At 36.8% G+C, this 57,671-nt stretch carries 38 protein-coding genes (2 of these 38 running past the window's edge); 17 read left to right on the forward strand and 21 right to left on the reverse strand.

Annotated elements, in window-relative coordinates:
- The 4 genes from A3EM_RS44790 to A3EM_RS0136760 all read right to left on the reverse strand — a co-directional run.
- Positions 1–1,050, reverse strand: partial view of an FG-GAP repeat domain-containing protein gene (locus tag A3EM_RS44790; protein WP_044240874.1) — the 5' portion only. 501 nt of this gene lie to the left of the window's left edge; 1,050 of the gene's 1,551 nt are visible here — the first part of the coding sequence; the start codon lies at positions 1,048–1,050; its stop codon lies beyond the left edge, outside the window.
- A 79-nt stretch (positions 1,051–1,129) separates the two neighbouring features.
- Entirely contained in the window at positions 1,130–5,293 is a 4,164-nt protein-coding gene (locus A3EM_RS44795) for a choice-of-anchor I family protein (RefSeq protein WP_211212040.1), read from the reverse strand.
- Between the two features lie 325 nt (positions 5,294–5,618).
- Positions 5,619–7,580 carry a cytochrome-c peroxidase gene (locus tag A3EM_RS44800; protein ID WP_020533248.1) on the reverse strand — a complete coding sequence of 654 codons (1,962 nt, stop codon included), beginning with the start codon at positions 7,578–7,580 and terminating at the stop codon, positions 5,619–5,621.
- A 91-nt stretch (positions 7,581–7,671) separates the two neighbouring features.
- Complete coding sequence (locus A3EM_RS0136760; protein ID WP_020533249.1) at positions 7,672–9,528, reverse strand: alkaline phosphatase PhoX; 1,857 nt, start codon at positions 9,526–9,528, stop codon at positions 7,672–7,674.
- 721 nt (positions 9,529–10,249) lie between these two features.
- On the opposite strand from A3EM_RS0136760, the gene A3EM_RS46680 reads away from it, so the two are divergent.
- Together A3EM_RS46680 and A3EM_RS0136770 are read left to right on the forward strand one after the other, a co-directional pair.
- Positions 10,250–12,361 (forward strand): GAF domain-containing protein, encoded by a 2,112-nt coding sequence (locus tag A3EM_RS46680; RefSeq protein WP_020533250.1) that lies wholly within the window; start codon positions 10,250–10,252, stop codon positions 12,359–12,361.
- A 232-nt stretch (positions 12,362–12,593) separates the two neighbouring features.
- Complete coding sequence (locus A3EM_RS0136770) at positions 12,594–13,118, forward strand: DinB family protein (RefSeq protein WP_020533251.1); 525 nt, start codon at positions 12,594–12,596, stop codon at positions 13,116–13,118.
- A 498-nt stretch (positions 13,119–13,616) separates the two neighbouring features.
- Here A3EM_RS0136770 and A3EM_RS44810 read toward each other — a convergent pair whose 3' ends face one another.
- The 10 genes from A3EM_RS44810 to A3EM_RS0136835 all read right to left on the reverse strand — a co-directional run bounded on the left by A3EM_RS44810 (position 13,617) and on the right by A3EM_RS0136835 (position 27,023).
- Positions 13,617–15,107: a sulfatase gene (locus A3EM_RS44810; protein ID WP_020533253.1), complete on the reverse strand. Its 1,491-nt coding sequence runs from the start codon at positions 15,105–15,107 to the stop codon at positions 13,617–13,619.
- A gap of 248 nt (positions 15,108–15,355) precedes the next feature.
- The gene (locus tag A3EM_RS0136790) at positions 15,356–16,990 is read right to left on the reverse strand and encodes an alkaline phosphatase D family protein (protein ID WP_020533255.1); all 1,635 of its coding nucleotides are present in this window, start codon (positions 16,988–16,990) and stop codon (positions 15,356–15,358) included.
- A 67-nt stretch (positions 16,991–17,057) separates the two neighbouring features.
- Entirely contained in the window at positions 17,058–18,470 is a 1,413-nt protein-coding gene (locus tag A3EM_RS0136795) for a polysaccharide lyase 6 family protein (RefSeq protein ID WP_020533256.1), read from the reverse strand.
- Positions 18,471–18,843: 373 nt separating this feature from the next.
- The gene (locus A3EM_RS44815; protein WP_020533257.1) at positions 18,844–20,247 is read right to left on the reverse strand and encodes a sensor histidine kinase; all 1,404 of its coding nucleotides are present in this window, start codon (positions 20,245–20,247) and stop codon (positions 18,844–18,846) included.
- 130 nt (positions 20,248–20,377) lie between these two features.
- A complete protein-coding gene (locus tag A3EM_RS44820; RefSeq protein ID WP_020533258.1) occupies positions 20,378–21,013 on the reverse strand; it encodes a TlpA family protein disulfide reductase in 636 nt (211 codons plus the stop codon).
- A 276-nt stretch (positions 21,014–21,289) separates the two neighbouring features.
- On the reverse strand, positions 21,290–22,786 hold the full coding sequence (locus tag A3EM_RS0136815) for a Gfo/Idh/MocA family protein (RefSeq protein WP_026210816.1): 1,497 nt from the start codon (positions 22,784–22,786) through the stop codon (positions 21,290–21,292).
- Positions 22,787–23,272: 486 nt separating this feature from the next.
- Positions 23,273–23,848, reverse strand: coding sequence for a redoxin domain-containing protein (locus A3EM_RS0136820; RefSeq protein ID WP_020533261.1), 576 nt, complete (start codon positions 23,846–23,848; stop codon positions 23,273–23,275).
- Positions 23,849–23,902: 54 nt separating this feature from the next.
- Positions 23,903–24,352 carry a YybH family protein gene (locus tag A3EM_RS0136825; RefSeq protein ID WP_020533262.1) on the reverse strand — a complete coding sequence of 150 codons (450 nt, stop codon included), beginning with the start codon at positions 24,350–24,352 and terminating at the stop codon, positions 23,903–23,905.
- A 32-nt stretch (positions 24,353–24,384) separates the two neighbouring features.
- Positions 24,385–26,523: a glycoside hydrolase family 31 protein gene (locus tag A3EM_RS0136830; protein WP_020533263.1), complete on the reverse strand. Its 2,139-nt coding sequence runs from the start codon at positions 26,521–26,523 to the stop codon at positions 24,385–24,387.
- Positions 26,524–26,552: 29 nt separating this feature from the next.
- Positions 26,553–27,023, reverse strand: coding sequence for a GNAT family N-acetyltransferase (locus A3EM_RS0136835; protein ID WP_020533264.1), 471 nt, complete (start codon positions 27,021–27,023; stop codon positions 26,553–26,555).
- A gap of 133 nt (positions 27,024–27,156) precedes the next feature.
- Between A3EM_RS0136835 and A3EM_RS0136840 the strand changes: the two genes are divergently transcribed.
- Positions 27,157–27,495, forward strand: coding sequence for a PadR family transcriptional regulator (locus A3EM_RS0136840; RefSeq protein ID WP_020533265.1), 339 nt, complete (start codon positions 27,157–27,159; stop codon positions 27,493–27,495).
- Positions 27,492–30,161, forward strand: coding sequence for an FtsX-like permease family protein (locus A3EM_RS0136845; RefSeq protein ID WP_020533266.1), 2,670 nt, complete (start codon positions 27,492–27,494; stop codon positions 30,159–30,161). The genes A3EM_RS0136840 and A3EM_RS0136845 overlap by 4 nt, the downstream gene beginning before the upstream one ends.
- Before the next feature lie 3 nt (positions 30,162–30,164).
- On the opposite strand, the gene A3EM_RS0136850 is transcribed toward A3EM_RS0136845, so the two are convergent.
- From A3EM_RS0136850 to A3EM_RS0136870, 4 genes are all read right to left on the reverse strand, one after another.
- A complete protein-coding gene (locus A3EM_RS0136850) occupies positions 30,165–30,881 on the reverse strand; it encodes a LytR/AlgR family response regulator transcription factor (RefSeq protein WP_020533267.1) in 717 nt (238 codons plus the stop codon).
- Complete coding sequence (locus A3EM_RS0136855; protein ID WP_026210817.1) at positions 30,871–31,929, reverse strand: sensor histidine kinase; 1,059 nt, start codon at positions 31,927–31,929, stop codon at positions 30,871–30,873. The genes A3EM_RS0136850 and A3EM_RS0136855 overlap by 11 nt, the downstream gene beginning before the upstream one ends.
- Positions 31,930–32,307: 378 nt before the next feature.
- Complete coding sequence (locus tag A3EM_RS0136865; protein WP_020533270.1) at positions 32,308–34,434, reverse strand: TonB-dependent receptor; 2,127 nt, start codon at positions 34,432–34,434, stop codon at positions 32,308–32,310.
- Between the two features lie 84 nt (positions 34,435–34,518).
- The gene (locus A3EM_RS0136870; protein WP_020533271.1) at positions 34,519–35,247 is read right to left on the reverse strand and encodes a tetratricopeptide repeat protein; all 729 of its coding nucleotides are present in this window, start codon (positions 35,245–35,247) and stop codon (positions 34,519–34,521) included.
- Between the two features lie 165 nt (positions 35,248–35,412).
- Here A3EM_RS0136870 and A3EM_RS0136875 point away from each other — a divergent pair, with 165 nt between their 5' ends.
- Positions 35,413–35,970: a hypothetical protein gene (locus A3EM_RS0136875; protein WP_020533272.1), complete on the forward strand. Its 558-nt coding sequence runs from the start codon at positions 35,413–35,415 to the stop codon at positions 35,968–35,970.
- A 3-nt stretch (positions 35,971–35,973) separates the two neighbouring features.
- Here A3EM_RS0136875 and A3EM_RS0136880 read toward each other — a convergent pair whose 3' ends face one another.
- Positions 35,974–37,347 carry a DUF4270 family protein gene (locus tag A3EM_RS0136880; RefSeq protein WP_157638264.1) on the reverse strand — a complete coding sequence of 458 codons (1,374 nt, stop codon included), beginning with the start codon at positions 37,345–37,347 and terminating at the stop codon, positions 35,974–35,976.
- Positions 37,348–37,686: 339 nt separating this feature from the next.
- Here A3EM_RS0136880 and A3EM_RS0136890 point away from each other — a divergent pair, with 339 nt between their 5' ends.
- Complete coding sequence (locus A3EM_RS0136890) at positions 37,687–38,727, forward strand: Kelch repeat-containing protein (protein ID WP_020533275.1); 1,041 nt, start codon at positions 37,687–37,689, stop codon at positions 38,725–38,727.
- Positions 38,728–38,820: 93 nt separating this feature from the next.
- Here the strand turns inward: A3EM_RS0136890 and A3EM_RS0136895 are convergent, their stop codons facing one another.
- A complete protein-coding gene (locus tag A3EM_RS0136895; RefSeq protein WP_020533276.1) occupies positions 38,821–39,534 on the reverse strand; it encodes a LytR/AlgR family response regulator transcription factor in 714 nt (237 codons plus the stop codon).
- Between the two features lie 342 nt (positions 39,535–39,876).
- On the opposite strand from A3EM_RS0136895, the gene A3EM_RS0136910 reads away from it, so the two are divergent.
- The 8 genes from A3EM_RS0136910 (at position 39,877) to A3EM_RS0136945 (ending at position 53,115) form a co-directional block, all read left to right on the forward strand.
- Positions 39,877–40,218 carry a PadR family transcriptional regulator gene (locus tag A3EM_RS0136910; RefSeq protein WP_020533279.1) on the forward strand — a complete coding sequence of 114 codons (342 nt, stop codon included), beginning with the start codon at positions 39,877–39,879 and terminating at the stop codon, positions 40,216–40,218.
- Positions 40,219–40,231: 13 nt separating this feature from the next.
- Entirely contained in the window at positions 40,232–42,814 is a 2,583-nt protein-coding gene (locus A3EM_RS0136915) for an ABC transporter permease (RefSeq protein ID WP_020533280.1), read from the forward strand.
- A 144-nt stretch (positions 42,815–42,958) separates the two neighbouring features.
- Positions 42,959–43,282, forward strand: coding sequence for a hypothetical protein (locus A3EM_RS44825; protein WP_020533281.1), 324 nt, complete (start codon positions 42,959–42,961; stop codon positions 43,280–43,282).
- A 393-nt stretch (positions 43,283–43,675) separates the two neighbouring features.
- Positions 43,676–44,272 (forward strand): RNA polymerase sigma factor, encoded by a 597-nt coding sequence (locus tag A3EM_RS0136925; RefSeq protein WP_157638265.1) that lies wholly within the window; start codon positions 43,676–43,678, stop codon positions 44,270–44,272.
- Between the two features lie 127 nt (positions 44,273–44,399).
- On the forward strand, positions 44,400–45,473 hold the full coding sequence (locus A3EM_RS46685; RefSeq protein WP_157638266.1) for a FecR family protein: 1,074 nt from the start codon (positions 44,400–44,402) through the stop codon (positions 45,471–45,473).
- Between the two features lie 203 nt (positions 45,474–45,676).
- On the forward strand, positions 45,677–49,090 hold the full coding sequence (locus A3EM_RS0136935) for a SusC/RagA family TonB-linked outer membrane protein (RefSeq protein WP_157638267.1): 3,414 nt from the start codon (positions 45,677–45,679) through the stop codon (positions 49,088–49,090).
- A 22-nt stretch (positions 49,091–49,112) separates the two neighbouring features.
- The gene (locus tag A3EM_RS0136940; RefSeq protein WP_020533286.1) at positions 49,113–50,684 is read left to right on the forward strand and encodes a SusD/RagB family nutrient-binding outer membrane lipoprotein; all 1,572 of its coding nucleotides are present in this window, start codon (positions 49,113–49,115) and stop codon (positions 50,682–50,684) included.
- A 109-nt stretch (positions 50,685–50,793) separates the two neighbouring features.
- Positions 50,794–53,115: a GH92 family glycosyl hydrolase gene (locus A3EM_RS0136945; protein WP_020533287.1), complete on the forward strand. Its 2,322-nt coding sequence runs from the start codon at positions 50,794–50,796 to the stop codon at positions 53,113–53,115.
- A 29-nt stretch (positions 53,116–53,144) separates the two neighbouring features.
- Here the strand turns inward: A3EM_RS0136945 and A3EM_RS0136950 are convergent, their stop codons facing one another.
- Positions 53,145–53,435 carry a hypothetical protein gene (locus tag A3EM_RS0136950; protein WP_020533288.1) on the reverse strand — a complete coding sequence of 97 codons (291 nt, stop codon included), beginning with the start codon at positions 53,433–53,435 and terminating at the stop codon, positions 53,145–53,147.
- 219 nt (positions 53,436–53,654) lie between these two features.
- Between A3EM_RS0136950 and A3EM_RS44835 the strand changes: the two genes are divergently transcribed.
- The 3 genes from A3EM_RS44835 to A3EM_RS0136975 all read left to right on the forward strand — a co-directional run.
- Entirely contained in the window at positions 53,655–54,317 is a 663-nt protein-coding gene (locus A3EM_RS44835) for an RNA polymerase sigma factor (RefSeq protein WP_020533290.1), read from the forward strand.
- A gap of 197 nt (positions 54,318–54,514) precedes the next feature.
- Entirely contained in the window at positions 54,515–55,549 is a 1,035-nt protein-coding gene (locus A3EM_RS46690) for a FecR family protein (RefSeq protein WP_020533291.1), read from the forward strand.
- 297 nt (positions 55,550–55,846) lie between these two features.
- Positions 55,847–57,671, forward strand: the 5' portion of a protein-coding gene (locus A3EM_RS0136975) for a SusC/RagA family TonB-linked outer membrane protein (protein ID WP_020533293.1). The gene runs 1,709 nt beyond the window's last position; the window shows 1,825 of its 3,534 coding nt (coding positions 1–1,825); the start codon lies at positions 55,847–55,849; its stop codon lies beyond the right edge, outside the window.

The raw sequence follows: 57,671 nt of genomic DNA on the forward strand, positions 1-57,671 counted from the left end.
GTAACTGGAGCCATAGGTTGGGGGGAAACCTATAAGTTTATTCTCTTTAAAAGTATCATTTCCCTGATTTATAAATACTGAAATTCCTTCATTGCCCTGGCCAAAAAGCACTATCACATCCAGCAGTCCATCCCTGTTAAAATCGATTATTTCACTTTTTATACTTCCGGCCTGTTCCAACAAAGGATGGCGTTCAAAAGAACCATTTGGCATTCCTTTCCACCAATACAATCCGCCTGTCCATTTGGCATATTCACAAATTACCAAATCCATGATGCCATCATTATTGAGATCAGTATCAATAGCATGAACAGGTCTTTGCAAATGATCAATGATTTTTTTGGGCCTTTCCGTAGGACTTAATGGGAGTTTCATTAGGAATCCCGAAGGATTATCAGTGGGAGAAAATGAACCCATCACCGTAATTAAAAGATCATTATCTCTTTCAATTAAATTGACTGCCCCTTCCTTTACATTTGCCATTTTTTCTAATTTACCATCGGCAGAAAACTGGTAAATTTTTTTGGTATGGGCATCACCTATCACATACCCTCCTTCTTTTAAAATTTTCACCAGGGTAGTTCCCGGAGGGGAAAGTTTAAAATCCGGAATTTTAGTCTCAAAAATCGGAAGGCCTGTTTCTATTTCCCTTTCTCTCTGATTTTCAATCTGTAAAGGAGCATTTTCCAGATAATACTGTTTTATTCTCTCCCAATCGGATTTTTCAATTTTTGGTGTTTCAGGAAAAATATTTCGATTTTCTACCAATGCTCCACCTTTCCCGCTTTCTATCAATGCTTTTCTTTCATTAGAAGTTTCGTAAATACCAAGCATGTAGCCCATTCGGGGCAACACATAATCTTTCCAGGAGCTTTTAATCAATAATTCTGGCTGGGGAAATACATGGCAACTATTGCAATACTGGCGGGCAATTTTTTCTCCTTCCCCATTTTTTACCTCATCTTCATGGGATGGATGCTGGATACAACTCGTCACTAATAGCGTCATGCAAAACAATAGAAAATTTTCGGTAATTAGGCTTCTCCTCATAATGCTTTGAATAACAAAAAAGACAAAGGAGGTAAAAACCACCTTTGTCTTCAAGAAATTAATAAAACTCAATTAAATATTATTTCAATAAGAATCTAAAGGTTTTCAGGTCATTGTATCCAGAATTCACCTTCAAAATATAGAGGCCTTTATCCAGATTCATTTTTCCAAAAGGAATAGAAATTACTGTATTACCCACTATTTCACTTTTGGCATCCTGAAATAACACCCTTCCTTCAAGACTGAAAATGCTATATTTTACTGAAGTCTTTTCCTTATTGGCAATGGCAATATTCAATTGATCTGTCACAGGGTTTGGATAAATAGAGATATCTCCCAAACTTCCGACAGTCGGATTGACTGCTATTTTTGAAGAGGCACCACTCTCGAATGTAACCATAATACTTCTGGTTTCACCCATAGCACCATCCTTCATTACAGGAGTTGCAGAAATTTTATAATCCCCTGCAGAAGGAGTCCAAACATAATAATCACCATTTTTATCACCAAATAATGCATAAGGCTTTACAATTTCAACCCTGTGTTTTGGATTGGTATTTAACCCAAACATTACCTCTTTAACATTTTCAAAATCTGCCCTGATATTTACATTTGAAGTACCAATTTCATCCAGACTAATTACCTCACCATCCATTAGCTTTTTAATATCCTCATTAGAATCGGAATTTACTAAAGTAAAAATAGAAGGCGCTTTTGATTGTATAATCTCAAATGTAATGCTTAATGGCGTGCCCATATCTCCCTTTCCGGCCGCTTCAGTATATGGTGTTGCGGTCATGGTATACGTACCAATTTTTGGCATCCAGTCTTCATAATCTCCATTAGTATCTCCGAAAGCTGCATATGGAAAGACATTCTCCAATCTTGTATAACTACCTGTTTCAATTTTTACACTGCCGGTAGTTTCTGGAATGGCATTGGCTCTAAAATTAATTTTCATTGTTCCAATCTCGTATAGATCGATTGTATCGCCATCCTTTACTTCCCCAATATCTTCATTAGTCATGCTGTTAACAAGCGTGAAACTTGTGATGCCAAACTCAGGTTCGCTTTCGGGGATTAATACCATATCAATTACATGAGCCACACCATTCAATGCCATTACATCAGCAGGGTCAATTTTAGCTTCATTCACTTTAACAATCCCATCCATAATGCTGATTTTTACATTCGAAGTTTCAAGGGTTTGAATTTCCTGGCCATCTTCAAGATCGCCAGACATGGTAATACCGGGAACAACATGGTAAAGTAAGATCGGAGTTAAATCATCCAAGGAAATATCTTCAATGCCCTCTACATCCAGAGCTTCAAACAAAGCTTCAAAAGCTGAATTCACTGGAGTAAAAACAGTTAATATGTCTTCATTAAGGGCATCTTCTAAGCCCACTTTTATGACAGCTTCTTCCAAAATACTGAAATTTGAATCAGCCTTTACCAATTCCCAAAGTGTAGGTTTAGCCGGAGCTTCACCAATGCCATAAATAGAAGTTGTACCACTCACCTCATTGGCTACTACTAATAATGGGGCTCCGGTAGGGCTGTTTTCAGCACTAATAAATTCTAATCCTTCAGGAGCTAAATCACCAGCTTCAGGAGTTTCGGCATCCGCAGAAAAATCCCTGTTGTTGGTATAAGATACAAATGCCACATTTTCAGGGTCAGAGATATCGTACACCATAATGCCCCCTACTCTTTCCAAACCAATAAAAGCGTAGGTTTTACCATTGATTTCACCAATGGCGATTCCTTCTGGTTCAGGGCCTTTATTGTCACTTCTGTTATCAAATTCATTATCATCATTACTGGCATTGAAAAAATCAGGATTTTCCATTTTAATGATTTGTTCAAAATCATCCCCGGAATCATAAACCTGATTTCCATAAGCATCCCAGATAGAAAATGACCTGCTACCAAAGGCAAAAATTTGATCATAGTCACCATCTCCATCGATATCTCCATTTTCGGTAGTCGATACCAGTCTGCCTAATTTCTCATCTGCTTTTAGTTCTGCAGCATTTGGAAAAGCCACAGGATCAAGCACATAATCTTCATCTCCTACTTTTATTTCTTCCGAAAAGAAATCATAATCTCTTCCATCGCCTTCATTGGCAGTTACATAATAAGTATTACCACCAGCAGAAAAAGAAGAAATACCATCTGGCATATACATGCCAAATATTGGCCAGTTCTGGATATTGATTGCATCATCTTTATCGCTGGCGTCCAGTGCATTGTTTTTTCCTTCAAATTTGATTATACCTAATCCAATGGTAGATAGTTCAGGACCGGCAAGCCCAAAATCATTGTCATTCAGCACTGCTAAGTTGCCACCAGGCAATAGCGCCAGTCCTTCCGGCTTATCACTGGGAAGATATCCCAAGGTTGGCAGGTTCAACACTTTCATTTTATTCACAGGCATAATCCCGGCTGCTACCATTTCATCCGGTGTATGTGCTTCAAGCGTTTTGCCTGTAATTCCTTCTATATCCATTTCAAGGATATTTGTAGCCATTCTGAAATCTACCTCAAAAATATATTTTTTATTCAGTGGATCATTTCCTGAATCTCTTTCCAGCGTGAAGAATTTACCTGTAGAAGGATCGTAAACTGCATCACCCATTTTATCTACATTACCTAATCTAAAAGAAGGCTTTTCCAAAATATAAACATATTCGGCTACCGCCTCACCAGTTTCAGGATTGATACCGATCACTCTTATCATTCCGGATTGATCTCCTGTAGATCGGTCCGGATTGGAAAGTGGTGTTTGGATAAAGGCGTATAAAATTCCCTTATCAGTATCCAAAGCCATGGCTTCAAATCCTCTGTTTGGTCTTCTGTTAATCAATTCAGCAGGAAGTGTTTCTTTACCATAAGTTCCGGCTGCAGAATCAGCCAGGGCAGCTGTACCTTCAGGCACAAATCTGTCAATTAATATTCCATCAGGGGCAAAATGATAAATGGCAGGCCTGTACTCATCTACCATCCAGTAAGAACCGTCAGTTGGGCTAATCACTATTCCCTCCAAATCAGCTCCGTATTTGTCGTAAGGCAGTTTTTTGAAGTAATTTCCTTCCGCATCCATGTAGTCACCATCATCACCATCAATGGGCTGGGCAGGTATCTCATCCGCACCAGGGATATTGGGAAGCCCGCTTATCGGGGTCACGCCATCAGGTCTGGTCAGGTCAATTTTTTCAGTAATTTCAATGTTTCCTGATTTGTCAAGTGTAAATTTAATTACCTGTGCCTGATATTCGGGAATGAGAAATGGTCTTACTGTAACCGGTTTTTTAAGGTTGGCTAAATCTCCTACTTCAACCGGGTCACCATTAGGCCCTCTGTCCGGAACAGTTACAAATGCATACTTTCCATCTTCTGTCATTCCTTCGAAGAATAATCCTGACAATCCACCAAACAAAATATTCCTTTCAGCATCTAAAGGGGGTTCGTTAAACTCGTACACATCCAATTTAGGTTGGGCTTTGCTATGATCTTTATAACCCATTGGCAGGATATCCTTAATAGTAGCTGAGGCAATTTCCAGGACACCAAATGCATTATTTTCCTGTAAGGTAATAAAGGCAGTTGAACCTTCAGGAGAAATGGAGATACCTTCGGGTTCTACATCGTTGGCCGTCATATTTCCCTTAAAAATTCTTACACCTCTTGCTCTTAATGCTTCTTCCTGACCATTAAATTCCTTGAAATCGGCTGTAACCACCTCAAATGTAGCTGTGCTGATGATACTTACAGAACCTTCAGGGTCAACTGAACCATCGTCTGCAGGCTCACCCTCATTTGCGACTAAAACTTTAGTACCATCTTCCATGAAAATTAGCATGTCTGGCAAAGCGCCAACTTCCACTATTGCCACTACTGAATCAGTATTTGAAGCACTAAAAAATACAACCTTTCCATTTTCAGTTCCTAATTCAACGGTCACCCCTACCAATCCATTTTTTGTAGCGATACTTGTGATTCCTCCATCGGGAACGGCATCTTCTACATCGAATGAAGAAATTAAGGTGGGGTTTGCAGGATCAGACAAATCAAGCATATCTATCATTCCCGTACCTCCATTGGTTACGAAAAGCCTTTTGGTAGCTGGATCGTAAGCGGGAATTTCTGCTCCACCATCATCAAATATACCTGTCTGGTAAGTTCCAAGAAGGTTTAGTTCCTGGGCATTGGCTGCAACTGTGGAAAATAATAAAAGCAAAAAAAGGTTTTTTAACCTTTTGAAAAAAGTAATGTTTTTTGGCATGGACATAATTATTGGAGTTGAAAAAAAACTGAAAATTCCCTTTCTGAAAAGGGAGGGAATTTCAATCGGATTCAAAAAATTGACTGCTTAAAATTCACAATCAGATGCTTAAACAATGTTAATCGTCTATTATCATTTGATTAATGTTAGCACGTTATTATGAACAAAATATTTTTAGTTGAAATATACTTAAGTACCTGTACTTTTTAATATTGAGAAACTACATCTCACTTTCAACAATTTATGGCAAATTATAAGCTAGTTATTTCAGTCCAACGACTTAATACTCCCCCCCGATTACCCTGTCATTCAATTTTAGGTTTTCGGGAAATTTGGGTAGGACCTGAGGAATAGTTGTCATATTTGTGGTATCACTTAAGGCATTCATAAATGCTACCAACTCCGCTTTTTCCTTATCACTGAGCCCTAATTCGTCTTCAGGAAGCGTCTGGTTTGGGACATCTAATCCTAAACCAATTCCCCCTCCATTATTATAAAAATCAACCACTTCTTCCAGTGTTTCATAAACTCCATTGTGCATGTATGGTGCAGTAAGGGCAATGTTTCTAACCGTTGGGGTTTTGAATGAGTGCTCAAAAATACTGGCTCTTTCTTTTAAAACGCCATTATACCGACCCATATCAGGATCAATTTGGGTGTGGGTGGTGGAAGTGTCTGCTGGAACTCCAAGCACTTCGGTTTCTGATTCATGGTATTTTGGAGGAACTGTTCCATTGAAAACCGGTGCAAAATGACAGGTACCACAGGCAGCCTTCCCCATAAAAAGGTTGAAGCCATTTTTCACAGCAGGGTCAAGTTCACTAATTTCCCCTCTCACATACTGATCGAAAGGAGAATTAAACCCTGACAAAGAAATGACATAGGCAGCAAGGGCCTGAGAAATGGTGTGTTTCTGAATGCCCTCAAGTTCCTGTTGAGGAAATGCCTCGTTGAACTTCGCTTTGTATTCTTCACTTTGCGATAATTTTTCTATGAGTCGTATAAAATCAGTTTGGAATTCCTGATGAGATGTAATCACGTGCTCTATCTGGTTTTCCAACACATCTGTGCGAAAATCATAGAAGTACCGGTCGGCATAAACCGCATTGATAAGGGTTGGACTATTTCGTTTTACAGTTCCTTCAAAGCCTGTGGCCGTACTTTTTTTCATACCATCGGTGAAGGCTAATTCAGGCTGATGGCAGGAAGCACAGGCTCTTTCATTGGTATTGGAAAGAATTGGGTCGAAAAATAAAGTTTTTCCCAAATCGATTATCTCGGGAGTATAATCCTTTTTCCTGAGAAGAGAATAGTAAAACGGATTTAAGAAGTCATTGGCAAAAATTGAATTTGCATTATAATTCACGCTATGCTCCAGGTTAAGGTTAGAAGTTTCGTAGTAAGTTTCTATTCCAAGTTTCCGATGAGCTTCAAGCACAAGTGCAAATAAAGGATTGAGGTATATTTTGAGAAAATGTAAACGATCGAAGGACTCAAACGTATTGTTTTGATTTAAATATGCTCTAGCTCCGCTGAATTTTTGGGAAAGTTTTTCCGGCAATTCAGGAGCTTTGCTGGCAATTAAAGGATGATAAGTTTTAAGCGCTTTTTCGCAAGAATTAAGGGCAGTTTCCACCTCATTGATTGCCAGACTGGTTTCAGGTGAATCAAACCCGGAAAGTCCCAGGGTAAAAATTCGTATAATTTCAAACCGAACCGCTTCAAATATAAGCCTGTCCGTAATTAAATATTTTCGATTATATTTTTCCAAAATTCCGGCATTTTTTTCAAGGCTGGAAGTAAGGTTTTTTAATCGAACTTTTTCCTCAAAAGCCTCATCACTAAAAATAATTTCTTCGAGTACCTGCAAACCTTCTGGTTCTAGAATACTCAGGCTTGGAGAATTTCGCTCCAGGCTTTTTAAAGGCGGGCCATTAATATAATCTTTCACAAATTCAGGATCGAGCTTTTCAGCCAGAAACTCGATTTGCTTAAATCTTTGCCTGGTTAAAATTAATTGATCCCGGAGATCAGAAAGATGAGAAGAATCTGTGGAAAATAATCCGGCTATTTGGTTGAGTTGTTCAGTTTCAGATTTAAATTTTTCCAAATCTGCATAATATCGATTGGAAATTATAGCGACCGGTGTTTGGTCGGAATCATCAGTTTGGGTAAAAGAAGACAGGTAAAATGTCCCCGTAAAAATTAAAATCGTTAGCAAAGAAAATTGAAATGTTCTCATGAAGTTTAGCTTTTTGGCATAGGCCAGAACAGTAATTAAGGGAAAAAAGGGCCACGAAAATACATGACCCTTTTGTAGAAGAATGGAAAAATTACTTCTTGATAAACTTTAAGGATTTTGTTCCTTCCTGGTTCTGAAGTTTCGCTTTGATGATATACAATCCTGCGGCAAGATCAGAAACATCCATAGATTTTACATTTCTGATCACTTTTAACCTTTTACCATTAGAAGTATAAATAGCTGCATCAATTACGGTATTAAACTCTAAGGTTTGAGAAACAGGATTTGGGAAAATGCTGAATCCGTCAGCTTCAGATACAAAAGAATCTTCTTCTTCCAAAGCAGTGATTGCACCATCCCATCCAGTGATCGCGTAAGTTAAAGAGTGATTATATGGGAATGGGTTTTCGTCAGATGGGTGCTGTGAATTCACCAACATAGTTTTTCCATCTGAAGTCATGATGGCTCCGGTAACTTCTGCACCAACTGGTACGATAGAAATTCTGGTTAAATCTTCTGTAGTTGGGTTTTCAATAGACATTGGTAATAGGTAAAGCTCGCAAGTTCTGTTGCTTACACCTGCAGGCACTCTACCATTTGAAGTACCATTGAGGTCTTCATTGATAATCATATATTTTTTACCTTGTAATGTAAAAACAGAAAGACCATCAGGATTAGATAAATGTTTGAATGGGTAAACTCCAGCTTCCGGAGATTCTTCAAAGTAAGGTCCACCTTCAAGGTAGGTTTCTACTTTTCCTGTAGCAGGATCAAATTCAATAACCCTTCCGTAGTAATCATTAAATCCACCTTTCATTACAAAATCGATTACCTGATCATCTGGCTTATCTACCATTGCAGGATGTCTCATTCTTACCGGCTTCAACCAGTGGTAATCTAATACACCTCCTAAAGCAGCTCCATTTTCAAATCTGCTTCCAATGCCATCTCTACCAGTTTCAGTGATATAAACTTTTTCTCCGTCAGTAGCCACCCACTCTAGTCTATTGAACATGGTAGCTCCTTTTGCTAAAGCTTCTTCTGTGAAATTCAACATTTCCTCAAGGCTTTCGTTGTCCATTTCTACCCATGGATCACCAGCATTGTCATGCTTGTAAACATAAGTTTTACCTTTTGTAAAGTCACCGGCTACGTCAGCCACAAATTTTGTAAATAAACCCGGAGTAGCATCCGCTCCAGTATAAACTGTTTTATTGTCAGGCATAACAGCACCACCTTCAAATGGTTGTCTTCCCCAGTTGTATTGCTTTCTAACCGCTTTTGCTTCTCTTGGGTCGATTTCAACCATATAGTTGAAATTCTCATATTTTTTAATGCTTTGTCCATTAAAATCACCAACAATATCAGTATCAATTGTCCAGTCTGCAGTATCTCTGGTATCCCCAAGGCTACTGTTGCCTGATCTGAACCATTCCTCAGCAGTCCAGATTCTACCAGTTGGGCCTACAATACCACCACAGTTCATTCCTGTTTCTCCTACGGTGTTTACAAAATCAACATTAAAAAATTTACCAGTTCTTCCATCAGATAAGGTTTGTTCAACTACTTCCAGTTCATCCGTAACTGGAGCTCTTCTGATTTTGAAAACGGTCATTCCACCACCATCACCAATACTGTCATTGGCCTGAACCATTTCGTGGTTTACAGAAACCCATCCAAGATCATCAGAAGTAGTATCTTCAGTGAATCCAATGAAGTCATGCCATTCTTTAGCTAATGCCTGGCCAGCTTCATTTCCATAAGTGGCAGTGGTCTGAACGATGTCAGTTCCTCCTATGAAAATAATTTGTTTTTTTAAAGGGGATGCAGGCATCACTACTTCTGTAGGAGTCCATGCAGTGTCTATTTCCACATCAAAAAAGAACTGGCAAAAACCAGCTGAAGCTGTGAAAAAAGTTAAGGAGATTAATAGAAAAAATCTTTTCATTTTGGTTTGTTATGAAGATTGAAAAAATAAATTTTTAACTCCTCTAAATAAGTATGTGAATATTACCCCATAATTGCATCCTCTTGAACGATGTTATAAAATATTGTGAAGGAAATTAAAATTTGAAATAGAATAAAAAATAAGTAATATTAATTAATACTTTAAAAATATTTGTATATATAAGAATACTTGCTTATCTAAATTTTGTTTGGAATCAATCTAATTAAATATAGTAATAAAGTGTTCAAACATTTAAAATTGGGGCAATCATAAGTTCTAAAAATATTGACATTAACTTCATTCCATTTATTTTGCCTGGAAGAATTAAACCTTCTATTTTATAAGATCAATCCTTTAATTTCTTTTCAATTGGTCACCTGAATTCCTTTAAAAATGAATATGGGGTAAAAATTCCAGGGCCATTTATTTTCTATTAAGATTTATTTTTACCTGATTCATTTTGTGTTCATAAATCATGTAACAATCCCTGTGTTATAACAATGAAAACAACAAAAACTTTCTAAAAAAATAGCGCATACACATAAATAAACGATATTATTTATAATAAAAATAAAAATTAATAGAATTTTGTTTTGATTATATCAAGGTGACAGGAATTAATATTCATTCGATTCCAGAGGTCTGTTTTTTGTACTTTTCAACTAAAAAATATTATTAAACAAATTACTAACTTTTCAACTGCTACCAGCAAAAACCAGCTATGAGAAGCATTAAAGCTAAAATAAGACTATCATTTTTAATCTTTATTCTAATCGGAAGTATAGGCGGAGGAACCTCTTATTGGTTATCAGATAAAGCCAACCAACTTCAGAAAGACAAAAACAGCATAGAACAACTTCTGCTCCACTGGTCAAACGCCAGAAAAAATGAGAAGGAATTTCTATTAGAAGACCGGAAATCCTTAGCATTTCTGGATACACAAAATTGTCCTTCCCTTGAAGAACATAAACTCCATATTGATCGGTTCTACAGTTTGCTTTCTGCTATCAAAAAAAGACCAGTAGCAGAAGATGCCCAGATAAAAATAAAGCTCAAAAAAGCAGAGGCGTTAATGCTAAGTTATGATCAAAATTTTGATCAACTTGTGCAGACTTATTTTGATCGGGGTTTTAAGGATCATGGCCTTGAAGGGGAAATGAGGCAATATGCACATGATCTGCAAAAAGGGAAATCTGAAAAGGAGAAAATCTTTGCACTTACCCTGCGGAAGCATGAAAAAGATTTTATGCTGAGGAATGATATAAAGTATAGGGATAAACTTCACCAAACGGCTCAAAACTTTGAAGCATTTATTCTTCAACAGCCTAATTCGGATTCAGTTTATCAACAAAAAATGATTTCCTATATAAAGGCGTACACCACTCATTTCGATAAGATTGTTGCGCTTGAAAAACAAATTTCAGGAAACGGAGAAAATAGCCTTTTGGCTCAACTTTCCGGCATTTCGAACACAATTCAGCCAGTGGCTGATGATTTGCAGCTTTTGATTGAATCCAAAGTGGAAGGTTTTAAAAGTTTTTCAATGCTTTTCCTGCTGGTTTCTATTTTCTTCTTAATTCTGACCGGGGTACTCATGATGATTTATTATGCCAGAATTATTTCAAACCCTATTATTTATTTACATAACAGCATTAAGGAATTTATAAAAGATGCAGATAAATATGAGGACGAAAAACTGGTAGTACGATCAAAGGATGAGATTGGACAATTAACATCAAGTTTCAAACAACTCACCAGGGGAATAAAAGATAATTTAAAAGATATATCTTCCAAAAACCAGGCACTGGAGCTCAAGGCTCAGGAAGATGAAAAAAGAAACTGGACTAACCAGGGACTGGCCCAATTTGCGGATGTCATGAAAAACAACTTTAGCAACCAGGAGGCGCTTGCTTTGGATACTTTACTTTTATTGATCAGATACACCAACAGTAATCAGGGCGGTATCTTCATTAAAAATGATCTGGAAAAAAATGGAGAAGAGACCATGAATTTGGCGGCCTGCTATGCTTACGATCGAAAAAAGTACATTAACAAAACCATTTATAAGGGAGAAGGATTATTGGGTGCCGCATGGCTGGAAAAAGATACAGTTTATATGTCGGAAATTCCGGATAACTATATTGCAATTACCTCGGGACTGGGGGGAGCTAATCCCCGGTTTTTGATAGTAGTTCCGGTTATCAACCAGGAAAAAGTGGAGGGAATTATCGAATTGGCTTCCTTTACCGATTACGAAAATCATCATCGGGAATTTATTGAACAGGTGGCTTCAAGACTGGGAACCACTATTGCCACTGTGAAAAATCAGGCACTAACCAATAAACTATTGCAGGAATCCCGTATGGCTACTGAGCAACTCCAGGCCAGTGAAGAAGAATTACGGCAAAACATGGAAGAATTACAATCCACTCAGGAGGAAATGTCCCGATCTACAGCAGAATTACAGCAAAAAATTTCTGAAGCTCAAATAAGGGACAGGCTATTATCTGAGGCGATGGATAATGTAAGCAATGGTTTATTAATCTTAGATACCAGCTTAAATATATGCTACACCAACAATAAATTGGTAAAACTGTGTGGTTTCACCCGAGGCGATTTAATAGGCAAATCAGTTAATCGGGTTTTGACAGCAAAATGGAAAATGATTCCGGAAAATGCTACTCAACAAAAGTTAGAACTAAAGAATAGTGCCGGAAAAGTAATGTCCACATTGGCAGATTTTGTTATTATCCACATTGAACACCAAAAATTTATGCTAATAACCCTAAAAAATCTTCAGCCTGTTTCTGAATTACAACCGGAGGAAGCTTAAAATTTAAACCTATTTCAGAAGGATTGATCCACAAAATTATCTATTCTTAATGTTAATTGAATATTAATTTTATTAACCGCCCTCTGATTTTTAACATAAAAATAATACTATTGTAATAAGAATTATCATTATTTAAGGAACTTTTGGTATTTGTATCTCATTACCAGATACCTAAACCTTTCATTAATTCCGATAAGGCTTAGTACAAAGGACTCAAAAAACCCAGGAAAATATGAACCAAATTGGTTGGTTTGAAAGACAATTTGAATTCCCAGGAAATCAAAATATATTTCCCTCTCTTTTGGAAAGGCTTGAAGGAACATCCATCAGACTGAGAGTAAAAACCCTTAAGATTTCCGATTCTATTCAGGTTATTCGGCCTGAAGGAAAATGGTCGATAATGGAAAATATCAGGCACCTTTTAGAAATGGAACTTGTTTGGCAGAAATTCATTTCCAGTATTTTAAAGGGTAAAAGAATAATAAATCTTTCCAATACCAAAAGTCCGGCCTCCCCACAATTAAATAATGAAAATGTTGACCATTTACTCATTCAATTTGCCGACCAAAGGAGGATAACACTGGAAACCATTTCCAAATTAAAAAATGATAAAATTTTTAAAAATGCCTTCTACACTCCATTACAAAGGCCATTAAGTATTTTGGATTTGGCCTATTATATGGCTGAACACGATGACCATCATCTGGCAAGAATTACAAATATCCACCAAACCATATCGCTGCCCACAGAAAGTTAAGGGCTTTCAATACTTAAAAGCTTGTTTATATTGAGGTCGAAATTTAACAAAACGCTTCATTTTTTTAATGAAAAGGTAACTCAATTGCTATATACATAATAGAAAAAAACTGGTTACTTTATGGAATCCGAATAATAGTAATAGCCTGGCTATTTTCTGCCCTTAAAAACCATTTTTTCATTAAGTAAAGTAATGAGTTTACCCGCTCTTCTTTTGAATTACATTGGAGCATTCGTCCGCTGGATTTACAAATGTCTTTGGAGATATTTGGAGAATAAGAAGGCTTTTACATTCATTGACTTTTTAAATGGCTCTTACATTCCAAATCTTGATATCATAAACAGAGCACAAAATGAATATTTAAATAAATACATCGGCTATTTGACCCTGATGTTTATAATCTGGACAATTACCCTTGGTATACTTCTTTTATAATCAAATCAAACTCAGATTTTCATTATGTACTTCCCCTCCCGGATAAGGGAAAATATTATTAGATTAATGAGTCAGTCTTGATAAATTCAATTGATATTTTCCCAGCTCAGCCGAAAGTAGCCCATCCAATTCTTTTACTTTTTCCTGATATTCAGGAAGATCGGCCAGGTTTTTTTCTGCCAGGGGACTTTTTGAATGATCATATAACTCTAAAGCTATTACCTCATTTGGCTTTTCGTAGTTTTGCCATCTGGTAAACCTGAAATTTTCATAGCGCATACTGTAACCCATTATCGTCTTTTTGCGGTCATAGTCAAGGTTTTCTCCTCTTGGATATTGGCTTATGGCCACCTGATTGACTTTTGCTTCAGGGTTTTCCAAGATGGGGACAAGGTTCTGCCCTTCCAGATGCGCAGGAGCTGGTAGTCCAGCCATTGCACAAAGTGTAGGATAAATATCTACCAGTTCAGCAAGAGAATTGGTTTTTTGCCCTTCCGGATTTCCTGGGTCATAAATAAACAAGGGAACTCTGGTATCCAATTCGAAATTGGTATGCTTACACCAACCTCCATAATCACCTAATTTCCATCCATGGTCTCCCCACAATACAATGATCGTATTTTTGGACAACCCCTCACTTTCCAGGGCATCCAGGAGTTTCCCCAGCTGCGCATCTATAAAACTTGTAGCCGCATAATAACCGTGAATTAAATTTTTGGAGGTTTCGTCACTCAAATATCCTTCTACCGGAATATTATGGTATTTCCGCAATTCTCCAAACTGATGTAAGGCCATTTCAGGCATTCCTTCAGGAGATTTCCTTTCCGGGATTATTATTTCAGCCGGATCGTACAAATCCCAATATTGTTGTGGAGCCACAAAGGGCAGATGGGGCTTAATAAATCCTACGGCCAAAAAGAAGGAAGAATCTTTCAGGTTTTTCAATCTCTGAACAGCATGGTCGGCAATCGTAGCATCTGTCATGTTTCCCTCGGGCATTGGAGATTTATAATACGGGAGTTTTTTACCATCAATGGCAGGAAAATCTCTTTCCAGTCCTATAGTATCTCCATGACTTATTTCCTCCGGCCTCCACAATTTCTCAGGGGGATTCGACCAGGACAAACTATCGTCTTTGTTGCCATGACCAGTGTGGTAGATTTTACCGATGCGTTCTGTAATATACCCGTGTGCTTTAAAATGTTGGGGAAGTGTGGTCACCTCAGGAACTTTCCTCCTGAAAAAAGTATATAAATCGTAGATGCCCATGACATCGGGTCGGAGGCCGGTTAAAATACTATTTCTGGAAGGGGCACAAACAGCCTGCTGGCAATAAGCCTGGTTAAACTGAGTAGATATTGCTGAAAGTCTGTCGAAATTAGGAGATTTAATCTGATGGGCACCATAACAATTCAATTCTGGCCTTAAATCATCCACAGCAATAAATAATACATTTAGCTTTTCATTTTGGGGTGCAGGTTTTTTCCCGGTGCATTGGCTAAAACAAAGTACGGCTAATAACCCGACAAACGGGTAAAGTACAACATTTTTCATTTTCAATTAGTAGGAGGCTGGCAATAAAAGGGTAATATAAGATGCCTTCCGATCATTTCATAATTTCCACCAATGATTGATTTTTCCAGCAAGGGTTCAACACTATGAACTTCAAAGAAAATTACCATGTTATTTGATGAATCTTTGCCCTGATTTCTTTAATCACAAATTGGTCGCACACAATCCCCACTCCACAGAAAAAAATATAGTTCCCTTTTACAGGAACTATATAGAAGTTGTAATTCTTTTTACAAACGAATAGTCATAGGCCAGCCGGTAAATTGTTTGGCCTCCGGTTGGGTTACATCTGCACTTCTTGGCCAGCATTCAAAAGTCACTTCATCTGTTTCCTTTTTAAATCTGATTAGTCCATAACCTGCTCCATTGGATTCATTGTCCGGGTTTGCATAGGCATGCATGGTAATTTTGTTGTTGAAACCATCATAGTAATTTCCTGTCCATGGTAAGGGATTATTTTCATCATGATTGACTCCGTTTTCCTTTTCCAGTGGCCACCACCATCTGCCATAATAATTATTCACAATTGCAGGTACCACGAATGCCCATGGGCCATCCTCATGCTCCTCAATCCCATGCTGAATGACGGTAGCCAAATGCTGATCACCCGCAATATGCACCGCATTTGCTTTTTTGATCGCTTCCAAAGCTTTATTCCTTCCCGTTTGAGGCCAGCCATTCGAATCCATATCGGCATGAAGACGGTTATCCTTTTTACCATGTAAATGAGCTCCTCCACAAAATCCTGTTTGGGAAAGTACGGCTTTAAAAGCCAATTCAGGATTTGGAGCACCCCACTGGTCCAGAAATTCCAGCTGTCTGTCTCCCAATAATTTCAATCCTTCCACATCCACACTTTTGGGATCGTAGTCCGGGTTTCGGATATGGTCGGGTCTTGGTCCTTGTTGAGGAATTTTCCCTTCCGGACCTGATTTAAATTTCCTGTCTTCTATGATGGCAAAATCTACTCCTCCAATAATCAAATTAGTGTAATAAACTCCAATTCCCTGTTCCACAGGTGTGGGATCGAATGGATCTGGTAGATGGGCAGTCTGGCAACGCTCTACCATTTTTACATATTCATGATGGTAAAAGTATCCACCATCAGAGCCTGCTGGTGTTTTGGCTATTTTGCCATTTTCACCCCACAGATTACCCTGGCCAATGTCGTGGTCATCCGGAATAGTGACACAGGGTCGTTTCCTGAACAAATCCCTGAATTGCAGGCCAAATTTCAACCAGGCTGCCGTATGCTCTTTATGATCATAGGATTGATCTCCGGCAAAAAACACCAGATCAGGATCCTGGTGATTAATATTCCTGATATAATTTTCCCGCATGCCCCTGTCTTTATTAGAATTACAGGACATGGCCGCCACCACAATTTCTGATTTATCCTTTGGATCTTTCCTGATTTTACCCTCAAAGGAGGCACTTTCTCCATGCAACAGGCGATAAGCAACATCTTTGGAATCATCCCAGTTTTCTACCCGGAATAAAGCAGACCACCCCAGGTCATTCACGTTTTGTCTTTGAATTTCTTTCCAGCTCCCATTTTCATTGATTTCAAGAATTACTTCCCTGGATTCATTGGGGTAAAGTGGAAAAAGCTGAGCAGATAGTTTAAGCGTCTGATTGGCTACAGTATAAATTCCAAAAGCGATAACATCTTTGCGATCTACTTTCAAATTGACAATATTATTTTCGGCTCTGTTCCACCAGTCGTTGATACAAAGCGTATCCACATCCGAAAATGGAGCAATAACCGGAGGAGTATCAGCTACTTTTTCATCCTCAGCCGGTTTATTACAACTGTAAAAAATAAATCCAAATAGCAGGAGAAGGTATGTCAAGGAAAATTTCATGTTTTATAAAGTTTGTGTTATATAAATTCAGGTTAATCCGATTCAAGTATTTTTAAAATTAATAAAATCAATATGCAGTGCCTGTTTCCTTTTCCGAAACAGGTTTAAACCCAAGGGAATCTACAGGAAATTGAATAGCACCTACAGTTTTATTCATCCCTCTTTGCTGACCAAGTAAATCGATTGTATAAAATTCTTTTTCAGGAATTTCTAATTGAAAGGAAGGCGTTTTTTGGGTAGGCAATCCTATGTGATTATTCTGAAATTCCAACACGGGATCTGCCTCAAAAAAACCTTTAGCCAAAGGTTGGGGTTTACCGAATACCAAATTATTACTCCATATGAAATTCTCTGGTTCATCATCTTGAACCAGTTTTACAAAAGGAGAATCTTCACCATCCTGTTTCGAGTAAAAAAGGTTGCCTAAAATAAAACAATCTTTTGGTACTGTTCCATTAGGATGCTTTGAATGATTGAGGCCAATAGTCAGTGTTTTCCTACAATCAATAAAAGTATTGAAGGAAACTTCTCCATTTTCCACCCGAACGTATAAATAATCTGGAGTACCATCCATCATGGAAACACCAAATTGTCCAAGTTTGTGGAAATAATTATGGGCTACAACTTGTCCGCTACCCTGGAATCTTACGCCCCCACTCCCATTTTCTCCTTCACCAAAAAAGTAATTTTCAGTAACCTGGTTATTATCCCCATGCCGCAATACCAAAGCTCCTTTAGATTCCCTGAAAGTATTATTTCTGATAATATTTCCATTCGATTTCACCGAAATAATTTCTGATTCCCCATTGCACCTAATAAACAGGTTTTTTTCAATAATACTATTACAATCCCCGGCAGGCGGATCGAATGGATTTCCTTTGGTGATCAATTGTAGGGTTTCATAACCATTGCTTTCCATACCCTTAGGGATATCTTTAAACAGGTTATGGTGAATATGATGCTGTTCATTTTGATTCAGTACAATTACCTGAACCATCTGGCACCCTTTTTTTGTGGTGGTATTTCCTGTTTTATTTTCGAATGTATTATGGTCAATTTCAATTTTTTTGCTTCCTGGTAGAACCCTCACCCATTTATTAGCTTTAGAATCCGAAAAATGACATTGGGTCAGTCGGCAGTCTTCTCCTTCTATTTCCACACTCCCTCTCCCTTCAAACTGAATTCCTTCAAGAGAAAAATAATCAGATTTCAGTTTGAGCCCGCTTTTAAAGGTGACCTTTCCTGGATTTTTAGCTAGTATTCGAATCAGTTTTCCTTCTGTACCTTTGGCGGATAATTCCAGATTATCCCCTTCAAATACGCCATCAGCCAGGAAAATATCAGTTCCTGGAGAAGCGATTTCCACAACCTTTTTTAATTCCTCCAGATTGGTGACCAATATTTCTTCCTCAGCAGGCTGACAAGCCAGAAGCAGATAAAAAATCAGTAATTCAAAAATTACTGTTAGTGTAACTTTCATGTTTTTGAAGTTTCTTAGAATGTGGAAATCAATTTAAGAAAGATTTTTCGGGAGCATTTCCCTCTATTCAGCCAGAGCAACTGATTTATTGTAAGAATGGTGATCATCAGATTTTTCAATTTTTATTTAGCAGACCCTAAAGGTTGTGAATTTTTTTTGTTTTAAAAAATTTCAGAAAGGAAGTAAAATTTAGAGGCAACAAAAAAGGCTTTATCCCCACTATGTTTGTCAATCGGGGACTTTTGATTAAAGTAAAATTTTTTAAAGGAAGGGCTCCAGCAGAATTGTAAAGAAACCTGCTGATTTTGTTTCCGAATGAAAGTTATTCCAGTATGATATTAACCTGCAAAAAGGTGTTAAAGAATTACAAAGATTAGTCAATAAATTGAACAGGCTGTGGCAGTTTAGCCTTATTTTTTTCTCCTTGCACAGGTATGGTTAAGGTAAAAGTTGTACCCTTACCCACTTCACTTTTCACTGTAACCTCTCCATTTAGAGGTTTGATGGCCTGTTTTACAATAAATAGACCTAAGCCATTCCCTTTAGACTGAATAGCCCCTTTGTAAAACATTTCAAAAATATTGGGTATCTCTTTCTCCTCAATACCAATACCGTTATCAGCAATTTTCACGATTAACACTTTATTGTTTTTAACCTCAAAACTCACTACAACCTCGGGCTTTTGGTATTGAAAAATAAGTGCATTTTCTACAATAGCTTTTAGGATTAATTTAAGAAGCACAGGTTTGGATATAAAAATAAATTCTTCGGGGTATTGATAAGATATAGATCCTGAGTGGTCTTTAAACTCATTTTTTAAATAGGCAATTAACCTCGTTATCCCAATACTTTGCTCTGAGGAAGGGTAATTATGGATGGTACTGATTGCCAACAATTTTTCAAGTGTCTTACTCATATCCCAAACCACTTCATCGAACATGGGCAAATAGCTTTTCTCTTGCTCATTCTCATCCAATTTGGCCAACTGTAAAAGACCTTCTATTCTGGCTAAAGGTCCTTTTAAATCATGCGAAGTTCTATACAGGAATAAGTTTAATTCTTCCTTCGCCAGCATTAGCTCTGTGGTTCTATGAGCCACAATTTCTTCCAGATTTTGATTAATTGTATTGATTTCTTCATTGACCTGAGATAGTCTTTCTGACTTTTGGGTAATCTCATCCCTTTGAGCCTTTATTTTGATATTTTTATGTCCCATCTCCAATGTTTTATTTGAAAGATCATAGGACCAGTAACCGCAAACCAGAAATATAAAGGTGGCCAGAAAAATATGGATTAAAAAAGTCTGTAAATCCATATATTGTAATTGGGTAAAATAAATCTCATCCACACCGGAAAATTGCAAATAAGCAAATAATCCATGATGAATAGCCACTATTAAGGATAGTGGGAGTTGTAATTTCCAGTTTTGGTAAATAATTAAAAGTGTGCTTCCTATAAATGCCCAAAAATGCATTTCAAACATGCCATGCATTTGATAAATAAACTGAGCCATAAAAATGGCATAAGAGGCACTGGCTACATATTGGTTGAGATTACTTTCTGGTAATAGTTTTAATGTTGAGAAATAAGCGAGTAAACAAAGTGATCCTACACCTATTCCAATTATCCAGGTATCATAAACGGGAGAAATAAGGATACCAAACAGAAAATATCCTGTTAGAGTATAAGAGGTTATTTTATTTGCCTTTTCCCTTATATCCTTAAAAATATATCTGGATTGGTTATTTGATAAAATACTTTCTTCGTTATGACGCATTGTCAGCATTTTAATTTAGTAGACACTATCATAATAAAGGACTACTATCATTTATTTTAATGTAAGATTTGAAATTTAGTGAAACAGGAAATATTACCACTGACCCCCTAAATATTCAGTATAAAATAGGTTAATTAAATTTCAAAAATGCTGAAAAAAGGGTTAAGTCATTCTTTTTTGAATACTGACAACCATATGCCTGAGTGGCCCAGTTTTCAAAATTGGATGGAGGTAACCCATTCAGTAATTGATTAATAGCTATTTCAGCATAGTTACTTTGAGGAAGGGTACAATATCTCGACTTGTTATAATTCCCCCGATAATATAAAGTGTTTTTTTGATCGAGTATAACAGCCTGTGGAGTTGAATATACGCCACATGATTTTGCCAATTCTTTTTCCTCGTTATCTATCAGGATCTCAATAGAATTCCCGAAAAATTCTTTTACAGCTTCCTCATCAGAACCAAAGGGAACAACAACAGTAAAGTTGACATCTTCTTTATAGGTATCCATTAAATAACTTACATGTTTGGTATTAAAGCGGGAACAAGGACAAGAAGGGTTAAAAAAATGAAGCAGTTTTACTTTCCCGGATTGATCATCAAATTTCCCTTCAAAATTCACCTTACTTAACACAGGAATATCGATATGATTTTGTGGAACAGGTGTGGGCCTGGAATACTGTAATTCCTGATTCCAGAATAGAAAGACTATACAAAAGCTAATTGATATTAATATTGCTATAACAACAACGTATTTGGTCATGGCTCTAGGTTGAAATTTCAAGTAGCCAAAATTATGTGGGAAATAATAAAAATTCCCCTGAATCAACAGTTATTAACAATTAATTGCATTCCAGTGATATATGCTAAGTCCTGAATTAAGCTATTGGGAAGTTTAATTTGTTTTAAAGCGGATGTCTTGTCATATTATGAAAAACAAAATGGTGTGGAGGGAAGGGTCAGCCCCAGATAGACTGAAGTGTGAGATGAAAACCACCTCTAAAAAATTGAATTTTAGAGGTGGTTGGTAAGAGGATTATTAAGGCATATCAGGCAATTTCCAAGGATCTCTGTAGGTGTGCTTGATCAGCTCTGCAGCAAATCCTTTGGCATTTATAGGATCAGTCCAGGTCTTCTGGAATCTTGGACGACCATCTTCCATTTTAAAGGTATCGCTCACTACCATTTTGACGCTATCATTATCATTAAGGTTTGTAAATTCCATTTTCTCTCCATCCCAAAGCAATTCTTTGTTTAAACCTTGTAAACGAACAGCTAAAACACCCATCACCACCATTTCATTGAATGGTCCGGCAGCTTCAAAGTTAGAGGTAGCTTCTACCCTGTTTTCTTTACTTTCTTTACAAGCTCTTATCCAGTCTTTATGGTGTCCACCGCTCCCCTCTTCAATGGTTCTGCGGAATTTTGGTGCATTAGGTGTCCTCCCTGACAATAACCAAGGCTTCACGCCATAGCAACCACAAATCAATTTATCTTTTTTACCATGGAAAATTACCCCACCACCTGAAACATTAAATTCTTTACCATCAGGCCAGCCCTCAGGAAGCATAGGTTTAATTCCTCCATCAGACCAGTGAACTTCTACCTCTGGAAGTTTAACCTTCATTTTCTTTTTCGACTTCCTTTCCGGAAATACCATTTTTACAGATTGTGCATTTGGAGCGCAATCTTCTAACAACAAGGTAGAATTTCCCTGAACTTTTGTAGGGTAACCCAATTCCAGACTTTCAAATACAGGATGTAAAATATGACAGGCCATATCTCCTAAAGCACCAGTTCCAAAATCCCACCAACCTCTCCAGTTCCACGGGTGGTAAACTTCGTTGTAAGGTCTCATTTTAGCCGGGCCAATAAATAAATCCCAATCAAGGGTTTCAGGAACCCAATGACCTTGGCCAGGAGTATTTAAACCCTGGGGCCAGATAGGCCGGTTAGTAAACGATTCAACTTTGGTAACTTCTCCTATTTCTCCATTGGCAATCCATTCTACCATTTGGCTTACACCATCACCCGAAGCTCCCTGATTTCCCATTTGTGTAGCTACACCATGTTTGGCAGCCAGTCTGGTCAGTAATCTTGATTCATAAACTGAATGGGTAAGTGGTTTTTCCAGGTAAACATGCTTACCCATAGTAATGGCATGCGATGCAATAATAGCATGGGTATGATCTGCAGTCGCAATCATAACCGCATCTATATCATTACCCATCTCATCAAACATTTTCCTCCAGTCTTTGAATTTTTTGGCTTTTCCATATTTTTCAAAAACCGGGGCACTATATTTCCAATCTACATCACAAAGTGCCACTATGTTTTCAGCTTCCATATTTTTCAGGTTGGAAGAACCTTTTCCGCCTATCCCTATTCCGGCAATATTTAATTTATCACTCGGGGCTTTGTATCCCAAACCGGCAATCACATTACTGGGTAAGATTGTAACACCTGCGGCCGCAGCCATCGAAGTCCCTATAAAGGATCTTCTCGAAACATTTGTTAGTTGTTTTTTCTTTTTCATTTTTTAAATTTTAGTAATCAAATTATAGTCATGCCACTCAGATTAGAGCTTGTTTAAGTTTTGTTTTTCACAGTGAAAAATGTCAGAATAGGGTTTTCGGGTTATGATAAATTTATATTAATAGCAGCGCTATTGGTGATTTTTATTATCAACCGAATTTCCTTTAATGGCATTTTGCAGTTGAAAGGATTAAATTTAAACATGATCTGAATAAACAGGGCAAATTATCTTTCCTCTTCTCAAAAATAGTATTTTTTCTGAATCTAAAAGGAGGACAACCCAAGTTACTTGCTACTTGTCTTTGAGAGGGGGATTATTGACGCTCAAACAGGTTTTTTGCAGGCTGGTTTAGTGGTCCAAATTTGCCTTAATTGGAAAATCAACATAGAAGAGATAAGTTATTGAAAAGCTAAAAAAATAAAACCCAAAACGCTAAAAATTAAACAGCTTTTGGGTTTAAGTAAATTAAAAATATATTTCTACCAATCAGATTCCTACAAAATCATGGATATGATCAAGTGACATGCGGTCATTTAAGCCTTGAGAATAATGAATTTTTCTAATTATTAGCTTTTCATCCAAAAGAAATTCTGCAGGGATTGTGGTAATGGATTCCTTCTCTTCCATTACATGGACTGGTAAACCCAGTAGCTTAGCTTTTATGGAAGTTTGGATAAATGAAGTTAAATGACTTTTTACAGATTTGGATTTTGAATTTTCAACACCATAAGTTTGATACCAGATTTTCTCCGCATCCGAAAGTAATGGAATTGGGGATATTTCTCTATGAAATGTGCTATTGAGCAATACCCTTTCCGGAGACTCAAAGAAAAAGATCATTTCCAGGTTTTTAGCTTTCAATTCTTCATATTTTTTTTGAAGAAAATGGACACGCAAATTGCAAAAAGGACAGCCTGCATGTCTGAAAAAAGCAATGAATACCTTTTTCCCACGATAATCCTCCAAATTTATAGACCTGCCAAAAATATCTTTCAAATTAAATATTGGTGCCGAAACATTGAGATCCAGTGTGACTCTGTTCTTGATTTTTAAATTTTCCATATTAAAAACCAAACGTCTATCAGGGTTTTGGATTATCTATGGCCATTAAATCGGTCATTTGGCTGGAAGCATATTTCTAATGGCTGTGATTTTCCACATGTTTTCCTCATAACTCACGATAAAAGTACTCCACATTTTTCTCACTGAACCATCCTCCATTTTTATTTCGTATCTGGTATCTGCAATCCCACAGTTTTGATGTATAAACCGAATTTTCTCCACCGTAATAGTGCGTGACCCGGGGTTTTTCTTCGAGCTGCGCATCATACCAGACAAGGCGGCCGTTTTTCCTACCCTCCATTCCCCGGTTGACACTAACTGATCAATTTCATCAGTAATGATCTGTCTTAATAAGTTGGCATCTTTTTGCTCCCTGGCCTGGCTGTAATTATCTATCAGCTCACGGATTTCTTCCTTGTCTTTTTCTTCATTTCTTGTTTCCTGGGCAAAAATTGAAGTACAAGTTATAATTTGGATGGCAAAGATCAGAAGGATGTATTTCATGTTTATTGAGGTTATCTAAAGAGCAGAAAAACTTATTTTGTCATAAATTTCCAGGAAATATCAGAATAGCCAAAATATTCTCCTTCTATTTTCTCAAGTTCACCATTTTGAGTTTCACTGTTTTCTACTTTTAGCCTGGTCCAGGAAAAATCTCCTTTTTCATAATTAAAAGTTTCTCCATCATCATCATAAAGTAAAAAACTACCCGGAGCTTTTCCATAATATTTTATTTCCAAAGGTAAATCTTCATCTTTTTGAGGAGCATGTAAATCAGGTGCTATCATTGGAATAATTCCTCCGTCTTTTACAAAAAGTGGAATTTCCTCCAATTTGGCCTCTACCTGAATGATTTCATCTTCACCTGCAAATTCTCCAGAATAGAAATCATACCATTTACCTTTAGGCAGTACTACATTTCTGAAAGTTTCTCCAGTAAAAACAGGTGCCACCAGAATATTTTCTCCAAACATATACTGATCCTTCAATTCATTTTTCAGCGCCATTTCATAAGGATTTTCAGTATCATCCAGGTCTCCTTTTACGGAAATTTCCTTCATTGAAAAATTTCCCAGAAGTTGCATGGGTCTGATTGGTGGAGTGCCATTAAAATGATAATCTGCAAAAGTAGAATAGATATAAGGTAATAACTGCATCCTTAATAAGGCCACCTCCTTCACTTCCTTATAAACTTCCGGGTATGACCATGGCTTGGTTCCACTCGACCAGGCATTAATCATAGCCATAGGAGAAAAGCACACAGATTGCATTCTTCTGAGCCATTCCTCTCCGGTGGCTGATTGTCTAACTTCGGGTGTCCATAGCAGACCTGAAAACCCAGAATTAATTAAAGCGGTAATAAAATCCCGATGATTGTAATAATCATTGTAAAGCACAAATGGCAAATGAGCAGCTCCCGCATTAGATGCCCTCACCAATCCATAAGTTCTGCGATTATTTTCATGATACAAATCCGCCACCATATCCTGAAGGAGTAACCCATAAATCTGGCGCATTTTTTCAGCACTTACTCCAGAGGGAAAAGTAGCTAAATCGGGCCAAAGCCAGTTGTCATATCCATCCACTTCGTCTATTTTTAATCCTGAAACTCCAATATCCAATTGATTTTTCTTATAAAAATCAATGAATAATTTCCGAGGCGCTTCCATAGTATAATCAGGGACAATCCCATTCCATACACTATGCGATCCGGCATAAGGCAACATTTTTTCATGTAATTTGGCTTTTGGAGCTATATATGGATTGATCCATAAATTAGTTTTCACTCCTTTGTTAAGTAGTCTTTTTACAAACTCTTCAGGGTTGGGAAACCTCTCTTCATCCCATTCATAGGAGCAGGGATAGGAGCGGTTCATCCAGCCTGGCTCCAGGCCAATAAAATCAAGAGGAAAACCATTTTTCTTAAATTCCTGAACTTCATTCTCCACTTCAACCGAGGAATATAAAGTGTGTGTACGATAGGTAAACCCCAAGCCCCATTTTGGTGGTAAATATCCTCCTCCACAATACAAGTTATACTTCCGGACCACATCTAAAGTGGTTTCTGCATTAAATACTATTATTTCCACATTTTCAGCGGGAATGAGGAGTTCCACCACATCTGATTTGGGCTGGGGGTCCCAATTTTTATCCGTATTTCTGTCGTAAACCGGAGGTTTATTCCGGCTATCTATCCGAACAGAACTTCCCACATATGCTGTAATATAACTCGCTGAATTGATCAGAACACCATATCCTTTGCTAGACACATAAAAAGGAACTGGAGCATGTGTTCTTCCATTATCTCTTCCTCCATAATGATCCACCCGGAGGTTATATATTTTTGATCGATGATTGATATTTTTGAACTGTAGACCAAATCCATAAATTTGTTCTTCGTCATCAAGCGGAAGTCGTATAAAGGTTTTGTGGTTTTCCTTAGTGATATTGATCAAGTCTTTGGCAAAAGGAAATTCAATAGATGGAAAAGATTTTAGTTTTTCCAGGTTGGGTTTTGCATCAGCGGCTTTTAACGGATTTAACTTTTCTTCTGTCCCAACAGTATATTTCCAAATACCATTGGCCACTGGCTGCCAATCCTTCCTTTTTTCTTTTTCATTACAACTGAAAATGAATAGGATTAAAGTAAGTAAAATTAGTTTTTCGCTTTTCATATTTAATTTAATTCAGAAGTATTTCTCTCTTAAATCTCCTTCTCCATCACCACAGTATCATGCCCCTTATAAATCACTCTTTCAATTTCCTTCCAGCCACATTTTTTATAAAGTGACTCTGCGGTGAATGTATACAAATAAAGCTTTTCCAATTGTTGCTGCCGGGCACAATTCTCAATCTCATCCAAAAGCATTTTCCCAAACCCCCGATTTCTATAATCCTCATCAATGTATAATAATGCTACCCAGGGTTGATAGATCCTCAAATTTTCATATTCCCTGAAAATACTCACCTCATTTCCCACACCACCTGAGCCTACTACTACACCATCCAATGACAATACCAGTTGGAATAAAACATCCTCACTAGGCTGATTTGTCAGTCGGGAGATAGTCCTTTCTTTCGGTGTTTCCCACTCTTCCTGGTACCAATTGGCTATTTTGGTAATGGCAGGCAAGTCATAAGGGTCCAGCTTTCGGATATTGATTTTCGCTTCCATATTTAAAAATAGGAATGTTTTTCAAATAACCCTTTAGGTTGTCTTTTCAAAAGCATTTAAAAAATATCAATACTACAATTAGGAAATTCAAAATAATACATTCACCTTTGCAATACTACAAATAGGAGATTGCATGAAAACTTATCCTTTAGGAGAATTCGAAGAGATTGTTTTACTCACAGTAGGCGTACTTTATAATGAAGCCTATGGTGTAGCCATAAAAGATGCCATTGAAGAAAAAGCCAACCGAAAAGTAAGTGTTGGTGCATTACAATCTGCATTAAAAAGAATGGAGAAAAAAGGCTACCTGGAATCGAAATCTGGTGAGGCAAACACACAGCGAGGTGGCAAGCCAAAACGATATTATTTCATTACGGCATATGGAAAACAGGCTTTACAGCAAAGCCGGGATATTCGCACAAAACTTTGGGATTCTATTCCAAAACTTGCCCTTGACTTCAAACTGTCATGATAAAAAAGTTAATTACCCGATTTCTACAATGGTTTTGCAACCCCGATTTTTATGATGAAATCCAGGGTGATCTGGAAGAAATCTACCAAAGAAACTTGTCTCGGGGAAATCATTATGCCCAAAGAAAATATTTTTTCCAGATCATAATACTATTTCGACCAAGCCTGATGCGCCCATTTTTTCAAAAATCAATAATCAACACTGGAATGTTCAGAAGTTATCTCAAAATCAGTAGCCGAATTTTATGGCGACAAAAATTTTACACTACCATAAATGTACTTGGATTAGCCGTGGGGATGGGAGTTTGTTTGTTAATTTGCCAGTACATTTACTTTGAAAAAAGTTTTGATCGATTTCATGAAAAAGCGGATTCAATTTATAGAATTACCCAAACTGCAATCAGAAATGGGGAGGTTTTGGCAAAAGGAGTTGATGTAACTTACGGACTAGGGGCTGAAGGAAAAAAATCCATTCCTGAAGTAAAAGAAATGGTTAGGATAGTTAAGGAAGATATTGGCTATATTTTAATTAATGAAGAAAAACATGTGCAACATCAGGAAAATAATATTTGGTTCGCAGATGCTAATTTCCTGGAAATGTTCAGCTTTCCATTAAAGTATGGTGACCCTTCCTCTGCATTAAAAGAAATGTATAACATCGTACTTACAGAAACTATGGCAATCAAATATTTTAGCCATACAGATATTTTTGGGGAGCAAATAAGAATTAGTGCAGGAGTTTATAGCGGTGAGTTTGTTGTTACTGGTATTCTGGAAAATATACCGGAAAACAGTCATTTGCAATTCGATTTTCTTTTGCCACTTAATTACATTCTGGAAAAAGACCGCTCCTATAAAGTTGGAGGAGGATGGTTTTATGATAGTTTCGCCACTTATATTCGAATGGATGATGATGTTGATAAAAGTCTGGTTGCCAAAAAGTTTGACGATGTTATTCTCACCAATATGGGTGAAAATTTGAAAAATAGCAATATGACATTAAAAACTGGTTTCCAGCCTTTGACAGCTATTCATCTCCATTCGAAAGGCCTTTCAGGGCAAGTCTCAGAAAATAATGGTGATGAAAATGATATTCATTTTTTTGCATTAATAGGCATATTTATACTGATAATAGCCTGGATTAATTACATTAATCTTTCAACAGCAAGAGCAATGCAAAGAAGAAAGGAAGTTGGTGTTCGAAAATCTATTGGAGCAGTGAAAAGTCAGTTAATGTATCAGTTTTTAACTGAATCTGCACTAATTAATTTGCTTGCTGCTTCTATTGCAATAATGCTGACTATTATATTAATGCCTTTACTTAATAATCTGGTCGATCACCAATTAAATTTTACCCTTTGGCAATCTCCTGTTTTTCTGGTTGGATTTCTATTTAGTTTGGCTTTTGGGACTTTCCTTTCAGGATTATACCCGGCTTTTATCCTCTCGGGAATCAGTCCGGTCAATGCTTTCAAAACTAAAATAAATTATCATGGGAAAACTGGCATTAACCTTAGAAAAGGGCTAATCATATTTCAATTTATGATTGCTGTTACCCTTGTCGCTGGTACTTATCTGGTTTACCAACAAATTCAGTTCATGAAACAAAAAGACCTAGGATATGAATTGAATAAAATATTAGTACTCAATGGTCCACGAGTAGTATTAGAGTCCCTAAAATCTGAAGGAACAACTTTACTTGCCAAATATCAAACTTTTAAAAATCACCTTTTAAGTCATCATTCTGTTGCCGAAGTTTCAGCTTCAGGAGATGTTCCGGGGAAGGGATATATGTTTGAAGGAGGAATTAGGAAACTCGGTGACGGTAAAGAAATGGAGAAAATCACAAATGCAACTTTTATAGATGCTAGTTTTTCACAAATTTATAATTTCGAATTTTTAGCCGGGAAGCCATTTTCCGATGAAATGTCTAACAGATCTGGAATAATCATCAATGAAAAATTACGACAAGAATTAGGATTTAATTCACCAGAGGAAGCACTATTTCAAAAACTGCTTCTTGTTACTGAGGATACTCTGGAAATTAAAGCAGTGGTCAAAAATGTATATTGGAATTCCCTAAAAAATCCTCATCAGCCAGGAATTTATTGGCTAGACCATGATTATGGTGCCTACTTTTCAATACAATTTAACACTACGAACCTTCCCGAAACCATTTCCCATATTGAAAAATCCTATAAAAAGGTTTTTCCAAACGATCCCTTTGAGTTTACTTTCCTGGATGAAGATTTTAACCGACAATACAAATCCGATTTACAATTTGGAAAGCTATTTTCAGTCTTTTCTGTTTTAGCAATTTTAATTGCTTGTTTAGGACTTTTTGCCCTGGTTTCATTTTCTGCATCTTTAAGAATTAAAGAAATTGGTATTCGAAAAGTTTTAGGGGCAAGTATGAGTAATTTAATGTTTTTACTGTCAAAAGAATATTTCTTATTGCTTGCTGTTGCCATCTTCCTGGCATTCCCAATTGTAATTTTCTGGGGGAATTCCTGGTTGGAAAACTTTGCTTTCAAAACTGAAATAGGGATAGATTTATTCCTAATACCCACACTCGTTTTTATAGTGATTTCATTGATAACTGTGAGTTATAAAACTTTTTCTACAGCTAAAGCTAACCCTGTAAAAGCATTAAAAGTTGAAAATTAGCCCTTACTTTCTCTTCCAAAGTTTATCCCCCACTATGGTATGCAATACTTTTTCCTTTAGGTTTTTGGCTACAGGAATTACTTTATCTCCAATATGCAAAAGACTTCCTTCTATTTTATCTACTTTATCAATGGCTACGATATGCGATTTGTGTACCCTGATGAAGGATTCTGTTGGTAATTGGTTTTCAATATTTTTCAGGGAAATCAGGGCGATATGTCTTGAGTTTTCCAATGATATTTTCACATAATCCTGCATGGCCTCTATACAGGTAATTTCATCGAAATGAATTTTTACCAGATTGCCATCTTCTTTGATAAAAAAATGATCTTCTTTCTTTTTTACCGCTGATTTGGTTTTCAGTTCCAATAATTCCTTGGCTTTATTCACCGCTTCCAGAAATCTTGGAAAGGGAATGGGTTTCACCAGATAGTCCACCACTTTCAATTCGTAACTTTCTATTGCAAATTCCCTGTAAGCTGTAGTAAAAACAGTAAGTGGTGGGGAATTTAATGAGCGAAGAAATTCCAGTCCTGTAAGCTTGGGCATATTGATATCCAGAAATATAAGGTCAATTTCTTGTGTTTGAAGGACATCGTTGGCAATAAGCGCATTTTCGCACATTCCTGCCAACTTCAGAAAGCTTACATCCTTTATATAATCAGCCAGGCCCATTCTGGCCGGTAACTCATCGTCAACTACCAAACATTTAATTTTCATCCAGATTCAGGTTTAATTTCACTTCAAACTTTCCATTTTCATCTTTAATGGCCAAAGCATGCCGCTTGGGGTAACTCAATTCCAATCTCCTTTTTATATTACTCAAACCCAGGCCTCCTTTCTCGGGAACATAACCCTCCGACTCATACGAATTTTTACAACTGAATTTCAATACCTGATTTTCCACACAAAATTGAATTTTCACATAAAAATCCAGCTTCCCGGAATTCTTTCCGTGTTTAAAAGCATTTTCTACAAATGGAAGAAAAAGCATTGGAGCAACTTCAATAGATTTTAAGAGACTCTCTTCCCCAATTTCCATAGAATAGTCAACCTGCTCTCCATGCCTCACCTGCTCTATTGCGCAATAATTTTTTATGTGTTCAATTTCTTTTTCCAGACTAATTTTAGATTTACCCACATCATAAATCTGATGGCTGAGCAATTCAGAAAGTTTTACCAAGGTTTCCCGTGCAACTTCAGCAGTCCTGGGAATATGCACATAAATACTGTTCAGGGAATTGAATAAAAAATGAGGATTAATCTGACTTTTAAGTAATTTCAATTCTGTTTCCAAATGCTTCTTCTCCAACTCTCTGGCATATTTATCCTTTATCACCTGTTGGATGAGCAAATTGGTACTCATGGTAAACATGATAATCAGCAGAATTTCTGTGAGGATAACCATAAATCCCTGTAGTCCGCCAAACATTGCAGCAGGTTCGGAAATTCCTAAAGAGCTAAACATAAAGCTTAGCAACTGCGAGTTTAAATAACTCACTACCACTATAGAAATCAGCAGGATTACTGTAAAAAGGAAATACCTGGATTTATTCCAGAATTTTGGGATATATACATAAAGATTGAGGTAGCTTAAACTGATGTAAAAAACGAAATTAAGGGTTTGGAAAGACAAATTATGCATCAGATTATTATGCCAGGCCAATTCCCGAACCGAAAAAACCACCCATAAAATCAACCAAAAAATAATATGGTAAAATGGCTTTTTGATTACCCTGCTGTAGTCCTTTTCTGTGTGTAGTTCCATAATGTTTAAATATACCAAGTATTGGAAAATATTTGTTTCTTTTGTTTCAAGAAAAAATATATCCCTGGTTCAAGCGTCCACTTGGACCTTTTCAAAAATTCAGCGAGACGCTGAAAATCATTTCAAAGCACAAGCAAATGCTTGCGCTATCATATTCCTGGACAAAATTAATCTAAGGTGGAAATTTTCCATCCGAGATCAACTTTGCTACTTCTCATTACTTTAGTTAAAAACCTCCCCTGTATCCCCTCCAGAGGGGAAAAACAAGTTTCCCCCTCGTTGAGGGAGCTAGGGGGAGGAAATTAAGATTACAAGTTTTCATACCCTAATTTTTAAAAATGTCCAGTAGGATGTGGCGCTTTTTTATCATTTCAAACCCTACCCTTTCTTATGCTCCATAGAAATAAATAAACCAAGGAAAATACTTCTTAAACCGGCTGGTCTGGTGGCCAATTTCATGGTCCCATCCGGGGAATATTCGTAGTCAAAAATGTTATCCGTGTTCAACACATTATTTACCGAAAAAACGCAAACCGCAAAATGCCCGGCTATAGTGGTCAAATAGGTGAAATCCATGCTTAGGTTATTGTAGTTGGGTGTTTTTTCGCCCATAAATTCTTCTGTATTTGGATTGTCATAAGGTCTTCCTGTGGCAAAGGCATATCGTGTTCCGATGGTTGTTCTTATTCTTGGAATGGAATACCTATACACTACATTTACCGTATGACTGGCAATGAAATTCGGTGTGGCACTTACTGGAAATTCCCTGAATAATCTTTCGGAATCAATAAAAGAATAAGTTACCCAATAATCAGCATTTGGAATACTTTTCTTATCTCTCCAAAAAACATCGATTCCCCTGGCATAACCACTTCCTCCATTATTATAACCAAAATCCATGGTCTCAAGATTGAACTCCCCAAACGGGTCTCCCAATACCAAATGGTCATAACCTTTGTAATACAATTCAGTTCTGAATGTATAAGTATCTTCATCCATCCATTGAAAATTGGCAATGTAATGGGTCGCATTTTCAAAATTTAGATTGGTTTGCCTTCTCAAAAATTCTGGTTCGGGACTTTGGTAAAATTTGCCATAAGCCAACGAGACTTGCGTTTTTTTCCCTGTTTTATAAGCCATGGAAAGCCGGGGAGCAATATTGGCTTCATCAATAACACTGCTTTTCTCCGCTCTTGCGCCTGCCCTTAGTGCCAGCTTTTTCCCCAGCCTGATATTGGACTCCGCAAAGCCAGCCATATAATTCCCTTCAATGGTCGATCGAAACTCATTAAAATAATACAAATCATTTTGATGCTGAATTTCCCCTCCAAATATCAAATCAACACCATTGAACAATTCCCTTTCCGCAGTTAATTTTCCCATCGCCATTCTTTCAGTTGAGGGAAAATAATCCTGGTTTACCCCCATCTTATCTTCATTGAAATTGAAAGATAAACCACTGTAAAGTACCCACTCTTTCCCCACAGGAAATTTCATGGACGCATTGGCATAAAAATTCTGATTGTGATTATAAAACTCTTCCTTTCCTGTGAATTTATCATAAGCTAACCTCAAGCGGGAATTATCATAATTTACAAACAATTTCCCCATACTCCCGTTTTTCCCTTTTTGCTGCATCACCAGGGAAGAACCAAAAGATTCCGGAGGCTTTTTCCAGTCTACTCTTTGTTTATTTATGGCAAAAAATGGTTGCAGATTATTGTACCTGAAATCCCCGGAAATGGCCAAAGTACCTAGATTTCTGTTGTGGGAAATACTTCCGCCAAGCAATGGCATTATTCCTAAATTAGTGGAATTTGTTTCTGGTAAATCCTCACTATCCAATATTAAAACTGAAGACAACGCCTGCCCATACTCAGCAGAATAACCACCAGTGCTAAAAGCAATGCCACTAAATAAAAAGGGAGAAAACCGACCTCTTTGGGGGATGTCTGGAACATCACTAAAAAAGGGTTTATTCACCAACATTCCGTCAATGATCGTTTTAGTTTCCGCAGCCGTTCCTCCTCTCACAAATAATCCCGATTCATTGCCCACTTGCTGAGTCCCGGGTAAACTTTGTAAAGCACCATAAATATCCGCCTGGGCGCCAGGAGTCTGCACCACATCAAGTGGTTTTAAGACTACAGATTTTTTATCGCTGGAAGCTTCAAAAGAGCCTGCCGTAATTTCCACTGCCTGCAATTCATTGGAATTGGGCTGGAGATTTACAGATATTTCAATGGGTTTTCCATCTAAAAGAATCGCTTTTTGAAAATCATTATAGCCCACATAACTGATAACCAGTTTGGCATTTCCTTTTGCCTTTGTAGAAAAATTAAATGTTCCGGATTCATCGGTAATGGCACCATCATAAATATCATCCAAATAAACATTGGCAAAACTTACGGGCTGATTTTTTTCATCAATAACTTTACCCGAAATGGAAGTCTGGGCAAATCCAACCGGGCCAATTAAAGAAAATATAAAAATTAGTAGTTTCATGACACAAGGGAGAAGCTGATCCCACAACAAAATGCTATGGGATTTTTTGGTTGGACCTTAAGCTGATTTAAAAAAAAGGGATATTTAAATCTTAGCCGATAAAGTTTGTAGCTGGTGGTTTTGGGGAAATTCTTTCAATCCCTTATTCAGGAATAATTTAGCTTTATCATACTGTTCCTCCCTGAGGTAAAAACTTACCAGCATATAATATACTTCATCCTTTCCCCAGGTTGGTGCAAGTTCATCATCCATGGCTTTGTTGGGAAGACTCAAGGCTTTCAAAAAATGCTCCTCAGCTACTTTTCCCCCACCATATTCCACTGGTCTGTAGAAATCACTTGTTCCAGCCTGTAAATAGGCTCTCATATTTTTATCATTTTCTTTGATCGCTTTTTTGATTAATCCGCCTGCTTTAGAACTTAAATTCATCGCCTGTGAAGGATTAAAAGAAATATTTATCCCAAGTGCCCTGGCTAATAAGGTATTTTCTTCAGTATTCCTATTTTTTTTGTTTTCAAGCAAATCAATAGCTTCATTCAAGACTGATTGAGCCTTTTCCATGTCCTTTTCAGGAGCATTCATTTGATAGATACTCTGATTAATTTTTGCATGAGCCATCCAATAGGTTGCCCAGGTATTGTCTGCATTTTTTTCAATTTCAGTGATCACATCCTGTAGGGGAGAATCGCTAGCCTGCCCGAAACTAGCTCCAAAAGCCTGGGCAATTTTTCCTTCTATTCCATTTAAAGAAGATTGTGCAAATACAGGAGAAGAGATTACAAGTGTAATTAATATCGACACTAAATGTTTCATGGTGTATTAAGTTTTTTGGGTTTAGATTAAAATTTATATGGTAAGAATAACCGGGAAGGTTTTTTATTAAAAATGAAATAGATAGGCAGACCAAAAAAGTAGATCATTGGAAACATTTGGTAGATTTGGCGTTTTTCAAAAATAGACTTTTATAAAGTGGACAGAATGAAAAAAGAATTAACTATTGTAGAAATTGGGAAATTATGGTTTTGGATTGGTTTGGGGTTGGGCTTGCTGGTACTTTTAAATTCACTTGTGCCGAACTTAAATTCCGTAACAGAAATATCCTTTAAGGAATACACATTTGTTCAAAAACTTCTTTTGATTTTTTGCTTATTCTTTTTAATGGTTGCCAGAGCCTCTAGTGTAATGATTTTCTTTTGGATGATTGGCTTATGGAAAAGGAAATATAAAAGAAGGTATTTAACACTAAATTTTCTAAATCTCTTTGTGGTAAATACCATGATTTATTTAAGTTTAAAATACAATGGCGTGATTGCTTTTATGCAAAGTTGGGAACAAGGATTTCAGGAATTTGATTTCGGATTGAATTTAAACCTGATAAAAGCACTTACAGTTTCTATAGTCCCGTACCTTATTTTCAACAATAATTGGAATAATCTACAGAGAATCTACAATTGTAAAAGATTATATCAATATAATTTACTGGCTTGTTTTTTTGTAGGAATAATTGGTGGTTTGGCACAAACCTTTTATTTCTAATTATCAGAAAGGAGAATTAATATAATATACCGTTAAGGAAATAGGATTCTCCCTATTTTCCTCCCCACCAATCATTAACCTTTCAACAGTAGACTCAAACTCTGGTGAAGGCATAAGCAACAACAGCCCACTTCCATCATAATATTCTTTATCCAGCCGTTGCAGAAGATAATCTGTTAGCCTAAATTCATAATAAGTATTCTCATTAAATTCCCTATCAATATTGGGTACTGAAATTTGTAGATCAGTGGTAGCCGTTGCATTAATAGGATCTGTAAGGTTATTTTTATTGTCACATTCATACATGATTAGCTGTTCAGGTAAATCAAAATATGATGAATAAGAACCTTTTACAGGCTCAATCCGCAAAATGGCATCCATTATATACGCATCAGGTCCAAGAGATTCTATCAGGTTCTCAAAATAGGGCAAATCAAACCTGATTCTCAATCCAGTTCCAGCCTGCAAATATGCTTCATTTGAAGATATAGTAGATGAAAGTCGTTGCTCTCCATTTTTCAGATCGGATAGATAAGTTTGACTTCTGTCTCCTTGTAAGTTAAAATAAGCTTTGGAAATATCTCTCAGTTCGAAATCGTAATAAGTATTATTTAAAATTTCCCCAGGTTCCCTATAATACAATCTCATTTTTATATTAGTCACAATTACTTCCTCTTCATCATCTGATACCCCCTCATTATTGTTTATGGTAAAACCTAAAATTGCTGCGTCATCATTCTCACCCGGAACCAGGGCCAATCCGTGAAAAAAATCAATAAATGCCTCTTCATCGGCAATATTATCATCTCCTTCAATTGCCATATTAAATAACTTCAGCCCCAATTCGTCATTTAATCTAATTTCAAGAGGATCCTCCAATCCGGGTAAGGCTTTAAATATCCTATTCCCTAATTGGTTGGGAAAATACGGTGTTTTGCTAGTATTGTACAAAGAGCTCTCGCCATCCCCAAATTGTATCTCTTCTGATAATTCGAACACGCTAATTTCCTGGGTTTTCGTGGTATCACCAGCAGCATAATTATAATCCAGGATTAAAGCCAGCGAATCGAAAACATCGTCTTCACTAAAATCCGGAGCAGTTTGATTTTGAAATCCTAACTGGAAAAATGAAACAGCTTCTGTAATTCCTAATTTTTCATCTTCAAACCGTCCTACAAGAAGATGGGATTGCTGGGATGTAACCATTGAATCTACCAAAATTGTGGAAGTTTGAATGGTGAGAGAATCTATCGCATAAACTTTTGAGCCGGATGGATTAAGGTCTTCTCCAATTTCAAATTCTTCGTTATTTTCCGACTGGCAAGCCACTATTAAAAACAAGAAGGCCGCTATCACATAATTAAACTTTTTCTCCATTCTTTTTTTGATTTCTCGATCAATTTCCATCAAAATTAGAATGGAGGAGTAGCTCCGGGAATTAATATATACAAGTAGGACAAGTTTCTAGATGAAGTAATCAATTTTGCACCCGGATGTAAATAATTTCAATAGCTGATTTTAGATTAAACCTAATAAACCTCTGACAATCAGAAAATTAACGCTGATACTAAGCTTTTTGGTTTGCTCATTTATCCTTCAGATTTTCCATTAAAAAAGAATGATAGATAAGGTTGTCCCACTTATCTAGATAATAACCGAATTGATCTATTATTTTTTTCTTCCCCTGATTCATAGCCTAGCTTTGACCAAGATAAAATGGTGATTACCAAAAAATATATAAAAGTATTTGCCAAATGGCATCTAAAATTATTGGATAATATGAAGGAAAGGCTAAAAATTTTATTGTTAATAAGTTTATTACTATATAGTTGTTCCTCTGATGAAAGTGAGGACATTATCGGAAACTGGGTAGAAAGATCAGACTTTGAGGGAGTACCCAGAAGTGGGGCAGTTTCATTCACCATCGGAGAAAAAGCCTATTTAGGAACAGGGTATGACGGGGATGACAGACTCAGTGATTTTTGGGAATACGACCCAAATTTAGATTTCTGGAAACGGCTGGCAGATTTCCCTGGCAAAGCCAGAAATTCGGCTGTCGGATTTTCTATTAATGGTAAAGGCTACATCGGTACAGGCTATGACGGAAATAGTGAACTAGCCGATTTTTGGGAGTATGATGCTGCCACCAACACATGGGATTCTATCCCTTCCTTTCCCGGAAGTGCAAGATATGGGGCTGTGGCCTTTAGCATTATGGAAAGAGGATATGTGGGTACTGGCTACGATGGAGACAATGATTTAAAGGATTTTTGGGAATATAATCCGGAAAGTAAATCGTGGGAACAAATTATCAGCCTGGGAGGCTCAAAAAGGGTGGATGCTGTAGCATTTGTGGTAGATGATAAAGCCTATGTCGGTACAGGAAGAAATAATGGGGTTTATGAAACTGATTTTTGGGAGTTCGATCCTGTTTCCAAAAGCTGGACTAAAAAACTCGAATTGGATGAAGAAGACGATTATCAAATTGTAAGAAGTGATGCCATTGCATTTGGGCTAAATGGAAAAGGTTATATTGGAACCGGGACTACAGGTACAAACAGGTTAGATTTCTGGGAATACGATCCAACTTTTGATTATTGGGAGCAAAAGACCGACATAGAAGGAGCTTCAAGATCCGATGCAGTAGGTTTCGTAGTAGGAGGCAGACCCTTTGTGGCCACCGGAAAAAATGGAACATTCAGATTTGATGACATCTGGGAATTCCAGCCCTTTTATGAATTCGATGAAGATGATTAAGATTATTGATTTGACACAGCTAATTTTCATGAATCAAACACCTTTTTTAATGTTTAAAAAAGGTGTTTAAATTCATCAAAAAAAATCTAAAGATTAACATCTACCCTCCACCACTTCAAAATGGAATCGTTTTTTGTAATTTTCTCCAAGCGGTATATATTTATTTAAAATTCTGATTTTATTATTTCTCATGGATTCAATTTTTTGGATAGATATTAAAAAGGATTTGTGTACCCTGATAAACCCTTTCCTGGCTAATATTTCCTCCATGGCTTTTAAGCTTTTTAAAGTCAATATTGGCTTTTCTTTAGTGGTATAAATTTTTAAATAATCTTTATAACCCTCAATATAATAGATTTCCTTAAGGTCAATTTTAATGATATTGTGCTCAGATTTTATCAAAATATAGTCTTCAATGGAAGAATTCTTCTCTTTCCTGTAAAACTGTTCGAGTTGATGAATTTCAAAAATTTTATCAGTTGCCTTTAAAAATCTTTCATAAGAAAATGGTTTTAATAAAAAATCCACCGCATTCAATTCGAAGGCATGTAAGGCAAACTGGCTATAACCAGTAGTAAAAATCACCTTTGGCGGATTATTAAGGGATTTTAAAAAATCAATTTCTCTCAGTTCGGGAATGTTCAGATCCAGAAATAACAAATCTGGTTTTTGGGTTTCCAATAATGCATAGGCTTCATAATAATTTTCAAAACTTCCCAACAAATTGAGATAGGAAGTCCTTTCAATAAAACTTTTGACGGACCTTAAAGCCACAGGATCCTTGTCAATACAAATACAGCTAATCATTTCAATAGTGTTTTGAAAATTTTTGAGGTTGAAAAAGATGATTTATGGCCAGGTAAAGGATTCCTTCCCTTCCATGAGCTATTTAACCATAAATTTGAGGTAGTTCTTCCAGGTTGAAGATTTTCCCGGAAGTTGAATTGAAGTTTTGAAAGGTCCCTTTTCTAAAATAGAATAGGTTTTCTTTTCTAATGCCGTTCCTTTTGTTTTGGTTGCTCCTGTTTTTACAATTCCTCCATCTTCACATAAAATATCTACCTTTTATCATTAAAAATACATTTAGGACTTAAATAAATTTCCAATTTCAGGCTATTAAAATTACATTTAGGACTTAAATTGAAAAACATGGAAAAATATTCTTTAGGAGAATTTGAGGAAATTGTAATGCTAACAGTAGCCATTCTATATGAGAATGCTTATGGCATCACTATTAAAAAAGAAATTGAAGAGCGGCTCAATCGGAAAGTTAGTGTAGGGGCTATGCGTACCGCACTTAGCAGGCTGGAAAAGAAAGGGTATCTTGAATCCGAATTGGGAGAAGCTACGGCCATTCGTGGAGGAAAAAGGAAACGATATTTTAAGGTGACAGTGTATGGAAAAAGAGCACTCGACTATGTAAAATCTACACGCAAACAACTTTGGGATGCCATTCCTCCAATCGCTTTCGACTTCAAACACCAGTATTAGGCTTTAGTAAACTATGGAAAAACAAAAACCTGATATTTCGCCCCCAAATTTGCCTCTTAAATTTCTGAGATGGTTTTGCTCCCCCGATCTACTGGAAGATGTAGAAGGAGATCTATTCGAATTGTTCGAAGAACGGGCTTCCGAAAATCCAGCCAAAGCCCGGAAACTATTCTTCCTGGATGTCATTCAATTATTCCGGCCTGGTATCATTAAAAACTTTTCATTTTTTCAAATCAGATTCACTATGTTTCAAAATCATATTATTACCGCCTTCCGACATGCTTTAAAATATAAAGGTTATACCGCTATTAATTTACTGGGCCTGATTGTAGGACTGGCTTCCAGTATCCTGATTTTCAGTTGGGTGGAAGATGAGGTTTCCATGAATTCCGGCCATGAAAATGAAGTTTATCAAATCAGAAGAAATATGTATCAGGCCAGTGGTGAAATCCAGACTACAGGGGCTATTCCCCAGCCACTTGCTGCTGTCTTGGAAAAAGAATATCCGGAAATTGATCACGTGACCCTACTCAGCTGGGGGATGGAAACCCTTTTCAGAATGGATAAGGAGACTTCTTATGAAAGTGGAATGTATGCTTCTCAGGATTTTTTTAAAGTTTTTACATTTCGGTTTTTAGCCGGAAATCCCTCAACTGCTTTAGAAGACAAGTATTCCATTGTGTTGTCAAAAAGTATGGCGGAACGATTTTTTGGTGGAACTAAGGAGGCTTTGGGAAAAGCCCTGCTTGTGGATGAAAGACAAGAGTTTATAGTAAGTGGAGTAGTGGAAGATGAAAACACCCACAGTTCTATAACCTTCGACTGGATAATTCCCGCTGATGAATTTATCGCAAGAAATGACTGGGTGGAAAGTTGGTATAATGGTGGATTTGCCATGTATTTCAGCCTGAAAAATGGTACAAGTATAGTTCCAGTAAATGAAAGAATAGAGCAGGAAATAAATATCCACACGAACAATGCTGCTGATGAAAGGTTATTTACCCAACCCCTTAAGGAAATCTATCTCTACTCGGAATTTAAAAATGGGGTATCAGTTGGTGGAAGGATTCAGTATGTTCGGATACTAACCGGAATAGCCATTTTCCTTCTGCTTATGGCTTCCATTAATTTCATGAACCTAGCTACAGCCAGATCGAGTAGAAGGGCTAAAGAAGTTGGCATCAGAAAAGTACTTGGTGCACAGAAAAGTCTGATCAGTCAGCAGTTTTTTGTAGAATCCTTCCTACTTTCATTTATTTCAGTGGCAATTGCTTTATTATTAGTATTCCTGATCCTGCCCTATTTCAACCAGTTGACAGGCAAAGCAATTTCCATTTCCCTGGCAGACCCCAGAATACTTTTATACATTTTGGGAACTACAGTGGTGGTTGGCTTTCTTTCAGGAAGTTACCCAGCAATTTTACTTCCTTCTTTTGGCATTGTTCCGTCCCTTAAAGGGATGATTAAAGGCACAAAATTTAATCATTCTTTTAGAAACAGCCTGGTAGTTTTTCAATTTATTATGGCCATACTCCTGATTATTGGAACCTTTGTAGTGATGAATCAGATTGACTATATCCTGAACAAAAATTTAGGGCTAGACAAAGAAAACCTGATCTATTTTGATATTTCTGATGAAATAAGAGGCAAAGAGGAAGCATTAAAAAATGAATTAAATGCAATTTCTCAGGTGAAAAATGTATCCTTTACCTCTGGTAACCCACTGAGATACGGACGATCTACCAGCACGGCTGTGTGGGATGGAAAAAACCCGGATGATGTAGTAGAAATTAACGTTTTGCTCACAGATCCACAGTTTTTTAAAACCATGGGCATGGAACTTTTGGAGGGCAGGGGATTTTCAGAGGAACTGGCTTCTGATTCGAATGCATTTGTAATCAATGAAGTCGCTGCCAGATTAATTGGTTATGAAAACCCAATTGACCAGCGTTTGGGACTTTGGGGAATAGAAGGTAGCATAATTGGTGTAGTGAAGAATTTCCATATGAATAGCCTCTATGATCCTATAGAACCGGTGATTATCTGTAATATGCCGGGAAATACCAGTATGGCCTTTGTTCGGGTATTTGGAGATATACCTACAGCTTTAACAGAGGTAGAAAAAGTGACTAAAAAATTAAGTCCCTCCTACCCCTTCCGATACGAATTTCTGGATCAGGATTATGCAGCATCCTATCAAAATGAAATGATAGTCGGCAAATTAGTGCGCATTTTTGCGGTAATTTCCATTTTTATTTCCTGTTTAGGTTTATTTGGTCTTTCCTCCTTCACCGCAGACCAACGTTCAAAGGAAATTGGTATTAGGAAAATCAATGGAGCAAATTCCTGGGGTTTGGTCTATTTGCTTTCAAAAAATTACACTAAGCTTATCATTATTGCCTTTTTTATGGCTGTTCCGCTTTCCTATTATTTAGCTTCTAAATGGCTGGAGAACTTTGCTTTCCATTTCAATATGAACGTTTCCATTTTCATATTGGCGGGAATCGTTGCCTTTCTCATAGGGGCATTAACCGTAAGTTTTAAGTCTTTTCAGGCAGCTTCAGTCAATCCGATAAAAACCTTAAAAGATGAATAACTTCAAAACCAACTGACCTTTTCAAACTCTTTTAATGGTATCCGTTAGTCATTTAATCTAATCGGACAAATCAATTTTAAAAAAAAATCTTTTTGTTACCTGTAATAATTTCTGATATGGGCCACTGAACAAGAAAATTATTTGATGGAAAAATTCATCGCTGAGTATGCCCGTATATACAGATTTCTATACCCACTTATTTTCCTGTTTTTTACATTGGGAATTTTTAGTATAGAAATAAATAAACCCAGTTTAGGGGAAAAATTAATTCAGCGTATCATGGAAAATCCGGAAACCTTGTTGGTGGGAGGTTTGCCCATACTTTGGATAAGTGCTGCAGTCATTATTCTGGGAGCCACCTCCTATTTTAGCGGTATACTCTACAAATTTGATTTGAAAATTATATACGGTCCTGTTTTAAATAAAATTGATGAACTTATTTCCGACATGGAAGAACTCCGGCACTAACCCTGTTTTTGATTTCTCCAAATCAGAAAAAATAAGCAATTTTTAAATTTATTTTAATTTTATGAACAAATCGATGGAAAGTAGGTTAAAATAATATTACTTTATACCTATAATTAACTTCTCTAACCCGCCCATTAACACTTATTGAGCCTTAAACTCTCAATTTGCGCTACATTTTTGCGCTTTTTTCAGCGAAAAACTCATAATTAATTAAAAATTCATGCAAAAGGATGCATGTTTATTCTTTTTTTTGTTTATTTGTTTCAACAAACTTCAAAAAACAGGATGGGATGCCAAAATCTCCTGAACTTTTCAGGAGAATTCTTAAAAACCCAATTCCTAAAAACCCTTATTCCTTAACTAGCGTGAGACACAAATTAACAAAGTAAACCCATGGCATCGTTAGAAAATGAATATATGATTTGGCTAATGCTCAAAAGAGGACAGCCCGAATCTATTGATTTAATGGTAACCACCTATTATGGCGATCTTTACTATTATGGGCTGAAATTATCACAAGATAATGCCCTTGTGGAGGATTGCATCCAGGAGGTTTTGGTGAACATGTGGGAAAAGAGATCAACACTGGAGGAAATATTTAGCCTTAAACCCTACCTTATTAAATCTCTGAAAAGAAGATTGATCAGGAAACTGTCCAACCAACAAAGGGAAATAGACCAAAATAAAGAAATTAGTACACAAACACCTTTGTTTTCCTTTTCTAAAGAGGATACCATCATTACCCAACAGGATAGTGAACTCAAAAGACGCCAGCTTTTGGCGGCCCTTTCCAAATTATCAAACCGGCAACGGGAAATTATTTATCTCAAATTTTATGGAGAACTCGATTATGAAGAAATTGTAGAGGTTATGGCTCTGAAAAGACAGTCGGTTCACAATCTCTTGCAGGAAGCAATTAAGTCTTTAAGGAATAACTTCTTTGAAATAAATAATATCGTAAACCTGAAAAACTGGCAAAAAGCCGTATAATAACAAAAATAATTACGCTGATAATCAGGCAGTTACAATTTCTTCAAAAAAAACTTCAGAAAAACCCAGTAAGCAAAGCAAATTTTTGTATCCCGTGTGTGAAAAATCAAAAAGTAGTTTAGGTAAAATGGAATTCAAGAATTATACAATAGAGGATTTTGTTTGTGATGAGTCTTTCAATAATTATGTATTTCATTCCAATAAGGCACATTTTGAATTTTGGGAGGAGTGGATAAGCAACAATCCGTACAGAAAGAATGAAGTTGAAAAAGCTACTCAAATTATTTTACAGTTATACCCAAGAAAAAAGGAGGTCATCCCTGAGGATCATTTATTGGATGTAAGTGCAAATATTCACAAGATGATTTCCAAAAAAAATAGAGGATACCATGTAGATAAAGCTGAAAATATTAAAACTTTCTGGACATCCTTTAAAAGTAATGGACGTAAATATGCGGCTTCTCTTTCTATTTTGTGCCTGGTTTCAATAGGGATAATGTTCTATATCTCCCAAAAAGGTAACCAAAATACCGAAAAAAAGGAGATAGTTTCAACCGAAGAACGCACAGTACCCAGGGGGCAAAAACTTACCCTCAACCTCAGTGATGGATCTGTGGTTAAATTAAATTCGGAAAGTAGTATCAGGTTTCCTCATAATTTTTCCAGAACGGAAAGAATCGTTTATCTGGAAGGCGAAGCATTTTTTGACATTGCCAGAGATACCAACCGACCATTTATTATTCAGACAGGAAATGTAAAAACTACTGTTTTAGGAACTTCATTCAATATAAATTCATACAACCTTAACAACGTGCAGGTGGCTGTAAACTCGGGAAAAGTTAAGGTAGAAAACATGGATATTCCTACACAGCAGGAGTTTTTAAATGCCAAAGAATTATTGATTGTGAGGGATGGGGATTTCACCAGGAGTACCATAAACGAGGAGAAGGAAAATAAATATTTTGGTTGGAAAGAAGGAGTGCTGTATTTCAACAAATCCAGCCTTGCAGAACTGAAGGATAAAATTGAGCGCTGGTATGATGTAAAGGTAATTGTTGAAAATGAAGAGTTTATGCCGGGAAATTTTACCGGACAATACAAAAATAAAAATTTATATGTGGTGATGGAAGGGATTAGTTTTTCTTCCAATTTCACATTTAACCTTAAAAATAAACAACTGATTATTACTGGTAAACCATAAAATAAAAGCTTATGAAGAGAACAAATACAACTTAAGATTACCCACTGATAATTTTTACTGAACAAAGATCATAAAAAAGTAAATGCCGGCAATTTGTGGAAGGAGAGCCGACATTCACGAGATGTTATGGCTTTGTCGAATTTTTTATTCACCCAAAACCATATAAATGTATGAAATGGATATTAATACGACAAATTTTTATTATGTCAAGATTCTTATTTTACGGAATTTTCATTCAATGCATGCTCGCATCGGTGCTTTTGGCAGGAGATGGTGTAGCACAAAAAACCAGCATTGAAGACATTTATCTCTCTTTGGATTTAAATGATATCACCCTAAAAGAAGCCTTTGAGGTAATTGGTGATAAAACCAATTTTGATTTTGCATTTAATGATGCACGAGTAAATGAAAATGTTAAAATTAGCGTATCAGCCACAAATAAATCGCTTGCAGATGTTTTAAGAAGTATTTCTAAAAACAAAAAACTGCGATTTAAACGTGTGGATGAAGTAATACACGTCAACCGAAAACAAAAGAGGCTTTTTGGTGCTTTTGGAGTAGAAGAGGTAATCATCCAGCAAACTCAGGTTAGTGGGGTGGTAACTACTGCAGAAGAGGGAGAGCCACTACCAGGGGTAAGTGTAATTGTGGAAGGTACATCACAGGGAACTGTTACTGATATTGATGGAAAATATACTATTGAAGTGCCAAGCAATGCCAGTATTCAATTCTCTTACATTGGTTACCTGTCTCAAACAATAGAAGTTGGAAACCAAAGCCAAATCAATGTAGCGCTTGAAGCAGATGTACAACAACTGGAAGAAGTGGTAGTAACTGCTTTTGGTCTGGAGCAAGAAAAGAAAGCGCTGGGTTATTCCGTAACTCAGGTTGGTGGTGAAGAATTTACTGAATCCAGAACAATCAACCTGGGTAGTGCACTTTCAGGTAAAGTGGCTGGTGTAAATGTATCTCCTCCTGCTTCTGGTGCTGCTGGTTCAACAAGGGTAGTGATTAGAGGTGGATCTTCTCTAAGTGGTAACGATCAACCATTATACGTAATCAACGGTGTACCAATGGACAATTCAAACCTGGGTTCTGCCGGAATGTGGGGTGGTAATGACAACGGAGACGGTCTTTCTTCCATTAACCCGGATGATATAGAAAGCATCTCTGTATTGAAAGGAGCAACAGCTTCTGCTTTATATGGATCAAGAGCTTCTAATGGTGTAATTTTGATTACTACCAAAGGAGGAAAAGCCGGTAACATGCAGGTTACTTTTAACTCTAACTTTACTGTTGACAGAGTTAACGATCTAACAGATTGGCAAACTGAGTATGGACATGGTATCCAGGGAACAAAACCAACCACACAGGAAAGTGCTTTAGCCAATGGACAAAATTCATGGGGTGCAAGATTAGATGGCACGAATGTAATTCAGTTTGATGGGGTAGAAAGACCTTATTCCAACGTAGGAGAAGGAATAAATGATTTCTATAGAACAGGTCATACCTGGACCAATACTTTAAGTTTTTCAGGTGGTAATGAACTGATGAATTACAGGGTATCTGCATCAGATTTGAGTAATGAAGATATTGTACCAAATTCAGGATTTGACAGAAGAATGTTGAATGCTAACCTTGGTGGAAAATTTGGAAAATTAGAACTGAAAGTTACCGCTCAGTACTCTAAAGAAAATGCTCAAAACAGACCGAGATTATCAGATTCTCCGGGTAATGCCAATGCTACTGTAATGATGAAATCTCCTGCAATTTCATTTGAAACCTTGAAAGGAACCACAGATAAACTGGGAGCAAAAGAAGACGGATTTGAATTAAGACACCAGGGAAATACATTTGCCCAAAACCCCTACTGGGCGGCCTACCAGTACGAAAGACTGGATGAAAAGGACAGGATAATGGGAAATGTACAATTGAAGTATAACATTACTGATTGGTTATATATTCAAGGTCGTGTGGGAACAGATGTTATTTCCGTGGATTTTAGAAATGTTGCCGAACCTTATGGTACTGCTTACAGACCATTAGGACAAATCTATGAAGTTTCGAGAAAAATCAGGGAAGATAATGCTGATGTATTTGTTGGCTTTAATAAAGAATTTGGAACTTTTGGTGTAGATGTATTATTGGGAGGAAACAGGATGAGGAGATCGAATGAAAATTATCAGGTAGGTGGTGTTAACCTTGTCATTCCATTTTTTCACTCTGTAAATAATGTGAACCCTGACAACAGAAACTACACTTATGGCTTCAGTGAATATGGAATAAACTCCGTTTTTGGTTCAGCCAATTTCTCATATAACGGATATTTATTCTTAAATGTAACAGGTAGACAAGATAATTTTTCAACTCTGTCGAAGGAAAATAATTCCATTTTTTATCCTTCAGTTGGCTTAAGTTACGTGCTGTCTGATATGGTTTCATTACCATCAGCATTCTCTTTTGCAAAACTGAGAGCTTCATGGGCTCAAGTGGGAGGTGGTACACCAGATCCATATATTTTAAATCTAACTTATGGTTTAAATCCTAATAGCCTTGCGGGTGCTACAAGAGGTAGTATTTCAAATGGTTCTATTCCTAATAGCTCACTACAGCCATACCTGACTACTGAATACGAAATTGGAGCAGATTTGAGATTCTTCAACAATCGATTGGGTGTAGATGTGGCCTATTATGATAGGACAACAAGAGACGATATTTTAAGTGCTACAATTTCAAGATCTTCTGGTTTTGGAAGCACCTTAATTAACGTTGGTGAATTGAATAATAAAGGTGTAGAATTACTGGTACGTGGAACACCTGTTCAAACTAATGATGTTACATGGGAAATTTCATTCAACATGGCAAATAATATCAGTGAAGCCGTTAACTTGGGTACTGATGCCGCTGGTGAACCTATCGAAACATTAAATTTGGATCAGGCTCGTACGCTACAAGAAAGAATCAGACATGATGTTGGCCAGCCTTTAGGCTTAATCGCAGGTTACAGACATCAAACTATCAACGGTCAAAAAGTATATGATGAAAATGGCTATCCTGTAAGAGGAGATTTTGAAGTTTTGGCTGAAGGTAGACACCCATTCAGTGCTGGTCTTAGCAACTCATTTAAGTACAAAAATTTCAATCTTGATTTCTTGATTGATATGCGAAGTGGGGGTTCAATCTACACCGGAACAAATGTACTGGCTTATGCCTTTGGTATGCATAAAGAGACCTTACCTGGTAGGGAAACTGGCTTAACTGTAAGTGGAGTAGACACAGAAGGAGCACCTCTTACTGTAGATATTCCAGCAGAAAATGTAGCAGCTTACTATGGTAGATATAATGACATTACTGAATATTTCGTGTACAATGCATCATTCGGAAAATTAAGACAATTATCTATCGGTTATACCCTTCCGAATTCTGTATTAGCCAATACTCCAATTAAATCTGCCAACATTTCGATTGTAGGAAGGAATTTATTATTGCTTTGGTCTAATGTTCCTAATGTTGATCCTGAATCTGCTTATACTGCAAGTTCTGGTTCTCAAGGGTTGGAATATTTTGCACTTCCTCCTGTAAGAAATTTTGGTTTCAATTTATCTATGTCATTTTAAATAAAGAAATATATATAGAAATATGAAAAATAAATTATTAATTATGGTATTGGCAGTAGTAATGTTGCCATTTGCCTCATGCGATAATGAAGAACTGTTGGATTTAAATGATAATCCAAACGCTTCTACAGAATTAGATTTCGATTTTATATTGGCTCAGGTGCAAGGTGACATGACCACGAATGGATATGTGCAATCCCGGGGAAATATAATATATAGCTCCACTATGGTACAACAGTTTGCCAGTACCGCTGGATTTGTCTCAGGTGATAAATATTTCTGGAATGAGCAGTACACCAGTGCAACTTTTGAAAGTTACTATCCCAGTATAATCAAAAATGCTACACACATTGTAGATAATACTAAAGGTACTGAGGAGGTAAATACTTATGCCATGGCACTAGTGGTAAGAACTTATGCTTTGCATAGAATCACCGACCTTTATGGTGATGTACCTTACTCAGAAGCGGGTAGAGGTTTGGAAAGCCAGGAATTCTGGTTTCCAAAGTATGACGCTCAACAGGATATTTACACCATGATTGTGAGCGATTTGAAAGAAGCTAGAGAAACACTAAGTGCCTCAGCACCAAACCCTGGGACTCAGGATATTTATTACGGTGGAGACATTGAACAGTGGAAACGCTTTATCAATTCTTTATTAGTAAGAGTGGGAATGAGAATGTCCAAAGTAGATGCCGGATTGGCTCAAAGTGTAGTAGAAGAAGCTGCTAACCATCCATCTGGTACTTTCCTTTCTAATGAGGATAATACCATGGTAATCCATAACGCAGCCGCCAGAAATGGAAATTCTGATGTAATTATTTCTGATAACTACAAAGCTGCTAATGCAAGAATAAGCAAAACTTTTATCGACTGGATGAAAAATTCAAATGATCCAAGACTAATGATCGTGTCTGGTGGTGTTGGAGATCCTGATGGCTCACCAGATGATTGGAAGACCGACCCGGCTGATCAGGCTGGAATGCCAAATGGGTATGATTCTGAGACAATAAAAGATGCTGCTGTAGAAGATGGGTTAATTTCAAGCCCTGATGATTATGTGGATAATAATATCTTCTCTTTCATCAACCCAAAATTGTATGATTTTGAAGATCCAATGTTCCTACATACTTATGCTGAGGTAGAATTGCTTCTGGCTGAAGCTTTATTAAAAGGATGGAATGTTCCTGGTGATGCAGGTGAGCATTTTGAAAATGGTGTGGCCGCAGCAATCGACAAATGGGTAGCCTATGATGAAAGCTTTGCACAGGATGCAGGTACCGTGAGTGCCTATATCGATGGTTTGGGCTTTGATGCTGCCAGTACTGCTGATAAGGAAAGATTGATTGGCGAACAATACTGGTCGGCTACTTTCCTTGATAATAGCTTTGAAAGTTATGCCAACTGGAGAAGAACAGGATATCCTGTATTAACTCCTACAAACTATCCTGGAAATGAAACCGGAGGAACTATTCCAAGAAGATTGAGATATCCTGCTTTTGAAGTAAGTGAAAACCCTGATAATTATGCCACAGCTGTTGGAAATCTTGGTGGTGATAATTTCACTAACAGAATGTGGTGGGATGTTGAATAAATTAAAGATTAATCATTAACTTTAATATTCTAATATTTGTAACTAGTAGTGCCCTATATTTTTAGGGCACTATTTGTTTTATTGGAATTAACCTTAATTAAAAAACATAATGAATAAAGTTTGGAAAAACCTGGTTTGGATGATTATATCATCAGTTTTACTTTTTTCTTGTCAGGAAAAGAAAGAAGTAATGGTAACCGAGAGTCCTAAAAATGTTTCCTTGGTAGATTATGTAAATCCACTTATGGGTACTGATTCCAAACATAGCCTCTCTAATGGAAATACCTATCCGGCCATTGCCACCCCATGGGGTATGAATTTCTGGACACCTATGACTTCCAAAATGGGAGATGGCTGGACTTATAAATACAATGAAAATAAGATCCGGGGAATTAAACAAACTCACCAGCCCAGCCCATGGATAAATGATTATGCTGCATTTTCCTTAATGCCTCTCACAGGAAAACTTAAATTTCAGGAAGATGAAAGAGCATCCTGGTTTTCCCACAAAGCCGAAACGGTTAAACCCTATCATTATAAAGTTTATTTAGCCGATTATGATGTGGTTGCAGAATTGGCGCCCACAGAAAGAGCCGCTCATTTCAAATTCACCTTCCCCAGTACTGATTCTTCCTATATTCTTTTAGATGGATTTTTTAAGGGTTCTATGGTGAAAATCATTCCTGAAGAAAGAAAGATTATTGGCTACTGCAAAAATAACAGTGGTGGAGTTCCTGAAAATTTCCACAATTATTTCGTAGCAGAATTCGACAAAGACTTTGAGCTTACCCACACCTGGACAGATAACTGGAAATTGCAACCCAATTCTCTTACCAGCGAAGGTGAACACGTTGGGGCTATTATTGGTTTTAAAACCCAAAAAGGTGAGGAAGTAAATGTAAAAGTGGCCTCTTCATTCATCAGCCCGGAACAGGCTCAGCTCAATTTAGACCGGGAAATCGGAGGTGATTCTTTTCTTGAAACCCGAAAAAAGGCAAAGTATGAATGGGAAAAAGAACTTGGAAGAATTCGAATAGAGGATTCAAATATTGACCATATTAAAACCTTTTATTCTTGTTTGTACAGAGTACTATTATTTCCAAGAAAGTTCTATGAACTAGATAAAGATGGTGAAATTGTCCATTACAGCCCATACAATGGAAAAGTACTCCCCGGATATATGTTCACGGACAATGGATTTTGGGATACCTTCCGAGCAGTTTTCCCATTTTTTAATTTAATGTACAGAGATTTAAACGGACAGATTATGGAAGGTCTGGCCAATACCTATAAAGAATCGGGCTGGTTACCTGAGTGGGCAAGTCCCGGGCATAGGGATTGTATGATTGGATCTAACTCTGCGTCCATTATTGCCGATGCTTATCTGAAAGGAGTAATTAATACTGAGGTTGAAACGCTTTTTGAAGCTGTATTGAAAAACGCTACTGTAGAAGAAAACCGGCCGGTAAAATCGGTAGGTAGAGAAGGGCTAACCTACTACAACAAACAAGGATTTGTGCCTTATAACGTGGGTATAAATGAAAACACTGCCAGAACATTAGAATATGCTTATGCAGATTTTACAATTGCTAAAATGGCTGATAAATTGGGTAAAAAGGATTTAGCCGAAAAATTCTACAAACAATCATTAAATTACAAAAACGTGTTCGATCCGTCTACTAACCTGATGAGGGGGAAAAATGAGGATGGTAATTTCCAATCTCCCTTTAATCCTTTAAAGTGGGGAGATGCTTTCACTGAGGGAAATAGCCTTCATTATACCTGGTCTGTTTTTCATGATATCCATGGACTCATTGATATGATGGGCGGAAATGAAAAGTTTATAGCCCAACTGGACAATGTTTTTGAAATGCCACCTGAGTATGATGATTCCTACTATGGATTTACCATCCATGAAATTAGGGAAATGCAAATTGTGAATATGGGTAATTATGCACATGGAAATCAACCCATCCAGCATATGATTTATTTGTATAATTATGCAGGTGTACCTTACAAAACTCAGGAGAGAATCAGAGAAGTATTGGTCAACTTATATTCGGCTACTCCCGATGGTTATTGTGGAGATGAAGACAATGGACAAACTTCTGCCTGGTATGTGTTTAGCTCATTGGGATTTTATCCGGTTACTCCTGGAACAGACCAATATATAATTGGAAGTCCATTATTTGATAAAGCCACTTTAACCCTGGAAAGTGGCAAAACATTTACCATATCTTCAGAAAATAATTCAGACAAAAATTATTATATCCAGGCTGCTCAATTGAATGGTGAAAACTACTCAAACAATTTTTTAAATTATGAGGATATTTTGGAGGGAGGAAAATTGCACTTCAAATTGGACGGAATACCAAATGAGAAATGGGGTAGTCAGCCAGAAAACCTCCCCTATTCTTTGAGTAAGGAATAAGTAATTTGACTTAGTTGGAGGGGTTATTTTTAATTTCCTTCAGGAAGAAGTTCAATAACCTGCTCCAGTTCTTTTGTTAGATTTATATAATTGGGGGCAGCAAGGAAATACCGACCTCCTTTGGTGCTGGCCTGTGCTGTTTCCCATCTAAATCCATACTTATCTCCCAGTCTTTCCCAAAATTCAAAAAGAATACTATTAGGTATACTTCCTAAATTATTGCCTTCAGAGAGATCTGCAATCTCCTGATATTCAGTATATGTCATTTGATATTCATTCAGTTCCATTTCGGTTCTTTTATCTTCTATGTTTACAGCCATTTTATTGCGGAAAAATTCGGTAATTTGGTTTGTATAAATATTGTAGGTAAAATAACAAAAAATGATTGATTTCTGGTAGTGAACTCAATTAACTTTTTATTAAGGACCTTTTTTTCCTTTAAAACTTTTTCCACCGAAGGTGGAATATTGAAATCTAAATGGCGAATTTTCGCCTTTAATGAAAAAAATTCCATTTAAGATCACTTTTTTATTGGAAAAATGCTTTTTTTTTCCAAAATTAAACAACAGGATATTAATCACTTTATGACTTATTCGAACTCTGGTATTATTAAAGAAACACAACCCCCATTAACTGAGCGGTTCGATGAATTGTGGAAGGAACTGATCAATGGCAATAAAGATGCATTTATGCAAATTTATTCGAACCACTATCCTATCCTGTTTAGCTACGGCCTTAAGTTGAGCGGTGATAGAGAGTTAACAAGAGATTGCATTCAGGAAGTGTTCATCGAAATCTGGACAAGAAGGGAAAAATTGCGTGAGGTTTGGTCTGTAAAATCCTACCTTTTAACAATATTCAGGCGTACAATTTTAAAAAAGCTGGAAGTAGAACACAAAAAAGTCGGAATAGATCCTGATTCAAATCCGGTAGGTCAAATTGAGTTTTCTCATGAGGATTTCCTCATCAAAAAACAAGGTGCAGACGAATGGAAAAAAAAGCTTTTGTTTGCCCTTGGTAAATTACCCCAAAGACAAAAAGAAATAATCTATTTGCGATTTTTCGATAACCTGGATTATCAGGAAATTTCTGAAATTACCACCCTGAATTATCAGGTCGTCAGGAATCAGGTTTATAAGGCTATGCTAAAATTGAAAAAAATAATGCATCTGATTCTCCTACCCCTTTTATTTATGGTTTAAGAAGGAAAATTTTAAAATCTTCACTTTTTTAAAAAAAAAATAAAATCAGAAGGTTACAAAACAAAAAATCCCCCCACTATTAGTTACAACCAGATTAAAAGGCATTTTTTAGGCCTACCAACTTTCAATAATACTTTAATCCATTATTACTAAACAACCCCATTTTTTTGAGGTTGAAATAATCATTTATTCTATTAATGAATTACTCAAACTTCAATATAGAGGATTTTTTAGCTGATGAAGGCTTTCAAAATTTCATTTTACACCCAAAGGATAAACACGATCATCTTTGGACTAACTTTTTAAAGGAATACCCCGAAAAAAGAGCGGAATTTATGGAAGCAGCCAAGCTACTGAAACATTTGGAAATAGAACCACGAAAGCCTATTCCCGAAGAGTTTGAAATGGATATACAGGAAATTTCCGCTTACCTCAACCAACCAAATATAACCACCAAAAGAAATAATGTGGTTCAGCTATTTCCCTACTGGAGGAAAATTGCAGCAGCTTTCTTATTCATGGCTTTTAGCGCGACACTTTATTTTTATGTACTCCCAAAAGTATTAGAAAAGCCTGTTGCAGAAGCCCCTTCCATTGAAACCATTGAGCGGGAAACTCCTAAAGGTACCAAATTAATCCTGACCCTAAAGGATGGTACAAGAGTAAAATTAAATGCAGAAAGCAAACTGAGTTTTCCAGAATCCTTCTCAGATGAATTCAGAGAAGTTACTTTGGTAGGAGAAGCTTTTTTTGAAGTGGCCAAAGATTCAACCAAACCCTTTGTAATTAAATCTGGAAATTTGACAACTACAGTTTTAGGTACTGCATTCAATATAAAAGCCTATCCTGGTGAGGAGGATATAAAAGTAGCCGTAGAGGAAGGGAAAGTAAAAGTAGAAACTGCCAAAAAACAAACTAATATGCTGGTGGCCAATGAAATGGTAACTTTCAATAAAATGGCAGGAGGTATTCAGAAAAGCCACTTTAACCCTGCAGAAATCCTTTGTTGGAAAGAAAACACAATCTGTTTTAAAGATGCTTCTTTTGATGAAATAAAAACTACTCTGGAAAGATGGTATGGAGTAGATTTTATCATGAAGGAAGGATTGGAAATAAAGGAAGAGTTTAACGGAACCTTTGTTAATAAAAGCCTGGAAGAGGTGCTAATCGGTCTTAATTATACATCAAATTTTAAATATGACATAAACGGAAAATCTGTATTTATTCGATAAAAATCGAGTTGGGAAGAGCCCAGCTTCTGTTATTTCGCGACCCTTAACAGGAACAGCATCTTACCCACAAAAATGAATTTCAACAATTGTTCAATATCTTATTTAGACTACCAACTTTTTAAATTTTAAATATAAAAAAATGAATATGAAAATTGATTCGGGATAAGAAAAAGGCCAGTAGTCCCGCAAAGAAAAACTGGCCAATAAGGTTTTTTCCACACTACAAAAATGCGACCCTTTATAGTTCGGAAAAAAACCAAGTTTTTAACTATTTTTCATTAAAAACCATCTAAAAATATGAAATTGAAATTACTAAGACAAATTTATATTATGTCTAAATACACAGTACTCGGCATTGTGTTACAGGCTATTTTGGCAACTATGCTTGTGGCCAAGAATGGAAATGCACAACACAAAAGCCTGGAGGAGATATATGTCACTATCGACTTTGAAAATGAACGTCTCGAAGATGCTTTGATGGCTCTTGAAGAGAAGACAAAATTTAGCTTTGTTTTCAATGGAGTTACTCTCGATAAAAATCAAATTATTTCTGCCGAAGCTCAAAATGCTTCACTCGCTTCACTTTTAAGACATTTGTCTAAAGATGCCAAATTGAGGTTTAAAAGGGTGAACGAAAATATTTTCGTAAGCCGTAAAAATTACCTCCAACCCGCTGTCACAGAGATCATTGAAAATTTTGACCCTACCCAAACAGTAATTACAGGTAAGGTTACCTCTGCTGATGACGGTGAAGTACTTCCCGGTGTGAGTATCCTCATAAAAGGAACCACTACAGGTACCACTACAGATTTTGATGGTAATTACAAATTAAGTGTTCCGGAAACAGGAATTTTGGAATTCAGCTACATTGGTTTTAAAACTCAGGAAGTTGCTATAGGAAGTCAGTCAGTAATTAATGTAAAACTGGAAACTGACCTGGAACAACTTGAAGAAGTAGTAGTAGTAGGTTATGGTACTCAGGAAAAAGCCAACCTTACAGGTGCTGTAGGTGTAGCAGATGGTGAGGTATTAGCCAACAGACCTATTGTGAATGTGGGTGAAGGTCTGAAAGGTGTAATTCCAAACCTGAATGTAAACATTAGAAATGGTGACCCTGCTGAACCTATCGAATTTAATATCAGGGGATTTGAATCCATCAATGGTGGCCAGCCTCTTGTATTAGTAGACGGAGTTCCGATGGATTTGAATAAAATTAACCCAAATGACATTGAGTCAATCAGTGTTTTAAAGGATGCCGCTGCCTCAGCCGTATATGGAGCCAGGGCTGCTTTTGGAGTAGTACTGGTGACTACCAAAAAAGGACAGGGTGAAAAAATTAATGTTTCCTTTGGTGCTGAATTTGGGATGGCCAAGCCAATTCTATTTATCGATCCTATTACCGATCCATACCAATTTGTATTGGCCAGAAACCAGGCCAATGAAAGAACAAATGGAGCGCCTGCCTATGATCAGGATTATATTGACGGAACAAGAAGATACAGTGAAAACCCTACTTTAGAAAATGCCTGGGGTGTTTTCAATGGCCAGTTAAGACATTATGGCTATAATAATTATGTGAACGAGCTAATCACAGATTTTGCTCCTCAGCAAAAATACAATGTGAGTGTTTCTGGAGCTTCTGACAAATCTTCTCTCTATGCTTCATTTGGCTATCTGAATAAAGATGGATACTTAAAAAATAAGGAAAAAAATGAAAACTTTAAGCGGTACAACATTCTTTTAAAAGGTGATTTTAAAGTTAATAATTGGATGAGTCTGGATAGTAGGGCATTGGTGACCATAGAAAAAAGTGATAAACCTCATTTCTATCACTGGGATGTAAACATCAATACTTCTGCCAGACAAGATCCACTGGATCCTATCCAATTCCCTGATTTGGATTACTACCTGACTCCGGGAGATAAAGAGGATTTTGCACAATATCAGGGCATGTACTTTGGAGGGACCAACTTTTTTCCTTATCTGGAAGATGGTGGCAGACAAACCTGGACCAGAAATGACATTGTACTCACACAAGGAGCCACCTTAACTCCGATTAAAGGATTGAACATCAGAGGTGAATTTTCTGCCAATTATAGGTACAGAGATTTCCAGGATGTAC

This window comes from Flexithrix dorotheae DSM 6795, from assembly GCF_000379765.1.
In the GTDB taxonomy this organism is placed as follows: Bacteria; Bacteroidota; Bacteroidia; order Cytophagales; family Flammeovirgaceae; genus Flexithrix; species Flexithrix dorotheae.

Coding starts and splice junctions, on each gene's coding strand:
- A3EM_RS44800 (WP_020533248.1), bottom strand. CDS start 7,580: ATGAGAACATTTCAATTTTCTTTGCTAACGATTTTAATTTTTACGGGG.
- A3EM_RS0136770 (WP_020533251.1), top strand. CDS start 12,594: ATGAACCAAATTGGTTGGTTTGAAAGACAATTTGAATTCCCAGGAAAT.
- A3EM_RS44820 (WP_020533258.1), bottom strand. CDS start 21,013: ATGACCAAATACGTTGTTGTTATAGCAATATTAATATCAATTAGCTTT.
- A3EM_RS44810 (WP_020533253.1), bottom strand. CDS start 15,107: ATGAAAAATGTTGTACTTTACCCGTTTGTCGGGTTATTAGCCGTACTT.
- A3EM_RS0136795 (WP_020533256.1), bottom strand. CDS start 18,470: ATGAAAGTTACACTAACAGTAATTTTTGAATTACTGATTTTTTATCTG.
- A3EM_RS0136875 (WP_020533272.1), top strand. CDS start 35,413: ATGAAAAAAGAATTAACTATTGTAGAAATTGGGAAATTATGGTTTTGG.
- A3EM_RS0136950 (WP_020533288.1), bottom strand. CDS start 53,435: ATGGCTGTAAACATAGAAGATAAAAGAACCGAAATGGAACTGAATGAA.
- A3EM_RS0136940 (WP_020533286.1), top strand. CDS start 49,113: ATGAAAAATAAATTATTAATTATGGTATTGGCAGTAGTAATGTTGCCA.
- A3EM_RS0136835 (WP_020533264.1), bottom strand. CDS start 27,023: ATGGAAGCGAAAATCAATATCCGAAAGCTGGACCCTTATGACTTGCCT.
- A3EM_RS0136895 (WP_020533276.1), bottom strand. CDS start 39,534: ATGATTAGCTGTATTTGTATTGACAAGGATCCTGTGGCTTTAAGGTCC.
- A3EM_RS44815 (WP_020533257.1), bottom strand. CDS start 20,247: ATGCGTCATAACGAAGAAAGTATTTTATCAAATAACCAATCCAGATAT.
- A3EM_RS46680 (WP_020533250.1), top strand. CDS start 10,250: ATGAGAAGCATTAAAGCTAAAATAAGACTATCATTTTTAATCTTTATT.
- A3EM_RS0136850 (WP_020533267.1), bottom strand. CDS start 30,881: ATGAAAATTAAATGTTTGGTAGTTGACGATGAGTTACCGGCCAGAATG.
- A3EM_RS46685 (WP_157638266.1), top strand. CDS start 44,400: ATGGAATTCAAGAATTATACAATAGAGGATTTTGTTTGTGATGAGTCT.
- A3EM_RS44835 (WP_020533290.1), top strand. CDS start 53,655: ATGCTTTTTTTTTCCAAAATTAAACAACAGGATATTAATCACTTTATG.
- A3EM_RS0136890 (WP_020533275.1), top strand. CDS start 37,687: ATGGTGATTACCAAAAAATATATAAAAGTATTTGCCAAATGGCATCTA.
- A3EM_RS0136790 (WP_020533255.1), bottom strand. CDS start 16,990: ATGAAATTTTCCTTGACATACCTTCTCCTGCTATTTGGATTTATTTTT.
- A3EM_RS44825 (WP_020533281.1), top strand. CDS start 42,959: ATGGAAAAATTCATCGCTGAGTATGCCCGTATATACAGATTTCTATAC.
- A3EM_RS0136820 (WP_020533261.1), bottom strand. CDS start 23,848: ATGGAAAATTTAAAAATCAAGAACAGAGTCACACTGGATCTCAATGTT.
- A3EM_RS0136855 (WP_026210817.1), bottom strand. CDS start 31,929: ATGGAACTACACACAGAAAAGGACTACAGCAGGGTAATCAAAAAGCCA.
- A3EM_RS0136935 (WP_157638267.1), top strand. CDS start 45,677: ATGTCAAGATTCTTATTTTACGGAATTTTCATTCAATGCATGCTCGCA.
- A3EM_RS0136915 (WP_020533280.1), top strand. CDS start 40,232: ATGGAAAAACAAAAACCTGATATTTCGCCCCCAAATTTGCCTCTTAAA.
- A3EM_RS0136945 (WP_020533287.1), top strand. CDS start 50,794: ATGAATAAAGTTTGGAAAAACCTGGTTTGGATGATTATATCATCAGTT.
- A3EM_RS0136880 (WP_157638264.1), bottom strand. CDS start 37,347: ATGGAGAAAAAGTTTAATTATGTGATAGCGGCCTTCTTGTTTTTAATA.
- A3EM_RS0136870 (WP_020533271.1), bottom strand. CDS start 35,247: ATGAAACATTTAGTGTCGATATTAATTACACTTGTAATCTCTTCTCCT.
- A3EM_RS0136815 (WP_026210816.1), bottom strand. CDS start 22,786: ATGAAAAAGAAAAAACAACTAACAAATGTTTCGAGAAGATCCTTTATA.
- A3EM_RS0136845 (WP_020533266.1), top strand. CDS start 27,492: ATGATAAAAAAGTTAATTACCCGATTTCTACAATGGTTTTGCAACCCC.
- A3EM_RS0136760 (WP_020533249.1), bottom strand. CDS start 9,528: ATGAAAAGATTTTTTCTATTAATCTCCTTAACTTTTTTCACAGCTTCA.
- A3EM_RS0136830 (WP_020533263.1), bottom strand. CDS start 26,523: ATGAAAAGCGAAAAACTAATTTTACTTACTTTAATCCTATTCATTTTC.
- A3EM_RS0136925 (WP_157638265.1), top strand. CDS start 43,676: ATGGCATCGTTAGAAAATGAATATATGATTTGGCTAATGCTCAAAAGA.
- A3EM_RS46690 (WP_020533291.1), top strand. CDS start 54,515: ATGAATTACTCAAACTTCAATATAGAGGATTTTTTAGCTGATGAAGGC.
- A3EM_RS0136910 (WP_020533279.1), top strand. CDS start 39,877: ATGGAAAAATATTCTTTAGGAGAATTTGAGGAAATTGTAATGCTAACA.
- A3EM_RS0136865 (WP_020533270.1), bottom strand. CDS start 34,434: ATGAAACTACTAATTTTTATATTTTCTTTAATTGGCCCGGTTGGATTT.
- A3EM_RS0136825 (WP_020533262.1), bottom strand. CDS start 24,352: ATGAAATACATCCTTCTGATCTTTGCCATCCAAATTATAACTTGTACT.
- A3EM_RS0136840 (WP_020533265.1), top strand. CDS start 27,157: ATGAAAACTTATCCTTTAGGAGAATTCGAAGAGATTGTTTTACTCACA.